Origin of the sequence: Rhizobium leguminosarum, from assembly GCF_019798305.1 — a bacterium.
Lineage (GTDB): Bacteria > Pseudomonadota > Alphaproteobacteria > Rhizobiales > Rhizobiaceae > Rhizobium > Rhizobium leguminosarum_U.
The window spans coordinates 1-57,671 of record NZ_JAAXDD010000020.1 but is presented as its reverse complement, the minus strand read 5'-3'; the positions used below and the strand labels follow the sequence as shown (position 1 = coordinate 57,671).

The 57,671-nt window shown below is 61.3% G+C and carries 51 protein-coding genes and 1 other RNA gene (1 of these 52 running past the window's edge); 32 read left to right on the top strand and 20 right to left on the bottom strand.

All coding sequences use genetic code 11. The features are described from left to right. The 5 genes from HFO99_RS29230 to HFO99_RS29210 all read right to left on the bottom strand — a co-directional run. On the bottom strand, positions 1 to 298 hold the start of the coding sequence (locus HFO99_RS29230; protein ID WP_017965148.1) for an ABC transporter ATP-binding protein. It extends 764 nt beyond the left edge of the window; 298 of the gene's 1,062 nt are visible here — the first part of the coding sequence; its start codon is at positions 296 to 298; its stop codon lies off the left edge, out of view. A 12-nt stretch (positions 299 to 310) separates the two neighbouring features. Further along, entirely contained in the window at positions 311 to 1,099 is a 789-nt protein-coding gene (locus HFO99_RS29225; RefSeq protein ID WP_012758327.1) for an ABC transporter permease, read from the bottom strand. Then, positions 1,096 to 1,989 (bottom strand): ABC transporter permease, encoded by an 894-nt coding sequence (locus HFO99_RS29220; protein ID WP_222247064.1) that lies wholly within the window; start codon positions 1,987 to 1,989, stop codon positions 1,096 to 1,098. The genes HFO99_RS29225 and HFO99_RS29220 overlap by 4 nt, the downstream gene beginning before the upstream one ends. A gap of 71 nt (positions 1,990 to 2,060) precedes the next feature. Next, on the bottom strand, positions 2,061 to 3,164 hold the full coding sequence (locus tag HFO99_RS29215) for an ABC transporter substrate-binding protein (protein WP_222365153.1): 1,104 nt from the start codon (positions 3,162 to 3,164) through the stop codon (positions 2,061 to 2,063). A gap of 176 nt (positions 3,165 to 3,340) precedes the next feature. Beyond that, positions 3,341 to 4,228 (bottom strand): MurR/RpiR family transcriptional regulator, encoded by an 888-nt coding sequence (locus tag HFO99_RS29210; protein ID WP_222365151.1) that lies wholly within the window; start codon positions 4,226 to 4,228, stop codon positions 3,341 to 3,343. Between the two features lie 179 nt (positions 4,229 to 4,407). Between HFO99_RS29210 and HFO99_RS29205 the strand changes: the two genes are divergently transcribed. From HFO99_RS29205 to HFO99_RS29180, 6 genes are all read left to right on the top strand, one after another. Next, positions 4,408 to 5,178 carry an N-formylglutamate amidohydrolase gene (locus HFO99_RS29205; protein ID WP_222365211.1) on the top strand — a complete coding sequence of 257 codons (771 nt, stop codon included), beginning with the start codon at positions 4,408 to 4,410 and terminating at the stop codon, positions 5,176 to 5,178. A 119-nt stretch (positions 5,179 to 5,297) separates the two neighbouring features. Beyond that, positions 5,298 to 6,887, top strand: coding sequence for an amino acid permease (locus HFO99_RS29200; protein WP_164578340.1), 1,590 nt, complete (start codon positions 5,298 to 5,300; stop codon positions 6,885 to 6,887). Positions 6,888 to 7,036: 149 nt separating this feature from the next. Beyond that, the gene (locus tag HFO99_RS29195) at positions 7,037 to 8,401 is read left to right on the top strand and encodes a glutamine synthetase family protein (RefSeq protein WP_222247070.1); all 1,365 of its coding nucleotides are present in this window, start codon (positions 7,037 to 7,039) and stop codon (positions 8,399 to 8,401) included. 208 nt (positions 8,402 to 8,609) lie between these two features. After that, positions 8,610 to 9,995, top strand: a complete 1,386-nt coding sequence (locus HFO99_RS29190; RefSeq protein ID WP_222247071.1) for an aldehyde dehydrogenase family protein — start codon at positions 8,610 to 8,612, stop codon at positions 9,993 to 9,995. After that, positions 9,992 to 11,143 carry an iron-containing alcohol dehydrogenase gene (locus HFO99_RS29185; protein WP_222365149.1) on the top strand — a complete coding sequence of 384 codons (1,152 nt, stop codon included), beginning with the start codon at positions 9,992 to 9,994 and terminating at the stop codon, positions 11,141 to 11,143. The genes HFO99_RS29190 and HFO99_RS29185 overlap by 4 nt, the downstream gene beginning before the upstream one ends. A 230-nt stretch (positions 11,144 to 11,373) precedes the next feature. Further along, complete coding sequence (locus HFO99_RS29180; RefSeq protein ID WP_222365147.1) at positions 11,374 to 12,087, top strand: ParA family protein; 714 nt, start codon at positions 11,374 to 11,376, stop codon at positions 12,085 to 12,087. 73 nt (positions 12,088 to 12,160) lie between these two features. Here HFO99_RS29180 and HFO99_RS29175 read toward each other — a convergent pair whose 3' ends face one another. Beyond that, complete coding sequence (locus tag HFO99_RS29175) at positions 12,161 to 13,561, bottom strand: L,D-transpeptidase (RefSeq protein ID WP_222365146.1); 1,401 nt, start codon at positions 13,559 to 13,561, stop codon at positions 12,161 to 12,163. Positions 13,562 to 13,916: 355 nt separating this feature from the next. Here HFO99_RS29175 and HFO99_RS29170 point away from each other — a divergent pair, with 355 nt between their 5' ends. The 3 genes from HFO99_RS29170 (at position 13,917) to HFO99_RS29160 (ending at position 15,584) form a co-directional block, all read left to right on the top strand. After that, positions 13,917 to 14,756, top strand: coding sequence for an aldose 1-epimerase family protein (locus tag HFO99_RS29170; RefSeq protein ID WP_222365145.1), 840 nt, complete (start codon positions 13,917 to 13,919; stop codon positions 14,754 to 14,756). Positions 14,757 to 14,827: 71 nt separating this feature from the next. Then, the gene (locus HFO99_RS29165; protein WP_018074112.1) at positions 14,828 to 15,166 is read left to right on the top strand and encodes a TIGR01244 family sulfur transferase; all 339 of its coding nucleotides are present in this window, start codon (positions 14,828 to 14,830) and stop codon (positions 15,164 to 15,166) included. A gap of 73 nt (positions 15,167 to 15,239) precedes the next feature. Continuing rightward, complete coding sequence (locus tag HFO99_RS29160; RefSeq protein ID WP_018446572.1) at positions 15,240 to 15,584, top strand: RidA family protein; 345 nt, start codon at positions 15,240 to 15,242, stop codon at positions 15,582 to 15,584. Between the two features lie 147 nt (positions 15,585 to 15,731). Here HFO99_RS29160 and HFO99_RS29155 read toward each other — a convergent pair whose 3' ends face one another. From HFO99_RS29155 to HFO99_RS29140, 4 genes are all read right to left on the bottom strand, one after another. Next, positions 15,732 to 17,390, bottom strand: coding sequence for a thiamine pyrophosphate-binding protein (locus HFO99_RS29155; protein ID WP_222365144.1), 1,659 nt, complete (start codon positions 17,388 to 17,390; stop codon positions 15,732 to 15,734). After that, on the bottom strand, positions 17,387 to 18,589 hold the full coding sequence (locus tag HFO99_RS29150) for a CaiB/BaiF CoA transferase family protein (protein ID WP_222365143.1): 1,203 nt from the start codon (positions 18,587 to 18,589) through the stop codon (positions 17,387 to 17,389). Before HFO99_RS29150 ends, HFO99_RS29155 begins: the two co-directional genes overlap by 4 nt. A 74-nt stretch (positions 18,590 to 18,663) precedes the next feature. Next, positions 18,664 to 19,620, bottom strand: coding sequence for a DMT family transporter (locus tag HFO99_RS29145; protein WP_222365142.1), 957 nt, complete (start codon positions 19,618 to 19,620; stop codon positions 18,664 to 18,666). Between the two features lie 33 nt (positions 19,621 to 19,653). Then, positions 19,654 to 20,583, bottom strand: coding sequence for an alpha/beta fold hydrolase (locus HFO99_RS29140; protein ID WP_222365140.1), 930 nt, complete (start codon positions 20,581 to 20,583; stop codon positions 19,654 to 19,656). Positions 20,584 to 20,741: 158 nt separating this feature from the next. Between HFO99_RS29140 and HFO99_RS29135 the strand changes: the two genes are divergently transcribed. The 4 genes from HFO99_RS29135 to metF all read left to right on the top strand — a co-directional run bounded on the left by HFO99_RS29135 (position 20,742) and on the right by metF (position 25,325). After that, positions 20,742 to 21,482: a ribonuclease T2 gene (locus tag HFO99_RS29135; RefSeq protein WP_222365138.1), complete on the top strand. Its 741-nt coding sequence runs from the start codon at positions 20,742 to 20,744 to the stop codon at positions 21,480 to 21,482. Positions 21,483 to 21,580: 98 nt separating this feature from the next. Then, on the top strand, positions 21,581 to 23,230 hold the full coding sequence (gene ettA / locus HFO99_RS29130) for an energy-dependent translational throttle protein EttA (RefSeq protein ID WP_017965128.1): 1,650 nt from the start codon (positions 21,581 to 21,583) through the stop codon (positions 23,228 to 23,230). 162 nt (positions 23,231 to 23,392) lie between these two features. Continuing rightward, on the top strand, positions 23,393 to 24,418 hold the full coding sequence (locus tag HFO99_RS29125) for an ArsR/SmtB family transcription factor (protein WP_222247097.1): 1,026 nt from the start codon (positions 23,393 to 23,395) through the stop codon (positions 24,416 to 24,418). A gap of 1 nt (position 24,419) precedes the next feature. Then, positions 24,420 to 25,325 carry a methylenetetrahydrofolate reductase [NAD(P)H] gene (gene metF / locus HFO99_RS29120; RefSeq protein WP_064246002.1) on the top strand — a complete coding sequence of 302 codons (906 nt, stop codon included), beginning with the start codon at positions 24,420 to 24,422 and terminating at the stop codon, positions 25,323 to 25,325. A 479-nt stretch (positions 25,326 to 25,804) separates the two neighbouring features. On the opposite strand, the gene HFO99_RS29115 is transcribed toward metF, so the two are convergent. From HFO99_RS29115 to HFO99_RS29095, 5 genes are all read right to left on the bottom strand, one after another. Beyond that, the gene (locus HFO99_RS29115; RefSeq protein WP_222365135.1) at positions 25,805 to 26,710 is read right to left on the bottom strand and encodes a DMT family transporter; all 906 of its coding nucleotides are present in this window, start codon (positions 26,708 to 26,710) and stop codon (positions 25,805 to 25,807) included. 133 nt (positions 26,711 to 26,843) lie between these two features. Then, positions 26,844 to 28,061: a lytic murein transglycosylase gene (locus tag HFO99_RS29110; protein WP_222331498.1), complete on the bottom strand. Its 1,218-nt coding sequence runs from the start codon at positions 28,059 to 28,061 to the stop codon at positions 26,844 to 26,846. An 81-nt stretch (positions 28,062 to 28,142) separates the two neighbouring features. After that, positions 28,143 to 28,940 carry a GH25 family lysozyme gene (locus tag HFO99_RS29105; RefSeq protein WP_064246004.1) on the bottom strand — a complete coding sequence of 266 codons (798 nt, stop codon included), beginning with the start codon at positions 28,938 to 28,940 and terminating at the stop codon, positions 28,143 to 28,145. A gap of 127 nt (positions 28,941 to 29,067) precedes the next feature. Beyond that, on the bottom strand, positions 29,068 to 29,742 hold the full coding sequence (locus HFO99_RS29100; protein ID WP_222365134.1) for a class I SAM-dependent methyltransferase: 675 nt from the start codon (positions 29,740 to 29,742) through the stop codon (positions 29,068 to 29,070). Beyond that, positions 29,739 to 30,983: a DUF3419 family protein gene (locus tag HFO99_RS29095; protein ID WP_222365133.1), complete on the bottom strand. Its 1,245-nt coding sequence runs from the start codon at positions 30,981 to 30,983 to the stop codon at positions 29,739 to 29,741. The genes HFO99_RS29100 and HFO99_RS29095 overlap by 4 nt, the downstream gene beginning before the upstream one ends. Positions 30,984 to 31,222: 239 nt before the next feature. Here HFO99_RS29095 and HFO99_RS29090 point away from each other — a divergent pair, with 239 nt between their 5' ends. Then, positions 31,223 to 32,638, top strand: coding sequence for a serine hydrolase domain-containing protein (locus tag HFO99_RS29090; RefSeq protein ID WP_222365132.1), 1,416 nt, complete (start codon positions 31,223 to 31,225; stop codon positions 32,636 to 32,638). 29 nt (positions 32,639 to 32,667) lie between these two features. Here HFO99_RS29090 and HFO99_RS29085 read toward each other — a convergent pair whose 3' ends face one another. From HFO99_RS29085 to HFO99_RS29075, 3 genes are all read right to left on the bottom strand, one after another. Further along, positions 32,668 to 33,603, bottom strand: a complete 936-nt coding sequence (locus tag HFO99_RS29085) for a lytic transglycosylase domain-containing protein (RefSeq protein ID WP_222365131.1) — start codon at positions 33,601 to 33,603, stop codon at positions 32,668 to 32,670. Between the two features lie 470 nt (positions 33,604 to 34,073). After that, a complete protein-coding gene (locus tag HFO99_RS29080; protein WP_064246009.1) occupies positions 34,074 to 34,709 on the bottom strand; it encodes a LysE family translocator in 636 nt (211 codons plus the stop codon). Positions 34,710 to 34,766: 57 nt separating this feature from the next. Beyond that, positions 34,767 to 35,978 (bottom strand): pyrophosphate--fructose-6-phosphate 1-phosphotransferase, encoded by a 1,212-nt coding sequence (locus HFO99_RS29075; protein WP_222365130.1) that lies wholly within the window; start codon positions 35,976 to 35,978, stop codon positions 34,767 to 34,769. A gap of 409 nt (positions 35,979 to 36,387) precedes the next feature. On the opposite strand from HFO99_RS29075, the gene HFO99_RS29070 reads away from it, so the two are divergent. The 18 genes from HFO99_RS29070 (at position 36,388) to murB (ending at position 56,241) form a co-directional block, all read left to right on the top strand. Further along, a complete protein-coding gene (locus HFO99_RS29070; RefSeq protein ID WP_222331504.1) occupies positions 36,388 to 37,095 on the top strand; it encodes a J domain-containing protein in 708 nt (235 codons plus the stop codon). After that, a complete protein-coding gene (locus tag HFO99_RS29065) occupies positions 37,092 to 37,853 on the top strand; it encodes an N-acetylmuramoyl-L-alanine amidase (RefSeq protein ID WP_222365129.1) in 762 nt (253 codons plus the stop codon). Before HFO99_RS29070 ends, HFO99_RS29065 begins: the two co-directional genes overlap by 4 nt. A 261-nt stretch (positions 37,854 to 38,114) precedes the next feature. After that, positions 38,115 to 38,738 carry a lytic transglycosylase domain-containing protein gene (locus HFO99_RS29060; RefSeq protein WP_222331506.1) on the top strand — a complete coding sequence of 208 codons (624 nt, stop codon included), beginning with the start codon at positions 38,115 to 38,117 and terminating at the stop codon, positions 38,736 to 38,738. Between the two features lie 99 nt (positions 38,739 to 38,837). Beyond that, positions 38,838 to 40,079 carry an NAD(P)/FAD-dependent oxidoreductase gene (locus HFO99_RS29055; RefSeq protein ID WP_222365128.1) on the top strand — a complete coding sequence of 414 codons (1,242 nt, stop codon included), beginning with the start codon at positions 38,838 to 38,840 and terminating at the stop codon, positions 40,077 to 40,079. Positions 40,080 to 40,090: 11 nt separating this feature from the next. Continuing rightward, positions 40,091 to 41,263: an NAD(P)/FAD-dependent oxidoreductase gene (locus tag HFO99_RS29050; protein WP_222365126.1), complete on the top strand. Its 1,173-nt coding sequence runs from the start codon at positions 40,091 to 40,093 to the stop codon at positions 41,261 to 41,263. A 157-nt stretch (positions 41,264 to 41,420) separates the two neighbouring features. After that, an RNA gene (rnpB, locus tag HFO99_RS29045) (RNase P RNA component class A) lies at positions 41,421 to 41,818 on the top strand. A 411-nt stretch (positions 41,819 to 42,229) separates the two neighbouring features. Beyond that, positions 42,230 to 42,667 carry a division/cell wall cluster transcriptional repressor MraZ gene (gene mraZ / locus HFO99_RS29040; RefSeq protein WP_222247125.1) on the top strand — a complete coding sequence of 146 codons (438 nt, stop codon included), beginning with the start codon at positions 42,230 to 42,232 and terminating at the stop codon, positions 42,665 to 42,667. A 17-nt stretch (positions 42,668 to 42,684) separates the two neighbouring features. Continuing rightward, positions 42,685 to 43,710, top strand: a complete 1,026-nt coding sequence (rsmH, locus tag HFO99_RS29035; protein WP_222365125.1) for a 16S rRNA (cytosine(1402)-N(4))-methyltransferase RsmH — start codon at positions 42,685 to 42,687, stop codon at positions 43,708 to 43,710. Between the two features lies 1 nt (position 43,711). Further along, on the top strand, positions 43,712 to 44,311 hold the full coding sequence (locus HFO99_RS29030; RefSeq protein ID WP_222365124.1) for a hypothetical protein: 600 nt from the start codon (positions 43,712 to 43,714) through the stop codon (positions 44,309 to 44,311). Then, positions 44,311 to 46,071: a peptidoglycan D,D-transpeptidase FtsI family protein gene (locus tag HFO99_RS29025; protein ID WP_222247131.1), complete on the top strand. Its 1,761-nt coding sequence runs from the start codon at positions 44,311 to 44,313 to the stop codon at positions 46,069 to 46,071. The genes HFO99_RS29030 and HFO99_RS29025 overlap by 1 nt, the downstream gene beginning before the upstream one ends. 6 nt (positions 46,072 to 46,077) lie before the next feature. After that, complete coding sequence (locus HFO99_RS29020; protein WP_222365123.1) at positions 46,078 to 47,598, top strand: UDP-N-acetylmuramoyl-L-alanyl-D-glutamate--2,6-diaminopimelate ligase; 1,521 nt, start codon at positions 46,078 to 46,080, stop codon at positions 47,596 to 47,598. Next, positions 47,595 to 49,028, top strand: coding sequence for a UDP-N-acetylmuramoylalanyl-D-glutamyl-2,6-diaminopimelate--D-alanyl-D-alanine ligase (locus HFO99_RS29015; protein ID WP_222302584.1), 1,434 nt, complete (start codon positions 47,595 to 47,597; stop codon positions 49,026 to 49,028). The genes HFO99_RS29020 and HFO99_RS29015 overlap by 4 nt, the downstream gene beginning before the upstream one ends. Before the next feature lie 22 nt (positions 49,029 to 49,050). After that, positions 49,051 to 50,151 carry a phospho-N-acetylmuramoyl-pentapeptide-transferase gene (gene mraY, locus HFO99_RS29010; protein WP_222302581.1) on the top strand — a complete coding sequence of 367 codons (1,101 nt, stop codon included), beginning with the start codon at positions 49,051 to 49,053 and terminating at the stop codon, positions 50,149 to 50,151. 7 nt (positions 50,152 to 50,158) lie between these two features. Then, on the top strand, positions 50,159 to 51,571 hold the full coding sequence (gene murD / locus HFO99_RS29005) for a UDP-N-acetylmuramoyl-L-alanine--D-glutamate ligase (protein ID WP_222365122.1): 1,413 nt from the start codon (positions 50,159 to 50,161) through the stop codon (positions 51,569 to 51,571). A 1-nt stretch (position 51,572) separates the two neighbouring features. Continuing rightward, entirely contained in the window at positions 51,573 to 52,727 is a 1,155-nt protein-coding gene (gene ftsW / locus HFO99_RS29000; RefSeq protein WP_222302573.1) for a putative lipid II flippase FtsW, read from the top strand. Positions 52,728 to 52,733: 6 nt separating this feature from the next. Then, the gene (murG, locus tag HFO99_RS28995) at positions 52,734 to 53,858 is read left to right on the top strand and encodes an undecaprenyldiphospho-muramoylpentapeptide beta-N-acetylglucosaminyltransferase (RefSeq protein WP_222331513.1); all 1,125 of its coding nucleotides are present in this window, start codon (positions 52,734 to 52,736) and stop codon (positions 53,856 to 53,858) included. Beyond that, positions 53,855 to 55,270: a UDP-N-acetylmuramate--L-alanine ligase gene (murC, locus tag HFO99_RS28990; protein WP_222331514.1), complete on the top strand. Its 1,416-nt coding sequence runs from the start codon at positions 53,855 to 53,857 to the stop codon at positions 55,268 to 55,270. Before murG ends, murC begins: the two co-directional genes overlap by 4 nt. Further along, positions 55,267 to 56,241 carry a UDP-N-acetylmuramate dehydrogenase gene (gene murB, locus HFO99_RS28985; RefSeq protein WP_222331515.1) on the top strand — a complete coding sequence of 325 codons (975 nt, stop codon included), beginning with the start codon at positions 55,267 to 55,269 and terminating at the stop codon, positions 56,239 to 56,241. Before murC ends, murB begins: the two co-directional genes overlap by 4 nt. A gap of 3 nt (positions 56,242 to 56,244) precedes the next feature. On the opposite strand, the gene HFO99_RS28980 is transcribed toward murB, so the two are convergent. Further along, positions 56,245 to 57,174, bottom strand: a complete 930-nt coding sequence (locus HFO99_RS28980) for a UDP-glucose 4-epimerase family protein (protein WP_222331516.1) — start codon at positions 57,172 to 57,174, stop codon at positions 56,245 to 56,247. Between the two features lie 285 nt (positions 57,175 to 57,459). Beyond that, positions 57,460 to 57,671 (bottom strand): transposase (locus HFO99_RS28975; RefSeq protein ID WP_222358238.1); only part of this gene is annotated, 212 nt, incomplete at its 5' end.

Below are 57,671 nucleotides of genomic sequence, written 5' to 3'. Positions count from 1 at the left end.
GCCCGAAGGCGACATTGTCGTGTACCGTCATGTTGGGGAACAGCGCGTAGGCCTGGAACACCATGCCGATATTGCGCTGGTTCGGCTTCAGCGCGCTTTGGTCCTTGCCGTTGATGGTCAGCGTGCCGCCGGTTGGCGTTTCGAAGCCGGCGATCATGCGCAGAACGGTCGTCTTGCCGCAGCCCGACGGTCCGAGGAAGGAGACGAACTCACCCTTCTCGATCGTCATGTTGAAGTTCTTGACGACCTGAACCGGGCCGAAGGATTTCTGAATGTTGGTCAGCGTGAGAAAAGACATGAGCCAGATACCTTAAGCCTTTGCCGGGCGGGCTTTGCCGACGCGGGAAACGATGTTGAGCAGGCCCATGCTGAGCCAGGTGATCGAGAAGGCGATGACGGCAAGCGCCGAAGGCTCATAGGCCTTGTTGGCGCCGACGAGCTGCAGGTAGGGACCGAAGGCCGGACGGTTCAGAAGTGCGGCAAAGGTGAATTCGCCCATGACGATCGCGAGCGTGATGAAAGCGCCTGAGAGCACGCCGCTCATGACGTTCGGGAAAATGCATTTGAACATGATGGTCGTCCATCGGGCGCCGAGGCTTTCGGCCGCTTCCGTCAGCGTGCGGACGTCAATGGCGCGCATGGCGGTATCGACGGCGCGGTACATATAGGGCAGGGACAGGGTGATATAGGAGAAGACCAGCAGGATGTTGGTGCCGGTCGTCGAACCCGTCAGCGGCAGGTAGGACGACGAATTATACATCCTGAGGTATCCGAAGACGATGACGATCGCCGGAATGACAAGCGGCAGCAGGGTGATGAATTCGACGACCGGACGCATCTGCGGCAGCCGCAGCCGCACCCAATAGGCCGTCGGCACGACGAGCAGCATGCCGAAGACGATGGTGAGCAACGCCATCAGCATGGAATAGCCGAAGGTCTCGCGGAACTGAATGTCGGAGAATACCGACTCGTAGGCATCGAGGCTGTATTCGCCGCGACGCATGCGCAATGAAAACTCGATTGTGCCGATCAACGGGATGACGAAATAGGATGCACCTAGAATGACGGCGATCCAGGCTCCGAGACGCTGAGCTTTCATTTCTGCCACCGTTCTGCGCGCATGCGCAGCATCAGGTAAAGGACGTTGGAGACGCCGGTGATGACGATCATGCCGAGCGCGATGGCGTAACCGAGATTGGCATTGTGCAGAACGTCGCCGCGGATCTGCGCATAGAGCAGGATCGGCACGATGTTCAGCGAGCTGCCGGTCAGCGCGAAAGCGGTGGCAATGGCGCCGAAAGCGTTGGCGAAGAGCAGCAGCGTCGTGCCGAGCAGGCTCGGCCAGAGGATCGGCAGCGCGACCATCGTCCAGTACTGGCGGTTGCTGGCGCCGAGGATCTGCGAGGCTTCGCGCCATTCCTTCTTCATGCCGTCGAGGGCCGGCGTCAGGATCAGCACCATCAGCGGGATCTGGAAATACATGTAAGTGATGGTGAGGCCGAAGAAGGACAGCAGATTAAAGCCGGTGCCGTAGAGATTGAAGCCGAACCATTCGCGCAGGAAAATCGTCACAAGCCCGGTGCGGCCGAGCGTTGCGAGAAAGGCGAAGGCGAGCGGCACGCCGGCAAAATTCGAGGCGACGCCGGAGAAGGTCAGCAGCGTCGAGCGGACGGAGGCGGGCAGGCCGCCGAGCACGACGGCCCAGGCGAGGAAGAAGCCGATCAGCGCACCGCCCAGAGCCGACGCCACCGACACACGGATACTGATCGAGTAGGCGCTCATGATGGATGGGGTAAAGAGATCACCGATATTCTTCAGCGTCAAATCGCCCTCGGGCGTCAGGAATGCGCCCGCCACAAGATAAAGCGTGGGGATGATCAGGAACAGCAGGGAGAAAATGATGAAGGGTGCAATGCCCAGCCAGTCGATCACGCGATCTCTGTTGATCAAGGGGGCACTGCGCACCATAGGCGTTGAAACGGTGCTCATGGAAAAGCTCATCCTGGGGCGTCGGAGTGAGAAAACCTCCCCGCCTTGCGGCGGGGAGGCAGGATCAGAGGTTACTTGACGGCGGCGCCGACGACGGAATCCCAATTCTTGGTGATGGCTTCCTTGCCGGCAGACTGTTGTTCGAGCGTCGGGAAGACAGCCTTTTCATAGGATGCAGCCGGCGGCAGCTTGTCGAGCAGTTCTTTCGGGATCTTGTTGTTCTTGGCAAGATCGTTGAAGCGGATCGGGTGGCAATAGCCCTTCAGCCAGCCGAGCTGACCTTCGTCGGAATAGAGATATTCCATCCAGAGCTTTGCAGCGTTCGGGTGCGGAGCGAAGGCGGAGATAGCCTGGACGTAGACGCCGGCAACGACGCCTGTCTTCGGAACGACGACCTCGAAGGGAGGATTGCCCTTCAGGCTTTCGCCCCAGGAGAGGGCGTTGTAATCCCAGGCAACGATGATCGGCGTGGAGCCCTGGGCGAACGGAGCCGCCTTGCCGACGACCGGCACGAAATTGCCGCTCTTGTTCAATTCGGCGAAGAACTTCAGGCCTTCTTCGCCTGCCTTGGCCGCGTCACCGCCGGATGCGGAAAGACCAGCGGCATAAACACCCTGGACAGCCTGGTTGGCGGCGCGCGGATCGCCCGCCAGGGCGACGCTGTTTGCGTAGTCGCTCTTTTTCAGATCGGCCCAATCGGCCGGCGATTCCTTGACGAGATCCTTGTTCACGAGGAACGAGAGAACGCCGTAATAATCGCCGTACCAGTAGCCTTCGGCATCCTTGGCGGTATCCGGGATGGAGTCCCAGGTGGAGACCTTGTAAGGCTGGATCAGGCCGTCTTTCTTGGCAGACGGGCCGAAAGAGAGGCCGACATCGATGACGTCAGGAGCCTGCGGGCCGGTGTTGCCCTTGTTGGCCTTGATGGCTTCGACTTCGTCGCCCGAACCGGCATCCGGGTTGAGCTCGTTGACCTCGAGGCCATACTTGGCCTTGAAGCCGGCGATGACTTCGCCGTAGCCGCACCAGTCGTGCGGAAGAGCGATCGTCGTCAGGGTGCCTTCCTTCTTGGCGGCGGCGATAAGTTCGGCGCTCGGCTCGGCGGCGGCAATCGCGGTCGAAGCCACGATCATCGCAGTAGAAAGCGACAGAAGTCGAGAAATGTTAGAGATCACTGTTGTTCTCCTTCGGGTTTTCAGTGTCTGGCGATGCTGTTAATGAGATTACATGAAGCTTGTGTGACAGTAGGATGACGTTAATTCTGCTGTGAATAGCGGAGGCTGTAGCAAATATTTTATTTGCGACAACGCCGTCTGCCTTCGCCAAAATCCGTCATTGTTTTTCTTCTGTTTTAGTCTTGTCCTCCTAACCCCGGTTTGCGGAAAAGCCTGGTCTGCTCGAACAGGCCCTCCAGTGTCTTCATGCGTTCCTTCGTCTCGTCCCAGGTCGAATTCTGAACGGCCTCGATCAGCGCTTCGACGATGAAAAGGGTAACGACGGAGGAATCCCAGGCCGACGGCGCCTCGATCCGGACGCGGAAGGCATGCCTGGCGAGCTTGGCGGCCGGCGAGCCCCACTGGTCGGTGAAGACGACGATTTCGGCGCCGCGTGTGCGGGCGGCGGTGGCGAGGCTCACCATCTCCTGCTCGTAGCGGCGGATGTCGAAGATAATCAGGATGTCGCCGGCATTCATGTTCAGGGCATATTGCGGCCAGCTGCTAGAATTCGACGACAGCAGCGTCGTTGCCGGCCGGATGACCTGCATATGGGTGAAGAAATATTCGGCGAGCGCGCCGGTGATGCGGCCGCCGACGAAATAAAGGCCGCGTTTTCGGTCGGAAAGCAATGCGGCGACACTGTCGAAAGTCGCGGTGTCGAGATCGGTCAGCGTCTGGCGCAGATTGCCCATGATGGCATCGGCGAAACGGTTGAGAATATGGGTGCCCGGCGCATTTTGCGCCCAGCGGTCGTGCTTGGCGATGGGGTTCGAGATCGTCGCCTCGACTTCCTGATGCAGATGCGCCTGAAAGTCCGGATAGCCCTTGAAGCCGAGTTTCTGCACCATGCGCACGACGGTCGGCGTCGAGACGCCGGCGTTCTCGGCGATCGTGGTGATGCTGCCGAGGCCGGAGACCGGATAATTGTCAAGCAGGCTTTCGGCCAGCTGCTTCTCGGCACGCGTCAACACCCCCAAATGCGAGTGTATGACGTCCGAAACCGTCTTCGACGCAACTGTCACGTAACTATGCTCCCCGGGATGGTCTGGCGCCACTTCCCCACTCAAAGTTAACAACGCTGTCATAATCCATGTCAACTACTGTCATGAAAAGAAATTTTCAGTGCATGCTTGACACTGGCCGAAACCTGAAGAATTCTTTTCTTCATCAAGAATTTGTTAAGGGATAAGGAGTGGCGCCTTTGGTGCTGGCCCGGCCGAAAATCCTCAGTGAAGCGGACGGTGACTGCGTCGGGATCGAACGCATCCACGGCCGGAGCCCAGTGCTTCTGGTTTGCGAACACGCTTCGAATGCGCTTCCAGCCCTTTTCGGCGATCTCGGCCTGCCCAGCGAAGCGCTCTCCAGTCACATCGCCTGGGATCCGGGCGCGCTTGCGGTCGCCCGCAATATATCGCAAGCGCTCGACGCGACGCTCGTTTACCAGCGGTTCTCGCGGCTTATCTACGACTGCAACCGACCGCCCAGTTCACCCGGCGCCATGCCGGAGACCAGCGAGATCTACGCCATTCCCGGCAACAAAGATTTGAGCCGTGAAGAACGGCTTGCGCGCACCGACGCGCTTTACGTGCCTTTCCATGATGCCATTCGCGGGCTGATCCGCGATCGCCGGGCGAGGGGGCAAGACAGCATCATCGTGACGATGCACAGCTTCACACCGATCTATCATGGCCGCGAACGCGCCGTGGAACTCGGCATATTGCACGATGAGGACAGCCGGCTTGCCGACCTTATGCTGGAGGCAGCGACCGAGGCGCCGCTTTACAGGACGGAGCGCAACGAGCCTTACGGGCCTGAGGACGGCGTGACCCACACGCTGATCCTGCACGGGCTTTCGAACGGCCTGCGCAATGTTATGATCGAGGTCCGCAACGACCTCATCGCAGACGATACCGGCCAAGGGGTCATGGCCGACTATCTGACAGGACTTCTCCAGCAAAGCCTGGAAGCCTGACATAAAAAGAAGACCCGAGGGAGCAGTTTAACTGCGGACGTCCGCATGGCGCAAATGCCGCGGAAAATTGGCACTGAACCGGCCGCAATTCCGCGGCCGATCGTGAACAGGGGAAAGTCATGTCGGACTATACCGATCAGGATAAGAAGCAGGACGTCCATGTTCTGCATTCAATGGGTTACGCCCAGGAACTCGAGCGACGAATGAGTTCGTTCTCGAATTTCGCGATTTCGTTTTCTATCATCTGCATCCTTTCAGGTGGTATCAATTCGCTCGCGCAGGCGACATCGGGCGTCGGCGGCGCGGCCATCGGCATCGGTTGGCCGGTCGGCTGCATCATCTCGTTGTTCTTCGCCCTCGGCATGGCGCAGATCTCTTCGGCCTATCCGACGGCCGGTGGGCTCTACCACTGGAGCTCCATTCTCGGCACCCGCTTCACGGGCTGGCTGACGGCCTGGTTGAACCTGCTCGGCCTCATCACCGTTCTCGGCGCCATCAACATCGGCACGGCCCTGTTCCTCGGCGGTACGTTCGGCGCCCAGCTCGGTATCGCCGATGCCAGCGGCGTCGTCTCGCCCGGCATGCAGGTTGTCCTAGTCGTGCTCTTCACGATCCTCCAGGCGGCGATCAACCATTTCGGCATCGGCCTGACGGCAAAGCTCACCGATTTCTCCGGTACGCTGATCCTCGTGACCGCGGCCGTTTTGACGATCGCATGCTTCTACTTCGCTCCGACGCATGATTTCTCGCGTCTGTGGACGTTCACCAATTATTCCGGCGAGGCCGGCGGCTCGGTTTGGCCACAGTCGGACAGCATGTGGTATATTTTCGGCCTTGGCCTGCTTCTGCCGATCTATACGATCACTGGTTACGACGCTTCCGCTCACACGTCGGAAGAGACCAAGAAGGCGGCTCTTTCCGTGCCGCGCTCGATGGTATCAGCCGTCATCTGGTCGTCACTTGCGGGTTGGGTAATGCTCTCGGCTTTCGTCATCGCCATTCCCGATATGGCCGAAGGCGCAAAACAGGGCTGGAGCGTGTTCTTCATGACCGTCAACGCCATCATGCCGGCGTGGCTGGTGACGCTTCTCTATGTCGCTATCTTCATCTCGCAGTTCCTCTGCGGCCTTGCGACGGTCACCTCCTGCTCGCGAATGATCTTCGCCTTCTCCCGTGACGGCGGCATTCCTGTCGGTTCGAAGACGCTTGCGAGCGTCAGCCCGAAGTTCCGCACACCGGTTGCGGCGATCTGGACGGGCGCGGCTCTCGAAAGCCTGTTCGTCTGGGGCGCGTTGTTCATCTCGGTCGGCGAGGCGAGCCTCTATGTCACCGTGGTCAACGCGACGCTGATCTTCCTCTTCCTGTCCTTCCTCTTCCCGATCGTGCTCGGCATCTTCGCCTATGGCACCAAGAAGTGGCCGGCACCGGGACCGTGGAACCTCGGCAGCGGCGTCTACAAGGCGGTCGGCGTTCTCGCAACCCTTGGCATGATCCTGATCATCTACATCGCGATCCAGCCGCCGAACGACAAGGTCCTCGGCGTAACCCTCGGCCTCATCGTGCTGGCGATCGTCATCTGGTTCGCGGTTGAGAACCGACGCTTCCAGGGTCCGCCGATCGGCGACATGATCGCCAAGCGAAAGGGCGAGATCGCCGCCGCGGAAGCGGCTGTCGGCGAAACCGGTGCTGTCGCCGTTCCCGGCGAATAATCGGGCGCATTGCGAACAAACGGGGCCGCATCCTGCGGCCCCATCAGCGGTCCAACGAAAAGGCATCCGGCCGGCCAATTCCGGCGATGGCATGCCGTTTCGTTGCCCCGATTTTCGATTTTCCCATTTCTCTTTCAGGCGGGTCAATAATGAGCAGCTACACGATAGACGATCTCAGGAAAGATGTTGCCGAAGGGCGCATCGACACGGTTCTGGCCTGCCAGGTGGATATGCAGGGCCGGCTGATGGGCAAGCGTTTCCAGGCGGAATATTTCGTCGAGAGCGCCTGGAAGGAAACGCACAGCTGCAACTACCTGATCGCCACCGACATGGAGATGGAGACCGTCTCCGGCTACAAGGCGACGAGTTGGGAGAAGGGCTACGGCGACTACACGATGAAGCCGGATCTTGCGACGCTGCGTCGTATTCCCTGGCTCGAAGGCACCGCGCTGGTGCTCTGCGATATGCTCGATCATCATACGCACGAGGAGGTCGCCCACTCGCCGCGCGCGATCCTGAAGAAGCAGGTGAAGCGGCTTGAGGATATGGGCATGAAGGCCTACATGGCCTCCGAGCTCGAATTCTTCCTGTTCGACCAGAGCTACGAAGCGGCGCAGGCTTCCGGCTACCGCAACCTCAAGCTCGTCAGCGCCTATAACGAGGACTACCACATCTTCCAGACCACCAAGGAGGAAGAGGTGATGCGGGCGATCCGCACCGGGCTGCAGGGCGCCGGCATCCCGGTGGAAAACTCCAAGGGTGAGGCTTCGGCCGGCCAGGAGGAGATCAATGTGCGCTACGCCGATGCGCTCGCCATGGCCGACCGGCATGCGATCATCAAGAATGGCTGCAAGGAGATCGCCTGGTCGAAGGGCAAAGCCATCACCTTCCTCGCCAAGTGGAATTACAACGCCGCCGGCAGTTCCTCGCATATCCACCAGTCGCTCTGGAGCCTGGAGGAAAAGCCGCTGTTCTTCGACCATACGGGCAAATACGGCATGTCGCCGCTGATGCACAATTACGTCGCCGGGCTTCTCGCCCATGCGAGCGAGATCACCTATTTCCTGGCGCCCTACATCAACTCCTACAAGCGGTTCATGGCGGGCACATTTGCGCCGACCAAGGCGATCTGGAGCAAGGACAACCGTACCGCTGGGTACCGGCTCTGCGGCGAGGAGACCAAGGGAATCCGTATCGAGTGCCGCGTCGGCGGTTCCGATCTCAATCCCTATCTCGCCTTCGCCGCGCTGCTTGCCGCCGGCATTGACGGGATCGAAAACAAGCTCGAACTCGAAGCCCCTTTCGTCGGCGACGCCTATGGCGGCAAGGGCGTTCGCGAAATCCCACGCACCCTGCGCGCGGCGGCGACCGAAATGACGGAATCAGCAATGCTGCGCAAAGCCTTCGGCGACGACGTGATCGATCATTACACCCGCGCCGCCGAATGGGAGCAGGAAGAATACGACCGCCGCATCACCGACTGGGAAGTGGCGCGCGGTTTCGAAAGAGCTTAATAGGCATTTGCGATTTGCTTGCCCCTCACCCTAACCCTCTCCCCGTAAAAACGGGGAGAGGGGACGTGCCCAACGCAGCGTCAATGTTAGGGAAAGCCGGTGCGGTATATCCCCTTCGCCCCGTCTACGGGGAGAAGGTGCCAGCAGGCGGATGAGGGGCTACGGCCTTCGCAAAGATTTTGAAGAATACGAGGACAGGAAACAGATCATGGCAATGATCCAATGCATTTCACCGGTTGACGGGTCGGTCTATGCCGAGCGCGCAGCCCTTTCCCTCGATGCCGCCAAGGACGTGGTGGCGCGCGCCCGCAAGGCGCAGAAAGCCTGGGCGAAACGGCCGCTCGAAGAGCGTGTGCAACTGGTGCTGAAGGGTGCCGCGCGACTGAACGAGATGTCCGACGTCGTCGTGCCGGAGCTTGCCTGGCAGATGGGCCGGCCGGTCAAATATGGCGGCGAATACAAAGGCTTCAACGAGCGCTCCAACTATGTCGCCTCGATTGCGGCGGATGCGCTGGCGCCTGTCGTCGTCGAGGAGAGCGAGCGTTTCGAGCGCCGCATCGAGCGCGAAGCGCATGGTGTGGTCTTCGTCGTCGCGCCGTGGAACTATCCCTATATGACGGCGATCAACACGATCGCGCCGGCGTTGATGGCCGGCAATACCGTGGTGCTGAAACATGCTTCGCAGACGCTGCTGGTCGGTGAGCGGCTGGTGCAGGCCTTCATCGAGGCCGGCGTTCCCGAGGATGTGTTCCAGAACGTCTTCCTCGATCATGAAACGACGTCTGCGCTGATTGCCGCCGGCAGCTTCAATTTCGTCAACTTCACCGGATCGGTCGAAGGCGGGCGGTCAATGGAGCGGGCGGCTGCCGGCACATTCACCGGCCTCGGCCTCGAGCTCGGAGGCAAGGATCCGGGTTATGTCATGGAGGACGCCGATCTCGAGGCGGCCGTCGATACGCTGATGGACGGCGCGACCTACAATTCCGGCCAATGCTGCTGCGGCATCGAGCGTATCTATGTGCATGAATCGCTCTACGATGCCTTCGTGGAGAAATCGGTCGCCTGGGTGTCGAACTACAAGCTCGGCAATCCGCTCGATCCCGATACGTCGCTCGGGCCGATGGCGCATAAGCGCTTCGCCAAGGTGGTGCGCGAGCAGATCGCCGATGCTGTTTCCAAGGGCGCCAAAACTCTTGTCGATCCCAAGCTTTTCCCTCAGGATGACGGCGGCGCCTATCTCGCCCCGCAGATCCTCGTCGATGTCGACCACTCCATGGCCTTCATGCGCGAAGAGACTTTCGGTCCGGCAGTCGGCATCATGAAGGTGAAGAGCGACGAGGAGGCACTCGCTTTGATGAACGACAGCCAGTACGGGCTGACGGCCTCGCTCTGGACCCAAGATGTCGAGCGGGCAGGGCGGCTTGGGCGCGAGATCGAAACCGGCACCGTTTTCATGAACCGTGCAGACTATCTCGACCCGGCGCTTTGCTGGACCGGCGTCAAGGAGACCGGCCGCGGCGGCTCGCTGTCGATCATCGGCTTCCACAATCTGACGCGTCCGAAATCCTTCCATCTGAAGAAAGTCACAGCATGAGCAGCAACATCACCGCAAACTGGAGCTATCCGACATCGGTTAAGCTAGGCCGGGGCCGCATCGCGGAACTGGCCGACGCCTGCAAGAGCCTCGGCATCAAGAAGCCGCTGCTCGTCACAGACCGCGGGCTTGCTTCGATGGCCATCACCAAGACTGCGCTCGATATTCTCGAAGATGCCGGTCTCGGCCGGGCGATCTTCGCCGATGTCGATCCGAACCCGAACGAGAAGAACCTCGAAGCCGGCGTCAGGGCTTTTAAGGACGGCGGCCATGACGGCGTCGTCGCCTTCGGCGGCGGCTCCGGCCTCGATCTCGGCAAGTGCGTCGCCTTCATGGCCGGCCAGACGCGGCCGGTCTGGGACTTCGAAGATATCGGCGACTGGTGGACGCGTGCGAGCTTTGAGGGCATCGCCCCGATCGTTGCGGTGCCAACAACGGCAGGCACCGGTTCGGAAGTCGGGCGCGCCAGCGTCATCACGAATTCCGAAACCCATGTGAAGAAGATCATTTTCCATCCGAAGTTCCTGCCTGGCGTCGTCATTTCCGATCCGGAACTGACGGTCGGCATGCCGAAGATCATCACGGCCGGCACGGGCATGGATGCCTTCGCCCATTGCCTGGAGGCCTATTCCTCGCCCTTCTATCACCCGATGTCGGCCGGCATCGCGCTCGAAGGCATGCGTCTCGTCAAGGAGTTCCTGCCGCGCGCCTATCGGGAAGGCACCGATCTGGAAGCCCGCGCCAACATGATGGCCGCCGCCGCCATGGGCGCGGTCGCCTTCCAGAAGGGGCTCGGCGCCATCCACGCGCTATCGCACCCGATCGGCGCCGTCTACAACACCCATCACGGCATGACCAATGCGGTGGTGATGCCGGCGGTGCTGCGCTTCAACCGCAAGGTGATCGAGGAGAAGATCGGCCGCGCCGCCGCCTATCTCGGCATCTCGGGCGGTTTCGACGGGTTCTACGACTACGTGCTGAAGCTCCGCTCGGAACTCGGCGTGCCGGAGACGCTGTCGGCGATGGGAATCGCTGCCGACCGCATCGACGAATTGTCGGCCATGGCGATCGAAGATCCGAGCGCCGGCGGCAACCCGGTTGCAATGACGCTCGAAAATACCAAGGCCCTTTTCAGGGATTGCTTCTGACAAGATAAGAGCGGACCAACAGACTGGCCTGGAAAACCTCGGTTTCCAGGCCTTTTTTCGTTCCGGCGGCATCCCTATTTTTAGGATGTGAAAAATACCGGCTGCAATTTCGCCGCGCGTGTTTCGAATTTGTTAACCATGATTAGAAAGAATGAATTAACCGCACGATGCTCTGAGGGTGCGTAAAAGAGCGATTCCGGCTCGCGCACCATTTCTTCCGAGGACCGAACATGCCTGTCATCACTTTCGCAAATACCAAGGGCGGCGCCGGCAAGACGACCGCTGTTCTGCTGCTCGCGACCGAGCTTGCCCGCAAAGGTTATCGCGTCACCATTCTCGACGCCGACCCGCAACACTGGATTTCGCGCTGGCACGAAATATCAGGTCATGTGGCCAATCTTTCGGTGATCGATTTCGTCACAACTGCGTCACTGCCGCTGCATATCAGCGAGAACAAGCACAATACCGACTATTTCATCGTCGACCTGCCCGGTGCGCGCAATCCGCTGCTTGCCACCGCCGTCGGCCTTTCCGACCACGTGCTGATCCCGATCCAGGGCTGTGCGATGGATGCGCGGGGCGGCGCGCAGGTGCTCGAACTGCTGCAGTATCTGGATGAGAAGGCCGGCATCAAGATCGGCCATTCGGTGGTGCTCACCCGCGTCAACTCGATGGTGACGACGCGGGCGCTGCAAGTCGTCAAATCGCTGCTCAGCGAGCGGCATGTGCCGGTGCTGGACACCGCGATTATCGAACGCTCCGCCTTTCGCGACATCTTCGACTGTGGCGGCACGCTGCACACGATTGATCCGACGCGCGTCAGCAACCTCGACAAGGCCCGTGAAAACGCCACCTGTTTTGCCGAAGAAATGATGCGCAAACTGCCGGTGAGGCTGGTGGCGTCCGCCCGCGTGACGAGCCCGATGGTCCGCTCCGCCGCCTGAATATCTCCTGTATGAAACGACAAGGCCGCCGGATCGCTCCGGCGGCCTTGTCGTTTCTATCATGAGAATGATTTCAATCGACGAATTCGACCGTCACGCCCGGCTTGACCATTTTGGCAAGCTCTGTCGCATCCCAGTTGGTCAGGCGGATACAACCGTGGCTCTGGGTGCGGCCGATCTTTGAGGGTTCGGGCGTGCCGTGAATGCCGTAGGTCGGCTTGGAAAGCGCCATCCAGACGGTACCGACGGGGCCGTTCGGGCCGGGCGGGATGTTGAGGATCTTATCGTTGGCACCCTGCTGGAAATTGATCTTCGGATTATAGGTATAACCGGGATTGAGGGCGACACGCTCGACATTCACCAAGCCCGACGGAGAGGGGGTGTCGGTGGAGCCGATCGACGCCGGATAGGCGGCGAGGAGATTGCCGGCGCCGTCATAGGCGAAGACCTGCTTGCGGCCCTTGTCGGCGATGATGCGGGCAACTTCGCCGCTCTTCGGCTCACCCGGATTGACGACCTTGATGACGGTGCCGGGAACGCTGAAATCGGCGCCGGGGTTCATCTCCTTGAGAAAGGCCTCATCCATGTGGAAGCGTTCGGCCAGCATTTCGGTGGTCGAGGTGTAGGCGAGCGACGGCAGCAGCGCCTTGTGCGAATAATCTTCCGGGATCTCAGCGACGAAGGGACCGGCGGCATCGGCCGGCGTGATCGTGTAGCTGATGACGGGCAGGCCGCCGTTCATGCGCAGCTCTTCCAGAATGGCATCAGTGTCGTTGGGATCGAGCTTCGACCCGGTCATCTGGTCATAGGCATAGATCCCCTTGGTGACGTTCGAGCCCATATGGCCGTCGATGACGCCCGGAGAGATGCCGGCGCGATCGAGGAAGACCTGCAATGCGACGATCTCGGGCTTCGACTTGTTCTTCAACGTGATGACGGGCTCATCAGGCGCGGCCTTCGGCTGATCGGCGGGCGGGATCTGCTGGTCGGGGTCGATCGACGCATAGTCGCCGCCAGGTTGCGGATTGCCGATGCTGTTGTCATCGGGATAGGGCTCGTCGCCGAGCGGCTGACGTTCGATCGCCGCATCTCGCGGAATACCGCCGGTGACGGCGCCGCGCTCGGAATAACGTGTATCGCCATCGGGATTGTTGTCGGGATAATAGGGATCGTTGCCGTACTGGTCGTTATAGACCTCGCGCGGGCCGGGCCGCGGCGGATAGTAGCCGCGGGCGCGCATCTCGGTGGCGACGACATTGCCATAGTCGTCGATCAGCACGCGATTGCCGCTACGGTCGCGGGCGTAGATATAGCCAGCTGGAACATAATCGAGGATTTCGCCGCTCGGCGTCACAAGCACGATATCGCTCTGGCGGCGGTCGCGGAACTGTTGCGCGCCTGCCTCCGGCGCTTTAGCCGCAAGGGCAGCCAGGACGGCCGCGAGGCAAAATGCCGACTTCAAAAAGCGATTCACGTCTCATACCTCGAACAGTGACTGGCAGACACACACCTGCGAATTTTGACGCTAGTGTGGAATTTATGAAAGCGTACTGAACAAAATATGAAAATCACTAAGATTTCCTTTTACTCATAAACGTTTGCGTCCTTGTGTCAGTTCCGCAAAATCCACGATTGCTGCAAAAGCACAAGATGGAGATGACGCCGGTTGACGAATGGCGACGCGAAACCTAACGCTAGCGCATCCTGCTTTCCGAAAATCGGATTGGATTTTCGGAAAGCAGGATGCGTCGATTCAAAGTGTTAGCGTCCTTTGTGCGTCCGAAAGGACGCACGGGCTCTAAAAGCGACAATTCCCCGAGGAGACTGTGATGATCGAATTTGCCGCCGCAAGCGGGCCGCGCCTGATGCTGGACGAAACATCGGTGCTGGATATCGGCGGATGCATCGTCGACGGCGTCGATATCGCGCCGAAACGCGCCATCCCCGACGACGGTGATGCGCGAATCGATCACTCGCTCGAAGGCTTTCTCTTCACATGCGGGCCTGATCATATCCGCCACCGCCAGCCGATCCCCGGCCGGGATGACGGCAAGGTCTATCCGCTGCACGGATCGGCCTCCGGCCATGCTGCAAAGGTGCTGTGGACGAAATTCGAGAACGGCAACGCCGAATGCCGCGCCGATATCGACATCACCACCGTCGAGGGATTGCCGCAGCGCATCGAGCGGCTGTGGCGGATCGATGGGGCGACCGGCGAGGTGCGGCTCGAGGATCGGGTCGTCAATACGAGCGATCGGACGGTGCCGACCTTCCTCATGTACCACATGAACACCGGCGGCAAATGGCTGGACGACGACACGCGGCTCGAAGGCCGGATGATGGAGAATGGCGGTTTCCCATGGGCGTTTGGTGAAGAGCCCGGCGGTATCTTCTGTGTCGCGGCGCCGGCGACGGAGGAGGGCTTCGCGGAGGTCCGCCTCGGACCGATCGCCGCAATCGGAGGCAGGACGCTGCGCGTGCGCTTCCGCGCCGACACGCTACCCCATCTGCAGGTCTGGCGAAACCAGAAGGAGCCGGCCGATATCATCGGCATCGAGCCGGTTTCACATCGCTGGATCTCGCGCGACGAGCTTGAGGCAGCCGGTGAGTTCAATATGCTGGCGCCCGGAGAGAGCCGCAGCTATGCGTTGACCTTTGCCTTCCTGTGAGCGAAGTGTTGTTGACGCTGGCAGACCTCCGTCGTAGACCTTCAGCCCACGATTTTTGAGGAGACAAGACGATGGATATTCGCCAGATCGACGATGAATATTCGGTTTCGGGCCAGATCACGCTGGAGGAGCTCGACGAGATCAAGGCGCTGGGGTTCAAATCGATTGTCTGCCACCGCCCCGACCATGAAAGTCCCGACCAGACGTCGTTCTCCGTCATCGAGGCGCGCGCCAAGGAGCTCGGCCTCGAGATCGCCCATGTGCCGGTTGGACCGATGGGCGTGACCGAGGAAGCCGTGCAGGGCATGGTCGACGCGCTCGATGAATTCCCGCGGCCGATGCTTGGCTATTGCCGCTCTGGCGCACGCTCGACGGCGATTTACCAGAAGACCCACCATATTCGTAATTGAGCCCGTTCCGAGGGACCGATTTTCCGGCGTTGAACCTCAGCGCCGCCACCTTCCATTCACTCAGGAGACTATAATGAGCATCAAGCGTATCGACGTCGGCTCGCGCATGAGCGGCGCCGTCATTCACGGCAACACGGTCTATCTCGCAGGCCAGGTCGGCGAGGGCGAAAGCGTTACCGATCAGTGCAAGTCATCGCTTGCCGAAGTCGACCGCCTGCTGGCTGCATCAGGCAGCAGCAAGTCGAAGATCCTGCAGACGATCATCTACCTGTCCGATATCGCCGATTTCGCCGAGATGAACGCCGTCTGGGAAGGCTGGATCGATCCGGCCAATCCGCCGGCCCGCGCCACCAGCGAAGCCAAGCTCGCAGCGCCGAAATACAAGGTCGAGTTCATCATTACGGCGGCACTCGACTAAAGCAACTCCAGGAAAAGTGCGAAGCGGTTTTCCGTCCGGAGTTGCGCAAAAACAAAAGGTTAGAGCGGCTCTGCGCTTCTATGAAAAGCTGAACCGCTCTAAGTCGCACCATTCCTATTGCCTGAAGCCGGTGAGCGCTGCGCGTGCTCACCGGCTTTTTGTTTGCGCGATTTCGGAGAGCGTGCGCGTCGGTGTGATCGCTTCGGGATCGAGCTTGACCTCGATGATTGCCGGCTTGCCGCTGGCGCGTGCTCGCTCGAAGGCCGGGGCGAAATCCGCCGTCGTTTCCACCGTCTCGCCGTGGCCGCCATAGGCGCGGGCAAGGGCTGCGAAGTCGGGATTGGTCAGATCGGTGCTGCTGACGCGGCCGGGATACTCGCGCTCCTGATGCATGCGGATCGTGCCGTAGATGCCATTGTTGACGACGACTGCAATGATCGGCAGGCCGTAGCGGATGGCGGTGGCGAATTCCTGGCCGTGCATCAGGAAGCAGCCGTCGCCGGCAAAGCAGATAACCTCGCGCTCGGGAAACAGCCGCTTGGCGGCCACCGCCGCCGGCAGGCCGTAACCCATTGACCCGGAGGTGGGGGCGGCCTGAGTGTTGAAGCGGCGAAAACGATGGAAGCGGTGCACCCAGGTGGCGTAGTTGCCGGCACCGTTGGTGAAGATCGTCTGCGGTCCGGTATTGGCCTCCAGCCATTCCATGATCGGCCCCATATGGACGGCGCCCGGTCCGCTCAAGGGCGGCTTCGACCAGGCGAGATAGGCCTGGTGCAGGCGCTCGGTGCGCTCGGTCCAATGTGGTTTGGCTGGCGCTTCCAAATCGGCGAGCCCGGCGACGAAATCGGCAGGTGCGGCGCAGATGGCAAGATCCGGGCGGTAGACGCGGCCGAGCTCGGAAGGGTCGGGATAGATGTGCACCAGCGATTGCTGGGGGTAGGGGATGTCGATCAGCGTATAGGACGAGGACGGCATTTCCGACATGCGGCTGCCAAGCAGGATCAGCAGGTCACTCTCCTTGATCTCTGTTGCCAATGCCGGATTGATGCCGATGCCGACATCGCCGGCATAAGAGGGATGGAGATGATCGAACAGCATCTGCCGGCGGAAGGAACAGCCGACGGGGAGTTGGAAACGCTCGGCGAAGCTCTGAAATTCTGCGACGGCATCGGCATCCCAACGTGTGCCGCCAAGGATCACCATCGGCCGCTCGGCCTTCAGCAGTCTTGCATAGAGATCCTCGATCTGGCGGCGGCCGGGATGGGCCTCGACGTTGGCATAGTGCCTGGCGCGGGGTGCCTCGACTTCATCGCGCAGCATGTCTTCCGGCAGCGTCAGCACCACTGGGCCGGGACGGCCGGAGGTTGCGACCGCAAAGGCGCGGGTGACGAACTCGGGAATGCGGGCGGCATCGTCGATCTCGCCCACCCATTTGGCGAATTCGGTGAAGGCGCGGCGGAATTCGACCTCCTGGAAGGCCTCGCGTTCTCGTGCTTCCCGCTGCACCTGGCCGATGAACAGGATCATCGGGATCGAGTCCTGCCTTGATATATGCAGGCCGGCGGAGGCGTTGGTGGCGCCGGGGCCGCGGGTCACCATGCAGATGCCGGGTTCGCCGGTCAGCCTGCCCCAACAATCCGCCATCATCGCCGCTCCGCCCTCCTGGCGGCAGACGAGGACGTCGATATCGCTGTCGCGCAACGCGTCGAGCACAGCAAGGAAGCTCTCGCCGGGCACGCAGGAGAGACGCTTGACGCCGTTCGCCTTCAGCGCCTCGACGATCAGTTCTCCTCCCGTCTTCTTCATGACGATGCCTTCCTCTCGCGCTCGGCGAGTTCCGCCAGAATTTCTGCCTGGTGTTCGCCGAGACGCGGGCTCGGCCTGATATAATGCAGCGGGGTCTCCGACAGCACCACGGGCGTCCTGACACCGGGGATCAGCGTGCCGACGGCATCCTCAAGGTCGATGCGCAGGCCGCGGGCCTGCACCTGCGGATGGGCGAACATTTCATCGATCGTGTTGATTGCGCCTGATGGAACCGCGTTCTCTTCACAGGCCTTCAGCAGATCCGCCTTCTGCCATTTCAGCGTCTCGGTGGAGACGAGGCGGTGCACTTCGCCGCGATTGCCGACGCGGGCCTTGTTGGTGGCGAAACGCTCGTCACCGGCGATGGTCTCCAGGCCGAGGATGGTGCAGAGGCGGCGGAACTGGCCGTCGTTTCCAACTGCGAGAATGAGGTACCCGTCCGCCGTCGGCACGACCTCATAGGGCGAGATATTGGGATGGGCGTTGCCGAGGCGGGTCGGTGCCTCGCCGGAAACCAGGTAATTCATGTTCTGGTTGGCGAGCACGGCAGATTGCACATCGAGCAGGGCCATGTCGACCAACTGGCCTTCACCTGACTTCAGGGCGTGGATCAGGGCGGCTTCGATCGCCGCGACGGCATAGATGCCGGTGAAGATATCGGCGATGGCGACGCCTGCCTTCATCGGCTGGCCGCCTGGTTCACCGGTGATCGACATGAAGCCGGACATGCCCTGGACGATGTAGTCGTAGCCGGCGAAGCTGGCATAAGGGCCGTTCTGGCCGAAGCCGGTGATCGAGCAATAGACGAGCTTCGGGTTCACCTTGCGCAGGCTGTCGTAATCGAGCCCGTATTTGACGAGGCCGCCGACTTTGAAATTCTCGATCACCACATCGGCGGTGGAAACGAGGCGGCGGACGAGATCCTGACCTTCGGCGCTCTTCAGGTCGGCGGTGACGGAGCGCTTGCCGCGATTGGCGGCGTGGTAATAGGCGGCAGAGAGGTTGTTGCCGTCGGCGCCCTCGACGAAGGGTGGCCCCCATTGGCGCGTATCGTCGCCGCCGTCTGGATTTTCGACCTTGATGACGTCGGCGCCGAGATCGGCGAGCATCTGTCCCGCCCAGGGGCCGGCGAGCACGCGGGCAAGCTCGATCACCCGGATGCCGGCAAGCGGCGGTTTTTTCGTCACGGTCTCCGTCATGTTCCTCCGGCAGGTTCAGAGCATAGTGCCGAAAAGTGTGAGCGGTTTTCGGAATTGTACTCTCGTTCTTAGATTTACGGCGTCCACGTCGCCTCTGATGTATCGGATACCGGTTTCGATGCAAAGCGCCGCTCGCGCCAGAGGATATAGAAGCCAGACGCCATAATGATTATGATGCCGAGCCATTTGAGCGCGTTCGGGAAGTCGCCGAAGACCAGCCAGGCGAAGATCGTTGCCGAGACGATCTCGAAGTATTGCAGCGGCGCCAGCGTTGAAGCCGGTGCTGCGCGATAAGCATAGACGCCAAGGATGCCCGATATCGCGGCCATGGCGCCGACGCCGGCGAGATAGAACCAGGCGCGGCCTTCCGGCATGACCGGATCGAAGACGTCGGAGCCGGTTCCCCGGCTGAGATAGAGCAGGATGATGCAGAAAAGCAGGCCCCAGATGCCCATCTGGAACTGCATCGACCAAGGATCTTCCCTATGCGAGAGGACGCGGGTCATCAGCGCGAAGATCGCAATACAAAAGGCGCTGACGACAGGCAGAAGAGCGATGTAGCCGACCTCTTCGAAACTCGGCTGGATGATCAGCATCGCTCCGAAGAAGCCGACGCCGCAGGCCGTGTAACGCCGCCAACCGATCATCTCCTTCAGGAAGATACCGCCGAGGATCGTCAACATGATCGGTTCGACGAAGAAGATCGCTATTGCGTCAGCGACCGCCATGTATTTCAGCGTAGTGACGAAGGAGATCATCGAGATCGTGATGATCGCGCCGCGGATCGCGTGGAACAGGCTCTGGCGCCAGGAAAAATCGGCGAAGCTGCGCCGCAACACGACGATTGGCAGCATGCAGAGCGCTTGCACGGCGAAGCGGGCGGCGGTGATTTCGGCGGACGGGACGGTGACGATGGCAAGCTTGGCGAAGATATCGATGATCGGCGAGAACATCACCGAGATAAACATCAGCGCAAGCCCCATCGTCACGTCGGAGGCGGACGAAACAGGGCGGGCGGAGGTGCTGTTCATGATGAAATCCCTGTCACTCAGGATATTGGTCGCTCAGGATCCTGCGACGGCCCTGTCGCACCAGTCCGCGAAGGCCGCGATCGCCGCATCCGCGCCGATCTCATTCAGTGTTTCGTGACGCATGTCCTGATATATCTCAGTGCTGATACGGGAGAAGCCTTGTCCTTTCAAATGGTTTGACAGCCAGAGCAGGGCTTTTCCACGCTTCGTCGCAGGATCCTGCCCGCCTCCGACGAGATGGATCGGCATGTCCCGCGGCAGCCGGTCGAGGTGGGTTTTCTGCGGCGCGCGGAAGGTCAGCTCGAAGAGATCGAGCCAGAGAGAGACTGAGGCGTCGAAGCCGCAGAGCGGATCGGTGACATACTTGTCGACTTCATCGGAAAGACGCGACAGCCAGTCGAACTCGGTGCGGCGGCCGGGAATGGATTTGCCCCAGGTGCCGAAGGTAAGCTTCGGCAGCAGGCCGCTCGGCACGTCGGAGCCCTTCAGCATGCGCTCGGCAAGCAGCATCGCCTGGGCGGCTCGGCCGGCAAGACCGACGGAGAAATTCGAATTCCAGATGGCGACGGCGTCGAAGTCGGCCGGAGCCGTGACGGCAGCGTTGAGGGCGATGAGGCCGCCCATCGAATGGCCGAAGAGGATCACAGGCAGGCCGGGATGGCGGAAGGCCGCATAGCCGCGCATAGCGATGACGTCGCCGGCCACCTTTTCGACCCCACCCCGCCAGGCAAAGCGACCGATCGGCGCATCGGGTGCCGTCGTCTCGCCGTGGCCTCGGTGATCATGGGCATAGACTTGATAGCCGCGCACCGCCATTGCCTCGGCAAAGGAGCGGTATCGCTTCGAATGTTCGGCCAAGCCGTGCGATATCAACAGGATGCCGCGTGCTGCAGCTTCGGCCTTGGCATGGTGATAGGCCAGCGACGCCCCAGGCACGGCCAGCCTTTGCGTTTCAGCAAACATATCGATCCTCTCGGCGGCAACAGACCAGATCGCTGGGTAATTGCAACATGGATGCTTGATTATCCGACAATAAATTGCGGCCCCGTTGCGATTCAGGGTTGCGGCCTTTCGATCTTCGTGCTTATTTGTTCCTGTATTGTTCTTTTTTGGGGGTTGAAATGAGCAGCATGCAGTTGCGTACCTTGACGTTTGCCGTGTCGATGATTGTTGCCGGCGCTGGCGTGGCGCAGGAGGCCGGCGGGCGCACCCGCTTCATTCTGGCGGCGAGCTGGCAGCCGGCCTTTTGTCAGACGAACCAGAAGAAGGCCGAGTGTGCGAGCCAGACCGGCGAGCGCCCCGACGCGACGAACTTCTCGTTGCACGGGCTCTGGCCGATGCGAGAGGATTATTGCGGCGTGAGCGCCGAGCAGAAGTCCGCCGACAAGGATGGCGACTGGAACAAGCTGCCGGAGGTCACGCTTGCGGCGGAGACGCAGGCGGCGCTCGCAAAGGCAATGCCCGGCACCCAATCCGATCTGGAACGGCATGAGTGGGTGAAGCATGGCACCTGCACGAAGATGAGCGCCGACGACTATTTCGGCGTCGGCGTGCACCTGGTGGGCGCACTCAACGCGTCGGCCGTGCGCGATCTCTTCGCTGCCAATATCGGCAAGCCGGTCAAGTCCGAAGCGATCAAGGCGGCTTTCGACAAGAGTTTCGGGCCCGGTGCCGGCGACCGCGTCAAGATGAGCTGCCGGCGAGCCGGCAATATCAGGATGATCAGCGAGCTGACGATCGGGCTTTCGGAAGCCGCCGGAGCGGCATCGGCGAAAAGTGCCGGGCTTGCCGATCTGATCCAAGGTGCTGGAAAAACGTCGTTCGGCTGCGACGAGGGCGTCGTCGATGCTGCGGGCTTTTGACCGGAAATCCTGAGTAAACCGGGTTTCGGCGTTGCCCGCAGGCGCTGTTTCGCCTACATAGCGGCACAATCGAAGTTTCCCGCCCGGAGCAGCGCAGCATGGCACGTCAGTTCATCTATCATATGTCCGGCCTTAACAAGGCCTATGGCAACAAGAAGATCCTGGAGAATATCCACCTTTCGTTCTACCCGGATGCCAAGATCGGTATCCTTGGTCCGAACGGCGCGGGTAAATCCACCGTGCTGCGCATCATCGCAGGCCAAGACAAGGAGTATACCGGCGAAGCCTGGCTCGCCGAAGGTGCAACGGTCGGCTACCTCGAGCAGGAGCCGCACCTCGATGCAAACAAGACGGTGTTCGAGAATGTCATGGAAGGCGTTGCCTCGAAGACGGCTGTCCTCGATCGCTACAATGAATTGATGATGAACTATTCCGATGAGACGGCGGAAGAGGGCGCCAAGCTTCAGGACGTCATCGATAGCCAGAACCTCTGGGATCTGGAAAGCCAAGTCGAAATGGCAATGGAAGCGCTGCGCTGCCCGCCGCGCGACGCCGATGTCACCAGCCTTTCGGGTGGTGAGCGACGCCGTGTCGCGCTCTGCCGCCTGCTGCTTTCGCAGCCGGATCTGCTGCTGCTCGACGAACCGACCAACCACCTGGACGCCGAAACCATCGCCTGGCTTGAAAAACATCTACGCGACTATCCGGGCGCCGTGATGATGATTACCCACGATCGCTACTTCCTGGACAACGTCACCGGATGGATCCTCGAACTCGACCGCGGCCGTGGCATTCCTTACGAGGGCAACTATTCGGCCTACCTGCAGGCGAAAGCCAAGCGCATGCTGCAGGAAAGCCGCGAAGACGCGTCGCGCCAGAAGGCGATCAGCCGCGAACAGGAATGGATCGCGTCCAGCCCGAAGGCCCGTCAGGCCAAATCCAAGGCCCGTATCAAGTCCTACGAGCAGTTGGTGGATGCCGCCGAAAAGCAGCGGCCCGGCGACGCGCAGATCATCATCCCGGTCAGCGAGCGCCTCGGCCAGGTGGTCATCGAGATGGACGGCATCACCAAGGGCTTCGAAGGCCGCACGCTGATCAACGACCTGTCGATCAAGCTGCCGCCCGGCGGCATCGTCGGCATCATCGGCCCGAACGGCGCCGGCAAGACGACGCTATTCAGGATGATCACCGGCCAGGAAAAGCCGGATGGGGGTTCGATCCGTATCGGCGAAACCGTGCATCTCGGTTATGTCGACCAGAGCCGTGACACCCTTGCGGCCGACAAGACGGTCTGGGAGGAAATTTCCGGCGGCGCCGAAATCATCAAGCTCGGCAAGTTCGACATGAACTCCCGCGCCTATTGTGGCGCCTTCAACTTCAAGGGCGGCGATCAGCAGCAGAAGGTCGGCAATCTCTCCGGCGGTCAGCGCAACCGCGTTCACCTTGCCAAGATGCTGAAGGCCGGCGGCAACGTTCTGCTGCTCGACGAACCGACCAACGACCTCGATACGGAAACGCTGGGTGCCCTGGAAAACGCGCTGGAAAACTTCGCCGGCTGCGCCATCATCATCAGCCATGACCGCATGTTCCTCGACCGTCTGGCGACGCATATTCTCGCTTTCGAAGGCGACGGCCATGTCGAATGGTTCGAAGGCAACTTCGAAGATTATGAACAGGACAAGGTTCGTCGCCTCGGCCCCGACGCCCTTAACCCGGGCAGCCAGGCCCATAAGCGCCTGACACGCTGATGTCACCCATTTTTCGTTTGCGAGAGCCCCGGTTCGCTGGGGCTTTTTCATGTCGGGCTCTGTCGCAATCTGAGCAGGCAATTTCGTGGAGAGAGCGAATTGCCGCTTGCTACTGCTTTTCAAATCACATAAAGATATGTTTATGTCTTGATTGGATTAGAGATGAGCGAACCGTTGAAGCTTGGACTGGATGCGCTGGTGGACGTCTTGAAGGCGGCCGGCGAGCCCACGCGCCTGCGTCTTCTGGCGCTTCTTGACGGCGGCGACCTGACGGTCACCGATCTTACCGAAATTCTCGGCCAGTCCCAGCCCCGCATCTCCCGCCATCTGAAGCTGCTCGGCGAAGCCGAACTGATCGAACGCTACCAGGAGGGCGCCTGGGCATATTTTCGCCTCAAGCAGGACGGCAAGGCCGCCATGCTGGTGCGGTCGCTGCTCAAGCATGTTTCCGAGAACGATCCGACCATCCTTCGCGACGGCGAGCGGCTGTCGCAGGTCAAGCGTCAGCGCGCCGAGCGGGCGCAAGCCTATTTCAGCCGCAACGCGGCCGAATGGGACGAGCTTCGCCGCCTGCATGCTGCCGATGAAGAGGTCGACGCCGCCGTCATCCGGCTGCTCGGCAACCAGTCGATCGATTCGCTGCTTGATCTCGGCACCGGCACCGGCCGTATCCTCGAGCTCCTGTCCGGCCTCTACCGCCGGGCGATCGGAGTCGATGCCAGCCGCGACATGCTGAGCGTGGCGCGCGCCAATCTCGACAAGTCTCGCATCACCAAGGCCACCGTGCGCCACGCCGATATCCTGAACCTGCCGTTCGAGGGACAGGATTTCGATCTGGTGACGATCCATCAAGTGCTGCATTTCTTCGATCAGCCGGAAATTGCGATCGCGGAAGCGGCGCGCATGCTCCGGCCGGGCGGTCGACTCGTGGTCATCGACCTGGCGCCGCACACGCTTGAATATCTCCGCGACGAGCATGCGCATGTCCGTCTCGGCTTTTCGCACCAGGCGATGTCCGATTGGCTGCGCAAGGCCGGGCTCGACGTCGAGCAGGCCGTCGATCTTCATCCGGGTCAGCAAAGCGGGCAAGGCTTGACGGTCACCGTCTGGCTCGCGCGCGATCCGAGGCGCCTCATGGCTTCGCAGACGAGCGAAGGCGCCGAACCTACATTTGCCGGGAGGGTATGACATGGCTTTGAAGAACGAAGCACGCGGCCGCAACGACATCAGAGTCTCCTTCGAATTCTTCCCGCCGAAATCGGAAGAGATGGAAGGACAGCTCTGGCATGCCGTCAGCCTGTTGCAGGACTGGGACCCGGATTTCGTCTCGGTGACCTATGGCGCCGGCGGCACCACCAAGGCGCCGACACTCTCCACCGTCACGCGCTTCCTCTCGCAGACGCCGCTTGCCACCGCCTCGCATCTCACCTGCGTCGGTGCAACGAAGGAGGAGACCCATCAGATGGTCGACACCTTCCGCAAGGCCGGCGTGACGCATTTCGTGGCGCTGCGCGGCGATGCGCCCGGCGGTGCCGGCGCGCCCTACCAGCCGCATCCCGGCGGTTATGCCAATGCGGCGGAGCTGGTGGCCGGCCTCAAAGAAATCGGCGATTTCGAGATTTCGGTTTCCGCCTATCCAGAAAAACACCCGGAAAGCCGCGACACGGCGGCCGATATCGACATGCTGAAGCGCAAGGCCGACAATGGCGCCGACCGGGCGCTGACGCAGTTCTTCTTCGACAACGATAATTTCGAGCGCTACCTGGAACGGGTGCGCGGTGCCGGCATCTCGATCCCCGTTGTGCCCGGCATCATGCCGATCCAGAACCTGACGCAGCTGAAGCGTTTCGCCGGGGCCTGCGGCACTGTTATCCCCGCCTTTCTCGACGAGCGCTTTGCGGGCTTCGACGACAAGCCCGAGGAGCGGGCGAAGGTCGCCGCCGAAGTCGCGGCCGAACAGATCGAAGATCTCGTCCGGCGCGGCATCCATGATTTCCATCTCTATACGATGAACCGTGCGCCGCTGGTTTCCGCCGTGCTCGACAATCTCGGCCTCTCCCGCCGGCAAACAAAAAGCGCGGGCGCAGCCGCCTGATCTTTGCGTGTCTGAAAGACGCGCGGCGCTATAAAAGTGAAAAGCGCATGTCGGGCGGGACATGCGCTTTTTCGTTGGCGGATTGATCAGCTATTCAGGAGTTTAGGCACTATCAGTCATTACACTTTCGCCGGCCAGCTCAGATGAAGAGCATGGACAAGACGAAAGCAAACGCTGCACTGACCAACAGAACATTCAAGGATTGCGTGAGTCCCATGTCTGTCTCCTCGCGTTAACCGGCGGATAATATGTCTGAAATATGTCGGTTGGGAAGCAGATCTTATGCTGCGCTGCAGAACGGTTTGGTGGATAAGTCGAATAGTGCTCTTGCAAGCCTCTGAAATAACTCAATAATTTTCGACAAAATTTTGTTCACACAATTTAACATGCGGTTAAATCAGGCGATTGTGGATTTACCTATGCGTCCAAAACATGGCGGATCGGCAACCGGTTGAAAACATACGAAATTCGCAACCGGGTCAAACAGCTTTCGCCAGCAGGCGATAGGCGCGGCCATCGAGAATGATGAGGCCGAAACCGATCAGCGCCATGCCGGCCAATTCGCCAAGTGCGAGCCTTTCGCCGAGGAAAAGCACGCCGAGAAGGATGGCGCTCGGCGGCACCAGCAGGGTGACGAGCGACGCGTTGGTGGCGCCGGCGGTCGCCATGATCCGGAAATAGAGGATATAGCCGAAGGCCGTCGACAGCAGCGCCAGTGCCAGGATGGCGAGGAATGCATCGAGCGGCGGTGCGGCAATCGCCCAGGGATGGTCGGCCAGCAGCGACAGCGGCAGCGCAGTCAGCGAGGAGGCGGTCAACTGGCCGGCTGCGGTGACAGGGGCGGGAACATTCTTGAAGCGTTTGCCGTAAGTGGCGGCGAAACCATAGGAGATGGCGGCAAGCACGGGAAGAAGCAGTGCCCAGAGCGGGGCTTCGCCACCGGCCGACATGCCGGGCCCGATCAGCACGATCGTTCCGATCAGGCCAACGAGGCAGCCGGCGATCTTTGCCGGCGACAGCTTCTCGTCTGAGGTGAAGTAGTTGGCGATCAGCACGGTCCAGATCGGTGTCGTCGCATTCAGGATCGCCGCAAGACCGGCGCCGATGCGGGTCTGGCCGAAGAAGATCAGCGCATGCGGCAGGGCATTGTTGATGAGCCCGAGGATCAGGAATTCGCGCCAGCGGGCCTTGAGGATCGCATAGAAGTCGAAACGGCCGGCGATATAAATATGCAGCGCCAGCGCCGCGAGCAGCAGCCTGAAGAAGACGAGGGTAAGCGGCGGCACATGCTGGACGGCGATGCGGGCAAAGAAGAAGGAGCCGCCCCAGATCAGGCCGAGCAGGACCAGCAGGCCCCAGGTCCAGGCATTCATCCTGCTGTCCACGTCGATTCCTCCACCGTGAGCCGCTCGTCTTGCCGAAAGCCGGCACCGGATTTCGACTTGATGCTTTAGCGCAGGTGGCGGATCGCGCCACCCGTTTCTTGCGATGCGGGCGGCGGTAAAAAGTCAGCGGGGCTCAGAGAGCATTGAGAAGGGCAGGCGTCGCCCAGCCATCGGCCGGCATGCCGAGGCGCTGCTGTTCCTTCTGGATCGCGACACGCGTGCCGGAGCCGAGGATGCCGTCGATCTCGCCGACATCATGACCAAGCGACTGCAGCTTGGTCTGCAGCGCCTTCATCTGGTCGCTGGCGAGCCCCTGTTCCGGGACGCCCTTGAGATAGGGCTCGGCGCCCGAAAGGCGCGTCCCGAAATAGGCAGCCGAGGTGGTGTAGATGAACGACTTGTTCCATTCGAGATAGATCTTGAAATTCGGATAGGCGATGAAGGCCGGTCCCATGCGGCCCTGCGGCAGAACAAGGTCGCCTTCGAGGTTGCCGAAGGCGGTATTGCCGTCGCGCGGCTTGACGCCAAGCGCGAACCATTCTCCCGCTTTCATCGTGCCGCCGAGGCCGGATTTTTCCCAGGGCAGGTTAACGGGCAGGGTCACTTCCTGCAGCCAGGGCTGGCCGCGCTCGAAGCCGAGATGCTGGATGAATTTCGCCGCCGTCAGGATTGCGTCCGGGCTGCTTTGCTTCAGGCGGATATGACCATCACCGTCGCCATCCATGCCATAGGCAATGATGTCGCGCGGCAGCATCTGCACCTGGCCGATCTCGCCGGCCCAGGCGCCGGTATTGGTGGCGGGGTCGAGGTCGCCGTGCTGAACCATCTCGACAAGGGCGATCAGTTGCGGGCGGAAGAGTTCCGGGCGGCGGCAGTCATGCGACAGCGTCACCAGGGCGTTGCGGGTGTTGAAATCGCCCTGGACGGCGCCGAAATCGGTTTCCATCGCCCAGAAGGCGGTGATGACGCCCGGCGGGACGCCGAACTCCTGCTCGGCGCGGGCAAAGACGTCGGCATATTGCTTCATCTTCTGGCGGCCGATGTCGAGGCGGGCCTGGCTGACGGTGCGCTGGGAGAATTCGAGGAAGGTCTGCTTGAAGACGCCCTGGGCGCGGTCCCGGCTCAGCACCTTGGGGTCGATCTCGGCGCCGGCGAAGGCCTCGTCGGCGGCTGCCGCACTGGCGCCGGCCGCGACCGCATCTTTCTTGACGCCGTCGAGGAAGGCGGATAGATCGCCGCCGCAGGGCGCTGCCGGGGCTGCGTCTGGCGCCTGCTGGGCGGCCGCGCCGCCTGCGATGGCGAGGGCAAGCAGAAGGGCGAGTGCAGAGCGGCTTGCGAGCGAGCGGTGCATGGATGCGGTCCTTATATCAAACAGATTGCCGTCGCTTTCACAGACGAATGTGACGGAAGCAAGAAACATCGCAAGACGTTACTAAGAATTTCTATCCTTGGAAACGGCCGCGACCCAATTGTTCCAGTTCTTTGCGCTGCCGGCGAAGACATTGATATCTGTGGGACCATTGATGCCGGGAATAACTCCGGTCGAGGTATATTGCCAGAAGGCCCAGCGCCGGTCGGAGTAGGTCACCTCGGGATGTTTTGCCACTGAACGGACCCAGAAATGATAATCCTGGAAGTAGCCGGCGAGATTGTCGCGATGGAAATCGACCGAGGTATAGATGATCGGGCGCTTGCCGTAATAGGCCTCCAGCCGATCCATGAAACGCTGCATTGCGGCACGCACCGTTTCGGCGTCGGGGCGGTAGCGGCAGGTCTTCGATTCGGCATTCCATTCGACGTCAAGCACCGGCGGCAGGCGCATGGCCTCCTTCGGCACATTGCGGATGAACCAGTCGGCCTGCTCGTCGGCGGAGGAGCAGAAATAATAGAAATGATAGGGAGCGTGCGGGATGCCGGCGGCGCGGGCCTCGCGCCAGTATTCGTCGAAGCGCGGATCGACCCTATCCTTGCCTTCCGTCGCCTTGATGAAGGCGAAGGCCACTCCGGAATTCTTCACCGTGCCCCAGTCGATATCGCCCTGCCATTTGGAGATGTCGATGCCGTGGATCGCGTTCTGCTGCGGATGCTTCGCCCCGAAATCCTGCGGATCGGTATCCTTGAAGCGTGTCTTCGGTTTGATCGACGCCGTTTCGAGATAGTCATGACCGGAGGAGCTGCAGCCGGCCAGCAGGATGGCCAGGGGCAAAACGCAAAACAAAAACCGGCGCATGGGCGTCCTGTCGTAACTCGAATGATCTCTTTGCCCCACAGCCTGACCTTCGAAGATGACGAGCCCAGCAGAGGAATAATCCTCTTTTCACCATATCAACGTAAAAAATCGGTTAGTTTCAAGCGAATTATGAGCGCTTGCTTATTATGGACGCCCGCCAGGCATAGCCGCCGCCAACGGTGTCAAACAACAATCTCGCGTTGTTTTCATGGGCTTGCGCCTCCAGGACCTCGCGTAAATCGGAGCGCGGGGTGACGTGGAATTTCGCAAGCCAGGACTGCAGCATGCGCCGGAACCAGCCCGGCAAGCCTTCCTGCTGGCCGAAATCGACGATGTGCAGCTGGCCGCCGGGATTGAGTGCGGCGATCGACGCATCGACGGCGCGCTCCCAGTCCGGGATCATCGACAGCGCATAGGAAATCAGGATGCGATCGAAGCCGCTGACGCCGAATTCGCGCGGTGTGAACGCCGTGGCGTCGGCGACGCGGAATTCCGGAATCGTCGCCTTGGTCGCGAAGGTCCTGCGCGCCGAAATCAGCATTTCCTGGGATATGTCGAGGCCGAACAGTTTGGCGGTCGGGAAATGCCGGTGAGCGAAAGCCATGTTGCGCCCGGTGCCGCAGCCGACTTCAAGCAGGGTGCCGCCTTCGGGCACGTCGAGATTGCGGATCGTGCTGTCGCGGCCGAGAAGATAATATTTGCGGGTCAGGTCGTAGATGTGCCGCTGGTAGCGATACATGCCATCCATGAGGCTGGCATGTTCATCGCTCGTTCCTGCCGACTCAGTGCCGACCTTGCTCACGCCTTCTTCCCATAAATGTGGAAGCCGCCGTAGATAGCCGAACGATCGAGCGCGGTCAGTTCATGCGACTTCTCCTCGAAGTAATCCCACTGGTCGCGGATCACAGGCGCCAGGCGGCCTTCGATAATGCTTTTTTCTGCGGCGGTGCGGAAGATCACGCGGGCGCCTTCGCGCGCCGTGCGGGTGATTTCAGTCCAGACGTCGTTCAGTTGCTCGTCGGTCATCCAGTCCTGTGCGTCGAGCAGGATGTAGCGGTCGCGCGAGGCGGCCGGCTCGCGAGCGAGAAGCTCGGTGAAGCTTGCGTGGTGGACGTTGACGCGGTCGACATTGGCACGGATCACCTCATAGTGCTCCGACTTCAGATAGGTCGGCAGTGGGCCTTCCGCTTCGGTGCCGTAGCGGCGGCCGAAGGCCTGCCAGGCGAAATAGTTGTCGCTCATCGGGAAATGACAGGCGAGCTTTTCCAGGCGGTGCTTCAACACCGGCGCGATCGAATGATCGGCGGCAAGGCTTGCAAGTTCGTCATATTGCTGCGGCGGAATGCCGAGGCCGAAGAGCGAGCTCTTGCGACCGGTGATCCAGCGCACCACCGGCTTTTCGAAGAGCGGCGCGATCTGCTCGTCGAAGAACTGGCGCTGCTCACGGATCGAGCGGGTCTTGGTCATCTCGCGCAGCTTGACACCATGCAGGCGGGCAAGAAGATGGGCCGCGCCGATGAAGCGGCCGAGCAGACCGGTTTCGTAGATGTTGCGGTCGAAGACGGTGACACGGCGGCGGCCGAACTTGCGTCCGTTCCAGTAGCTGAGGGTCGCCTCATCGAGGCGGGCGGCGAGATGCAGGTCGTAGGCGCGGCTGTTCGACTTCTCGTTCGGCATCGCCAGGAAGCGGACGAGATCGGCATGGCCGGGAAAGTGTTTGAAGGCGGCAAGCTTCAGGCGGTTCAGGGCGATGTGATGCGGGTTGAGATCGACGACGTCGATTGAGGCCGGCGCCTTGGAGAGATAGGCGAGCATATTGCAGCCGCCAGAACCGATGGTGACGATGCGATGGTTGGGCTTCAGGTCCATCGCCTGCATGTCGAGATCCGGATCCTCCCAGATCTGCGGATAGACGAGGCCGGAAAAGAGAAGGCCGAAGAGACGCTCGGAAAAGCCATCCTTCGAAAAAGCCTTGTGGCGGAGAAGGGCGTCCTTGAGTTTCCGGTTCTTGCGGAAGCCGGCATCCGGTGCAAATTCTGACATGAGTCTGTCACCTTTTTAGCGTTCAGGGCGTGTAACGCGCCTCTGCTACAGTTTGATGACGCGGGCTGTGGGGCACCGTTCTTCGGAGACTTCGAACTCCCCGGGAGAGCGATCGTTTGCTCTCGCGAAAAGCGATCGCTCGCACTCCTGGGAAAGTGATCGCAATGACGAGCCTTCTTCGTTCCGGCCCCTTTCCGGCGCGTGCGATTCCTGCTTCTCTCCCGGCAGGGAGGAATGTCATGCGATTTGTCCTGCGTATCCTGAAGGCGCTCGCTCTCCTTCTCGTTCTCGTCGTCATCGCTGCTGCCGCCTGGCTCTTCATCCGGCCGCCGGAATTGCTGCGCGTCGGCGACGGTTATGCCGCCAAGATCGTCTGCTCCAACGTCTTCATTGCTGGCCGAGAGGCTGAGGATGTGCTCCACGACGATGTCCAGGCGCCCGGAAATCCGTTGCTGCGGCTGGTGCGCGTCAGCGTCGACCGCGACAACGACCGTGTGACGGCGCGCTTCATGGGGCTGTTTGCGCCGAGTTATGCGCTCTATCGCGGCGCTTTCGGCTGCACGAGCGTGCCGGACGGCAATTTCGAGGCGGCGGCGAATGCGGTGCCCTTCGATCCGCCGGCCAAGGTGCAGGCGAATGATGCATTATGGCCGGAGGGTGAGGGCACCGGCGATCGGCAGGACGGAAAGATCGTCGCGCTGCTTGCCGATACCGGAGTTGCCGGCCCGGCAATGCGGGCGATCGTGGTGGTGCGCGATGGCCGCATCGTCACTGAGGCCTATGGCCCCGGCTTCTCGGCGAAGACGCCGCTGATCGGCTGGTCGATGACGAAGACGGTGAATGCGACGATCCTCGGCCGGCTGATGCTCGGGGGCAAGATCTCCTTCGACGATGATAAGCTGCTGGCGCAGTGGAAGAACGATGCGCGCGCCAGGATTAAGGTTTCCGACCTGCTCGGCATGGAGAGCGGCCTTGCCTTCAACGAGGACTATGGCGACGTCGCTGATGTGACGCGCATGCTCTATCTCGATCCCGACATGGTATCGCTGCCGGCCAATGCACCGATGGAGGCAGCACCTGGCCAACTCTTCCGCTACTCGAGCGGCACGGCCGTGCTGCTCTCGCGCATCTGGATGGACAGGGTCGGCAATGCGCAAGCAGCCTTTTCCTATCCGCACGACGCCTTGTTTTCGCCGCTCGGCATGACGAGCGCGGTGTTCGAACTCGATGCGCGCGGCACGTTTGCCGGAAGCTCCTATCTCTATGCGACGGCGCATGACTGGGCGCGCTTCGGGCAGTTTCTACTGCAGGATGGCGTGTGGAATGGCCAGCGGCTGTTGCCGGAGGGCTTCGTCGGCGCCATGCGCACCCCGACGGCAGCGTCGAACCGCTATACGCAGGGTCAGGCTTGGCTCGCTCCTGGCGGCTCAAGCGCCGCGTTCGGTCTGCCGGAGGATACGTTCTGGCTGACGGGGCATGACGGGCAGAGCATGGCGATCGTGCCTTCCGCCAATCTGGTCGTCGTCAGGCTTGGCCTGACGCCAAGCCGGCTCGACTACCAGCCGCAGATGCTGCTCAAGGCGATCCTGGCGGCATTGCCGCAACCGGGTGGGTCGCAACAGCAGGCGGGATCGCAACGGCAGACACAGCCATAGGCCGGGGCTTCAGCCGTTATCTCCAGGTTTCAATAATTACCTTGGGCGATGTCGGTCATGCCCTTGCGCTTGGCGTCGTAATAATAGCCGCGCGCATAGAGGCGGACGGCATCGTCTTCCTTATTGTCGGAGACGAGCCAGGCGCCGCGCAGATATTTCGCGGCATATTTGATGTTGGTCTCGGCATCGAAGAGGCCGCCCGGAGCGCCGTCATAGCCCATCGACCTGGCGGTGTTGTACTTGATCTGCATGAGGCCGAAATAGCCGCGCTTGTTGTAAGCCTTCGGATTATAGCGGCTCTCGCGATGGACGATGCGATGGAGCAGCGTCTCGGGAATCTCGTAGACCTTCGAATATTTGGCGATGAGCTTGGTGACGAAGCTCTTCTCGACCGTCGGCGCATCGTCTTTGTCGTCGTCGCTGAACATCGGGGGCGCCGTCGGCGGATCGATCGGCCCGGATTCGTCGAAACCATAATCCATGCTGGCGCGTGGCGTGGTGTCAACTGCGGCAAGTGCTGCAAGCGCACTGTTTTGCGGTGTCGCGGCAAAGGCAAGCTGCGTCGTCGGCTGTGCGGGCGCTCCCGGACGCGGCGTCGGCACGACGGACTGGATCGCCGTCATCTCGGGCGTCAGCGGAATCTGCGCATAGGCTGCCGGCTGTATGCCTGCCTGCATGGCGAGATCGGCAGCCTGAGAGGTTGCCACGGCCGGCATCGCCATTGCGGTCAGGGAGGGGGCCGATGCCTGAGGAATGGTGGCGCCAGCGACAGCTGCGCCTTCGGCTGTCGGGATCGCGGCGAGCGTTGCATCTTCGCCCGGCTTCGGCATCGGTACGACGGTCTGGGCGGCTGTCAGTTCGGCTTGGGACGTGTATTCGACGCTCGTGCATCCCGTCATCACGCCGCAGAGTATCGTGGAAACGACAAGACTGCGTTTGAGGCCGGATAATCCGATCGCTACCATTCCGCCACTTTCGTAAAATCGCGCCGCCCCGGCAGCGTATAAAAGTTACCAAAAACCCCTAAGCCCTGGTGACCCCATTAACCTATTCGTGACATTCCGGCAACCACGGAATATTATCAGAGCCTTTCCCGGTCAGATTGCAGCATTCTGTTGGCTTAAACGGAGTCGTATGTTCGACCGGCCGGCGCGCGTCGTAGCCCAGTTCTACGGCCAAGCCTGCCGGTCGATCAGGCGGCCCGTTTCAGCCAACCCTCCCGCAGATTTGCCTGGCAAATCTGCAAGACTTTAGAATCGCCGGACGCACCTCTTGCTTCGCATGGCGAAGCAGTGCGGCCGGTGGGCCGGGCATCTTTGCGCCAGGATCAGAGGCGATCGGCTCGCACGTACCAAGAGGTATGCCCTTCGCCAATCGCCTCTGCCCTGACGAAAACCTGCTCCGGCAGAATGCTGCAATCTGACCGGGAAAGGCTCTAAGCTGCAATACGGCGATACCCGGCCGTTACGGCACCTGCAGCGATCAGCAGAGTGCCTCCGGTGCGATTTACGGCGCGCTGGATGCTCGCCTTGCGAATCAATCCGCGCGCGGTATGGGCGAGAAAAGCATAGGTGGAGGCGTTGAGGATCGCCAGCACAAGGAAGGTCGCTTCCATGATCGCCATCTGCCCGACAAAGGGCAGGGCAGGATTGAGGAACTGCGGCACGAAGGCGACGAAGAAGATGATGCTCTTCGGATTGAGGGCGGTGACGACATAGGTGTGGAGGAAGATCTTGAGCGACTTCTCCTCCGGCAGATTGTCGTTATCGGCAACCGGTTCGCCGATGATGGGAGCCCGCCAGAGCTTGATTCCCAACCAGATCAGGTAGGCGCCGCCGATCCACTTCAAGACGGTGAAGAGGGTCGCGGAGGCGGCCAGAACGGCGCCGAGGCCGAAGAGAGAAGCCGTCATCGCGGTGAAGTCACCAAGCGCCACGCCGCCCACCGTCGCAAACGCCGTCCTGCGTCCATGACCGAGCGCATAGGAAACGACGAGCAGTATCGTCGGCCCCGGTATGGCCAGCATGATGGCGGATGCGGCCGCAAAAGCGAGCCAAGCTTCAAGTGACATGGTGTCTCCTCCTATTCCTCAGGAATAAGCAAAGACATCATATTAACCATCCGTCAATCACGCTTCTTTGTATTTCTGGCCTATATTGTCCATGACTTCGGCAAACCATCCCGTCGAAAGGTCAAAAGTCTTGCCGCCCTTGATGCGCGGGAATTCTATAGTGCGCAATTTACCGTTCTGGCCTTCGTCGTGGCCCGTGACGCCGGAGACTTTATTGAGAGCGCTTTCGACGGCGAGATCGACCATGCTCTGAATCAGCCTGAGGTCGTCGCCGTTGGCAGGCGCGGAGCGAGCGAAATAGCCCGATTTCTGCACGAGGGAACGCTCGGCATTCAAGAGATTGGCGAACTGCTTCTGGAACCAGGCGCCGACATTGATCGTGTCGATCTTCACATGGCCAAAGGCGTCGCGCTTGATGGTCTCGCCGGAGGCTTCGCGCTCGGCGACGATGGCGTCGAGGCAGGCGCCTTCCGAGACGAAGACGGTAGCGTGGCCGTTGCGGTCCATGCTCTCCTTCAGACGGGCGGCCTCAGCGTCGAGGTCGAAGGCCATCTCGGGCAGGTAGACGGCGTCGATGCTCTTCAGATGTGCGTTCATCATCAGGCCATCGACATACTGGTTTCGGCTGGTGCGCTGGAGATAGGCGCGGGCGGTGGCGGCCGTCAGCCAGCCAGAATGGCGGCCCATCACCTCGTGGATGACGAGAGTGCGGGGGGCAGCCGTCTGCTCATTGCCGACATTGTCGAAGAAATGCGCGCCAACTTCGGCGGCCGTCCAGGCGCCGAGCGACTGGCGGATCGGTACGACGTCATTGTCGACAGTCTTCGGCAGGCCGACGACGGTCAGATCGTAGCCGTTGGCGGCGAGATAGGCCGCAAGGTCGGCGGCCGTGGTGTTGGTGTCGTCGCCGCCGATCGTGTGGAGAATGGTGATGCCGTCATTGGCAAGGCGTTCGGCGGCGACCCGCAGCGGGTTCTCGCCTTCCTTGACCAGGCCCCGCTTGACGCAGTCGGCGGCATTGGTGAGCTTGACGCGGCTATTGCCAATGGGCGAGCCGCCATAGCGGTGCAGCAGCGGCGCTTTTTCGCGCATCTCGCGGGTGATCTCGATGCTGTCGCCGATGAGCACACCCTGGTAGCCCGACTTGTAGGCGACGATATCGAGATCGGGCGCGACGTCGCTGTAGCGTTCGATGAGACCACCGACAGCGGAAGAGAGACAGGGCGCCAGGCCTCCGGCGGTCAGCATTGCGACTTTCTGCTTGGCCATGATCCCTCCTATGGCGTTTCGGTGCGGCGGCGTTAGGTAGCGCATGGATGCGGCAGGGAAAGGGGCCTGTAAAGTAAAGAATTTGCGAAAAACGCGCCTTTCTGCCGCGTTGGACTGCAAAGGCGACTGGAAGTGCGATATAATCGTTTCAAGCCCGATCTGCTTGCCAAGAACTGTTGTGGAAATTTCCGTCGCGCGCACCGGAGCCAAAGTGCCGGGCGATGCCGGCGAGTGTCGGCCGGTCGCCTTATACGAGATGAAGCGGGCGCAATGAATCGTTTGCTGCGGTGCGACAATTACCAAATCGTGAAAACTGTGTTCGGCCCTACGACCAATAGTCGCCTTGCAAAGGCTGCGATTCTTTGGTCAAGCTGTTTGCCTATAAGTTGACAAGTGTGTGAGATTTTCGATGTCCTTCTGGGAAAAACTGTTGAATGCCATTGGCAATACTGCAGGCAATGCGCTGTCTGCGGTGGTCGAGGCTATCCGCACGGTTTTCGAAGGGGATCCCGAGACCCGGCGTAAGGTGGCTTTCTCCGTGGCGATCATTGCGCTGTCGGCCAAGATGGCCAAGGCCGACGGCATCGTCAGCGAGAAGGAGGTCGAAGCCTTCCGCGAAATCTTCGAATTCCCGCAGGATCAGGCAAAGAACGTCGCCAGGCTTTACAACCTCGCGCGCCAAGACGTTGCCGGCTACGAAGCCTATGCCGAACGGCTCTCCACGCTGTGCGTCACCTGCGCGGCCAATTGCCCGGTGCTGGAAGACGTGCTCGACGGCCTCTTCCACATCGCCAAGGCCGACGGGCTGATCCACGAGAAGGAACTGAATTTTCTGCGCCATATCGGCGAGATCTTCCAGATGAGCGAGACCCGCTTCGAGCAGATTGCCGCCCGCCACGTCTCGTCCGGCGGCGATCCCTACAAGGTGCTCGGCGTCTTGCCTTCGGACGATTTCCCGACGATCCGCCGCCGTTACCACGGCCTCGTCAGCGAACATCATCCCGATCGGCTGATCTCGCGTGGCGTGCCGAAGGAATTCCATGTGATCGCCAATGAGCGCATGGCGGCGCTGAACGCGGCCTACGAGGCGATCGAGAAGGAACGCCGCGCCGCATGACCTCTTTCGAGGCCGACTGCAGAAGCGCCCGCGTGCAGCCTTCGCCGAACCATGGCGAACGGGCGGATGGGCGCCGTCCCGACATGATCCTGCTGCACTATACCGGCATGCCGACGGCAGATGGTGCGCTCGACTGGCTCTGTCGTGCCGAAAGCCAGGTTTCCAGCCATTATTTCGTGCATGAGAACGGCGAGGTGGTGCAGCTCGTGCCGGAAATGCAACGTGCCTGGCATGCGGGAAAAAGCAGTTGGCACCGCGAGACCGATATCAATTCGCTGTCGATCGGCATCGAGATCGCCAATGCCGGCCACCCCGGCGGGCTCCCTGATTATCCGAAAGAGCAGATCGCCGCGGTGATTGAATTGTGTCGCGACTGTGTCAAACGTTGGTCGATCGTGCCGGAGCGGGTGCTCGGGCATTCCGATGTCGCCCCGATCCGCAAGGTCGATCCAGGCGAGAAATTCCCCTGGGCCGAGCTTCACCGGGCAGGCGTCGGGCACTGGGTCGAACCGGCAACGATCACCGGTGGACGCTTCTTCCAGCGCGGCGATACCGGCCAACCTGTGGAAGCGCTGCAATCGATGCTGTCTCTTTATGGTTACAGCACTGAAATCACGGGTGAATTCTCCGAAAAAACGGCAGGCGACGTGGAAGCTTTCCAGCGCCATTTCCGGCCCGAACGGGTGGATGGCATTGCCGATTTCTCGACGATCGACACGCTGCACCGGCTGCTGTCGGCGCTGCCGCGTTATTCCTGAGCGGAAGAGCCAGATATCAGGACGGTTTTCTGGCGACCGGCGAGAAAACCGCCTCGCCACATCATTTCCCTATTATCTCCTCATTACGATGGTCTAAGAACGCCGCTAAGCGGTGCCGGGGGTTGTTTTCAAGTTAAACCACGGGCGCTATGTGAAACGATAAGAATTACCGCGAATCCAGATCCATCCTTGATCTGGTATTCATTATGACAGCGAGGCGCGCCGTCCGGAAATTCTTTGGGTCGGAGTGTTCAAGACTACATGAGAAAACTGATTGTTGTTGCTGCAACATGCGTTGGCATGGTGCTGGCGGGAAATAGCTTTGCCTTTGCGAATGGTTGGGGTGTGCGAGCCGATGCGCCGGTGAAGAAAGTCGAGCGTCCTTCGAAGAAGACAGAGCGTCCGTTGAAAAAAACGGAGCGTTCGGTCAAGCCCGCGAAGCGTCCGCTCAAGACGGCGGAACGCCCGCTGAAGACGGTCGAGCGCCAGAGCGGTTATCCCGTCGCCAATGTTTCCGGCAATTCCTATTCCGCACTGATCAGCAAATATGCGAACCAATATAATGTACCGGTTGCGCTTGCGACCGCGGTCATCCGCATCGAAAGCAATTTCAATCCGAATGCGCGCGGCAGCCACGGTGAAATCGGCCTGATGCAGATAAAGCCTGCAACTGCCCGCATGATGGGCTATTCCGGCAGCGCCAAGGGCTTGTTCGACCCAGAAACCAACATCAAGTACGGCATGAAATATCTGGCTGCCGCCCATGATCTCGGTGGTGGCGAGACCTGCAACACCATCCTGAAATACAATGCCGGTCATGCCGCCACGCGCATGAACCCGGTGTCGAAGACCTATTGCGGCAAGGTCCTAGCGATGCTCGACTGAGCATAGCCAGTCGCGTCGGGACGAAATTCCCTTGCGGCATTTTTACGGATATGAATCAGCACGCTTGCCGTGATATTCCGCCTTGAAACGAGGTGGGATATGGCGGTCGATTTCAGGTTCATCATCATCGGATGCGGCATGATGGGTGCCGCCGCCGCACGGCATCTCTCCTCGATGGCCGACGGCATCGCGCTGATCGGCCCGCGTGAGCCGGATCAGCGCAAGGCCCATCACGGCGTCTTCTCCAGCCACTACGACGAAGCGCGCATCACCCGCACTTTCGACGGCAATCTTGCCTGGGGAACCTTCGCCGCCCGCGCGCTCGACCGCTACGGCGAGATCGAGGCAAGGAGCGGCATTTCCTTCTATTCGGAGGTCGGCTGCCTCTTTGCCGGTCCGACCTCGACGGACGAGCAGGACTATATCAACCGGGCACTGGCCGTCAGCCGGTCGCTCGGCAGCGATATCGAGACCATCACACCGTCGGAGCTTCCCCAACGTTTTCCCTATCTTGCCGTTGACCCTGATTTCAGCGGATATTTCGAGCGTAAGCGCGCGGGCCACATCAATCCGCGGGCGCTGGTGCGGGCGCAGATCAAGCTTGCCGAACAGGGTGGTGTCTCGCTGATCGAGGCAACCGCGACATCCGTGCACGACGCAGGTTCGCATGTCGAGGTGACGGCCGACGGCAGAAGCTACAGCGCCGAACGTGTGCTGGTCGCCGCCGGCGGTTTCAGCAATTTCCATGCCCTTCTGCCGCGACCCGTCGATACCAGAGTTATGGCGCGTACCGTCGCCTTCTACGAAATCGGCGAGCGCGAGATGGCGGTTTTCGGCGATATGCCGTCGACGATCGTACTCGGTGACCGGGAAGAGGATCACATCTATATCCTGCCGCCGGTGCGTTATCCCGACGGCAAGACCTATCTGAAACTCGGTGGCGACACCGAGGCAATTTGCTTCGAGAGGTTGGAGGATGCCGGCGCGTGGTTTCGTTCCGACGGCAGTGCTGCCGAGCGCGATCATCTCTCGCGTGTCGCCTTGCAGCTGCTGCCGGAGCTTGCCGGCTGCCGCGTGACTTCGACGCCCTGCGTGGCGAATTTCACGCCGACCGGTTATCCCTATGCCGGATTTACGCAGTCGCCACGCATCGCGGTGCTGACTGGGGGTAATTTCGTCGCGGCCAAATCCTCCGACGAACTCGGGCGGCTGGGAGCGGTGCTTCTGGCGGAAGGACGGCTCGGCGATCAGGATTTCGGTGGCGAACTAACGCCGGTCTTCGCAGCAATTCAATATAATGCAGCGTCCTTTGCGGGTCCGCAAAGACGCGCGGCATCGTAGAGAGGAAAAGCATGGCAGTCGATTTCAAATATATCGTCGTCGGCCGCGGGCTGATGGGGGCAGCGGCGGCGCGGCATCTGGCGCGCCAAGTAGACGGTGTCGCGGTGATCGGTCCGGACGAGCCTGATGACCGCAAGGCGCATCAGGGCGTCTTCGCCAGCCATTACGACGAGGGGCGCATCACCCGTACCATCGATCCCGACCGCAATTGGGCGCTGCTCGCCAACCGTTCGATCGGCCGATATGGCGAGATTGCCCGCGACAGCGGCATCGACTTCTATCGCGAGGTCGGCTGCGTCGTCGTGGCGCCGACGCAGAGCGATTATCTCGAGAGAACCCGACAGGCCGCCATCTCGCTCGGTGTCGAGACCCGCCTTCTCGATGGGGCCGGCCTGAAGGCCGCTTTTCCCTTTTTCGCCTTTCCCGATGGTGGCGGCGTCTTCGAGGCGAGGGGGGCCGGCCACATCAGTCCGCGCAGCCTGGTCAAGGCGCAGTCGCTGCTCGCCGAAAAGGCAGGCGCAACCGTCATTCGTGACTATGTCGTTTCGATCCGCAGCGAGGGCGGCGTGGCTGTCGTCGAGACTTCAGGCGGCCGGACCTGCCGCGGTGAAAAGGTGCTGCTGGCCGCGGGCGGATTTTCCATTGCGGAGAATCTGTTGCCGCGGCCCGTTGCCATGACGGTTTATGCCCGGACCGTGGCGCTTTTCGAGGTGGGCGAGGCCGATGCTGCGCGCCTGGCCGCGATGCCGTCGCTCATTCTCCGGGCGCCCGGCATCGATATCTACCTGCTGCCGCCGATCCGGTATCCCGATGGCAAATTCTATCTGAAGATCGGCGGCGATCCTGACGATCTGGCACTTAGCGGCGACGCCGATATACGCGCCTGGTTCAAGACCGAGGGCCGCGATACGGTGCGCGCGCATCTCAAACGCATCGTTGAAGGTCTGGTGCCCGATATCGTGCCGCTTTCGATTTCGACGGCCGCCTGCGTCGTGTCGCATACGGAAAGTGGCTACCCGATGATTGGCTACACCTCATCACCACAAATCGCGGTGCTGACCGGCTGTGCCGGCACCTCGGCCAAGAGCTCGGACGAAATCGGCCGGCTTGGGGCCGAGCTGCTGTTGTCAGGCGGAGTCGGCGAACAGGGCTATTCCACAGATTTCACACCGCAATTTCGCTAGAGCATTTCCGTTTTTCTCCGCATCACGGAGGTGCTCTCTCTTTTTGTTGTTCCGCAACTCCGAGCGCAAAACCGCTGCGCAGTTTTGCTGGAATTGCTCTGGGCGATATCGTTTATTTCGATAGCAATTGCGATCTCTCTCGTTTATGGGAGCCCTGCCAGTTGGCTGGGCAGCCGCGCTTTACCAATGCCGAAAGGCGGTAGGGTGAGGAAAGTCCGGGCTCCACGGAAACACGGTGCCGGATAACGTCCGGCGAGGGCGACCTCAGGGAAAGTGCCACAGAAAGCAAACCGCCTGTCATGACAGGTAAGGGTGAAAGGGTGGGGTAAGAGCCCACCGCATCTCCGGCAACGGAAATGGCACGGTAAACCCCACCGGGAGCAAGACCGAATAGGGATGACGTGGCAGGCCGAAAGGCCTTCCGGCCGGTTTCCAGGCCAGTCATCCGGGTGGGTTGCGTGAGGCAGCGTGCGAACGCTGTCCCAGAGGAATGGCTGCCACGTTCCGGTTCACGCCGGAGCCATACAGAACCCGGCTTACAGGCCAACTGGCGATTACCATCTTAATGGCGCGACAGCCGGATTTTCCGCGTAAGTCGCTGAAACCGGCTGTTTTCAAGCGGATGTTTATGCATCCAGAGGATGGATTTTTCTTGTAGTTGTACCAATGCGTGTCATTTGAAGATGACGCCGCTAACCCTTTGTTAAACTTAACGGCTTATAAATTTTTGATCATGCGTCCATTGCAAAATGGGTGCATCCCATTGACGCCCATATGGTCCCATGCTATCCCAAATGCGCACTGCACCAGGGCAATCATCTGCCCATTCATCGCAAAGCAAAGGCGTCTTCCTCTCCGGAAGCGTCGGAGGGGTTTTTGCTCATCCGGCTTGCGAAGCTGTGCCTGATATCGGGAGTTTCGGGCGTCTTTTGGTCCGGATCCCCGCGGGAACGGATGTTTCGTGTGATGAGCCGCTTCCTTTCGAACGCGACCAACAGGATCGACGCCAAGGGCAGGGTTTCCGTGCCTTCGGCTTTCCGTTCTGTGCTGGCGCAGCACAACGTCCAGGAGCTCTATTGCTTTCAGGACTTTGTGTTTCCGGCGATCAGCGTCGGCGGTCCGGATCTTCTCGAAAGATTCGAACGGCAGATTGCTGCGGAGGATCCGTTTTCGCCGGATGCGAACGAGATGTCGCTTCTCATTCATGGAGGCGGGGTCTTCATGAAGCTCGACGCCGAGGGGCGGCTGATGGTCACGGATTTCATTCGGGGCTTCACTGGCATCTCGGACGAAGTGACCTTCGTCGGTCGGGCAGATCATTTTCAGCTCTGGCAGCCGCAGGCTTTTGTGGCCGCACAGGCGCAGGCACGAGGGGAGCGCAAGCTGGCGGGCAAGCGTTCCTGAAAGAACGAGGGAACGGAATGGTGGCGAATCCTGGCGGAGGTTCAACTGATGCCGGTGGCGGACCGGTTCGCCACATTCCGGTTCTTCTCGACGAAGTCCTTGCGGCGCTGGCGCCCGCCCCCGGCAAACTCATCCTCGACGGCACATTTGGTGCGGGCGGCTATAGCTCGGCCATCCTGGCGACCGGCGCCGACATGATCGCGCTCGACCGCGATCCGACGGCAATTGCGGCGGGCCAAGCGATGGTCGCTGCCCATGGCGGCCATCTCAGGCTCGTTCATTCGCGATTCTCGCATCTTGGCGATCATGCGCCGCCAGGCGGGCTCGACGGCGTCGTGCTCGATGTCGGCGTCTCTTCCATGCAGATCGACGAGGCCGAGCGCGGCTTCTCCTTTCAGAAAAAAGGGCCGCTCGACATGCGCATGTCGGCGGAAGGCGTTTCGGCCGCCGATGTCGTCAACCGCGCCAAGGTCGCCGATCTCATCCGCATCTTCCATTTTCTCGGTGAGGAAAGCCAGGCGCCGCGCATCGCCCATGCGATCGAGAAGCGCCGCGCCGAAAAGCCGTTCGAAACGACGCGCGATCTCGCCGGCCTCATCGAACTCGTCACGCCGCGCAAGATGAAGGACAAGATCCATCCGGCAACGCGCGTCTTCCAGGCATTGCGCATCTTCGTCAATGACGAGCTCGGCGAGCTGGCGCAGGCGCTGTTTGCGGCGGAAACGTCGCTGAAGCCAGGCGGGCGGCTCGTCGTCGTCACCTTCCATTCGCTCGAAGACCGCATCGTCAAGAAATTCTTCTCCGACCGCGCCGGCAAGGCGTCAGGTTCGCGGCACCTGCCGGTCGCACACGAGCGGGCAGCGACCTTTGAGATCATCGGCAAGCCGATGGTTTCGGCAAGCGAGGCTGAGGCGGAGATCAATCCGCGCGCCCGCTCCGCCAAGCTGCGTGCCGGCCTGAGGACGGACGCTGCCGCCGAGGCCGCGGATATGTCGCTCTTCGGGTTTCCCAATCTTGCCAGCCTCGGAAAGCTTGGTGGTTGATATGCTGAAAACGTTCGATCTTGTGCTCATCGGCGTCATGACGGCCACTGCCGCCGTAACCTACACGATCAAGCACCGCGCCGAATTAAAGCTCGAGGAGGTTCACCGCCTCGAAGCCGAGATCAAGCTCGAGAAGGACACGATCGACCTTCTCAAGGCCGACTGGGCGCTGCAATCGCAGCCGAACCGGCTGGAGCGACTAGTCAGAGCCTATAATGACGAATTGAAGCTGCAGCCGACGGAATCGACGGCGCTGGTGCATGCCAAGGAATTGCCGATGCTGAAATCCGAGATGCCCGTGCCTGATGTGACGGAGGCCAAGGTCAGCGCCAAGAGCGCGACCGTGGCCAGCGCCAAGAGCGCGACCGAGGCCAGCGCCAAGAGCGCGACCGAGGCCAGCGCCAAGAGCGCGACCGAGGCCGGCGCCAAAGGCGCGACCGTGGCCAGCGCCAAGAGCGCGATCGAGGCCAGTGCCAAGCGCGCGCCAGACACTGCCAAGGGCGCGCAAGCCACCGCCAAGGCGCAACCCGTTCCAATGCCTGCGCCACGCGGTGAGGCAGAGGATGCAGATCAGATCGAAACCGGATCGGTGGAGGAATAATGTCGTTTCTTTCCCGCATCATGGTTTTGAAGAGCCAGGCGCATTTCTCCGCCGGCGTCTATAACCGCTTCGGTGGTCCTTCCCCCGCCGGCCTGGCGATCGAGGGATCGCGCAAGAAAAAATCGGGGCAGGCGAAAAGCCGCGTCGGCCTGCTGATCCTTGGCTTCATGGGTGTCTACGCCGTCATCGGCGGCCGTCTCGTCGAATATGCGATGAAGGACCAGGAGGTCGTCTCCAGCATCCTGCCGCCCGACCGGCTGATGGCCTCGCGCCCCGACATTCTCGACCGTAACGGCGAGGTGCTGGCGACGGACATCCGTACCGTCTCGCTGTTTGCCGAACCGAACAAGATCGTCGACGCCGACGAGGCGGTCGAGAAGCTTGCGACGGTGCTGCCCGAGCTCGACGTCAAGGACACCTACAAGAAACTCTCGGTCAAGACCTCGCATTTCGCTTGGCTGCGCCGGCAGCTGACGCCGAAGCAGCAGAGCCAGATCCTGGCGCTCGGCATTCCCGGCATCGGCTTCCGGCCGGAGAAGCGCCGCTTCTATCCGGGCGGCTCGACCGCCGCGCATATCCTCGGTTACGTCAACATCGACAACCGCGGTGTCGCCGGCATGGAGAAATTTATCGACGACCAGGGGCTGGCCGATCTCGCCTCCGTCGGCATGACCAGCGACCAGCCGCTCGAGCCAGTGCGGCTATCGATCGACCTGCGCGTGCAGAACATCGTGCGGGACGCGGTCGTCAACGCCGTCAACAACTTCCAGTCCAAGGGCGCGGGTGCTGCGGTCATCGACGTGCATACGGGAGAAGTGCTGGCGATGGCATCGGCGCCGGATTTCGATCCGAACGATCCGCAGGAAGGCGCTAAGGAGGGTTGGCTCAACCGGATGACCAACGGCACCTTCGAAATGGGCTCGACCTTCAAGACCTTTTCGCTGGCCATGGCGCTCGATAGCGGCAAGGTGAAGATGACCGACAGTTTCGATGCAAGTAAATCGATCTATATCGGCGGTTTCACGATCCACGATTTTCACGGGCAGCGCCGCTGGCTGACTGTTCCCGAGATTTTCCAATATTCTTCGAATATCGGTACGGCGCGCGTCATCGACATCGTCGGCATCGATGCGCAGAAGGACTATCTCACCAAGTTCGGCCTGTTGACGAAGATGCAGACCGAGCTGCCCGAAGTGAAGATGCCGAGCCAGCCGCGCGTTTGGAAGAAGATCAATTCGATCACGATTTCCTTCGGCCATGGCGTCTCGACGACGGCGCTGCAGACAGGGGTGGCGGCTGCCGCTCTCGTCAACGGCGGCAAGCTGATCGAGCCGACATTCCTGCCGCGCACGCGCGAACAGGCCGATGAGATCGCCACGCAGGTGATCAAGAAGTCGACCAGCGACAATATCCGCTATCTGCTTGACTTCAACGGTTACAAGGGGTCCGGACGTGTCGCCCGTGTGCCGGGCTTTGCCGTCGGCAGCAAGACCGGCACGGCCGACAAGGTGGTGAACGGGCGTTATTCGGCGACCCTGAATTTCAATTCCTTCATTGCCGCATTCCCGATCAACGATCCCAAATATGCCGTGATCACCTTCTGCGACGAGCCGAAGACCGGTGAGAAGGCCTATGGCGGAACGATCTCTGCCGGTACCGCAGGCCCGATCGCCCGCGAGATCATCAGTCGCGCGGCTCCCATTCTCGGTATCGAGCCGAAATTCGGAGAGGGCGGATCGGCCTTGCTGGTGTCTTATTGAGTGTGAATGAATATCGACGCCGATTCGCGAGGGGTGAACCGGATTCAAGAGAGAAAAGTGCGTTCGATGAAATTGCGAGACCTGGCCGGAGATCAGTTTCCGGAACTTGAAGCACAGCTCGAAGGCCCGGCAGGCTTGCTTGATATCTCAGGCCTGTCTTCGGACAGCCGCAAGGTGGCGCCGGGCAATGCTTTCGTCGCGGTCGCCGGCACCAAGGCGGACGGTGTGGGCTTCATCGTGGATGCCGCCGGCCGCGGCGCTGCCGTCGCGATCGCTTCCCAAGCCGTCGCTGCTTCGATCCCGGTGCTTGCGGTCAAAGAGCCGCGCCGTTTCCTTTCCATCGCCGCCGCGCGTTTCCACGGCAGGCAGCCCGATACTATGGTCGCCGTCACCGGCACCGCGGGCAAAACCTCCGTCGCTTCTTTCACCCGGCAGATCTGGGCGCATGCCGGCCACGCGGCCGCGATGATCGGCACGACGGGCGTCGTCTCGCCGACGCGCAACGAATATGGCTCGCTGACGACGCCCGATCCTGTGTCGCTGCATGCGCTGCTGGCGGAACTTGCCGAAGAAGGCGTGACGCATGCCGCGATGGAGGCCTCCAGCCACGGCCTCGACCAGTGCCGGCTCGACGGCGTCAAGCTTGCGGCAGCCGCCTTCACCAATCTCGGCCGGGACCACATGGATTATCATCCGACGATCGAGGCCTATATGGCCGCCAAGATGCGGCTTTTCGATACGCTGTTGCCGAAGGGATCGCCGGCGGTGATCTTCGCTGACGATCCGTGGTCGGCGCAGGCGATCAAGGCCGCGACCGATGCCGGTCACGACGTTCGTACCGTCGGGCGAAAGGGCAACTACCTCTCGTTGAAGCGCGTCGAGCACTTCCGCCACAAGCAAATGGCCGAGATCCATATCGGCGGCGAGATCTTCGAGGTGGACATTCCGCTGGCCGGCGACTTTCAGGTGGCCAACGCGCTGGTCGCGGCGGGTCTTGCCATGTCGACCGGCGTTGAGGCGAAGGTTGCGATGGCCGCGCTCGAGAAGCTCGTCGGCGCGTCCGGCCGTCTCGAACTTGTCGGCCATACGAAAGACGGCGCGCTCGCTTATGTCGACTACGCCCACAAGCCGGACGCGCTGGAAAACGTGCTGGGCTCGGTCAGACCCTTCACCACCGGCCGCGTCATCGTCGTCTTCGGCTGCGGCGGCGACCGTGACCGCGGCAAGCGGCCGATCATGGGCGAAATCGCCTGCCGACTTGCCAACGTCGTGATCGTCACCGACGATAATCCGCGTTCGGAGGAGCCGGCCTCGATCCGGGCGGAGATCATGGCGGCAGCAAACTGCGCCGCGGAAATTGCCGATCGCGCCACGGCGATCCGCGAGGCAGTCGGTATGCTGAGATCCGGTGATACGCTGATCGTCGCCGGCAAGGGGCATGAGGAAGGGCAGACGATCGGCGACGTCACTCTGCCGTTTTCCGATCATGCGGAGGTGCGCAAGGCCTTGGAGGACCTGAAATCTTGAGCTGGCTCTGGACGACCGAAGACATGATCGCGGCGATGGCGGGGCGCCCCTTCGGCACTCCGCCCGAAGGCATCACCGGCATCTCCATCGACAGCCGCTCGATCGCCCCAGGCGAAGTCTTCTTCGCGATCAAGGGCGACCGTGTCGACGGTCACGACTACGCATCGATGGCGATGGCGAACGGTGCCTCCCTTCTCGTCGTCAGCGAGGCGAGGCTTCCCGCGATGGGTCGGCTGACAGTGCCGATGATCGTCGTGGAAGACGTGCTCGCGGCACTCGGCCGGCTTGGCCTTGCCTCGCGCGAGCGCTCAAAGGCCCAGATCATCGCGGTGACGGGATCTGTGGGAAAGACGACCACCAAGGAAATGCTGCGGCATGTGCTGTCGCCCTCCGGCAAGGTGCACGCCTCCGTCGCCTCCTTCAACAATCATTGGGGCGTGCCGCTGACGCTGGCACGCATGCCTGAGGATACGGATTACGGCGTCTTCGAAGTCGGGATGAACCACCCCGGCGAGATCCGGCCGCTGGTGGCGATGATTCGTCCCGATGTCGCCATCATCACGACGATCGCGCCGGCGCATCTCGGCAATTTCAAGAACATCAAGGAAATCGCCGCCGCCAAGGCCGAGATCTTCGAGGGGCTCGAATCCGGTGGGCATGTGGTGCTCAACCGCGATAACGACCAGTTCAATTTCCTCGACCGCACGGCGCAATCGCACGGCATCGAGCATATCCATTCCTTCGGCCAGCATGCCAAAGCCGAATTCCGGCTCGCAGAATTCAATGGCTCCGACGAGAATTCGACGCTGTGGCTGACGATCGGCGGCGAGACGCTGGAAGTTGCGCTCGGCGCGCCGGGCCGCCATATCGCCGAGAATGCGCTCGCAGCGCTCGGCGTCGTCAGGATTGTCGGCGCCGATATGGAGAAGGCGATCGAAGCGCTTGCGACGCTAAGGCCGCAAAAGGGCAGGGGCAAGCGCCACCGGCTTTCGATCGGCGGCGGCAGCTTCACGCTGATCGACGAGAGCTACAATGCCAATCCGGCCTCGATGCGCGCGGCGATCGCGCTGCTGGCGGCTTCCGAGCCGACCGGCCGCGGACGCCGTATCGCCGTGCTCGGCGACATGCTTGAGATGGGCGACTATGCGCAGAAGGTCCATACCGACCTTGCGGTGCCGCTGCTTGCCGCCGGTATCGAACATGTCTGGCTGGCCGGAGCGGAAATGGCTGCGCTCAAGGAATCGTTGCCGGAAATCGTCCATGTCGAATATCGCGAGAACACGAGCGAATTGACGGACTATGTATTGAACTCGGTCGCGCCAGGCGACGTGTTGATGGTGAAATCGTCTCTGGGCATCGGTTTCGGCAAGATCGTCGCCGCGCTCCTTGACAAGTTCCCGCCATTTGCCGACACGCAACGCGAATTTTGATCGGGTAAACAAGGGGCCCTGAATGCTGATCTGGCTTGTCGAACTGTCGGAATATTTCAAATTTCTGAATCTGTTCAGATATATTACCTTCCGCACGGGCGCCGCTCTCTTCACCTCAGCGCTGATCGTCTTCCTGTTCGGGCCGACGATCATCAATTCGCTGCGAATCCGCCAAGGGAAGGGCCAGCCGATCCGCGCCGACGGGCCTCAGACGCATTTCAAGAAGGCCGGCACACCAACCATGGGCGGGCTGATGATCCTCGCCGGCATCGTCGGCGCATCGTTGCTGTGGGCCGATCTTTCCAACGTCTATGTCGTCGCCACGCTGCTGGTGACGCTGGGCTTCGGCGCGATCGGCTTCTACGACGATTACCTTAAAGTCACGAAGCAGAGCCATATGGGCTTTTCCGGCAAGGCGCGTCTCGGCATCGAATTCCTCATCGCCGGCATCGCCGTCTATTTCATGATGCGCACCGCCCTTGCCTCGGGGATTGCCGGCTCGACCTTCGGCTCCTCGATTGCCTTTCCCTTCTTCAAGGACTTCATGATCAATATCGGCATCATGTTCGTCGTCTTCGGCGGCTTCGTCATTGTCGGCGCCGGCAATGCCGTCAACCTGACGGACGGTCTCGACGGACTTGCCATCGTACCTGTGATGATCGCCGCCGCCTCCTTCGGCGTCATCGCCTATCTCGCCGGCAACGTGGTCTTTGCGAATTACCTGCAGATCAATTTCGTGCCCGGCACCGGCGAACTCGCCGTCGTGCTTGGCGCCGTCATCGGCGCTGGTCTCGGCTTCCTCTGGTTCAATGCACCGCCGGCTGCCATCTTTATGGGCGACACGGGGTCGCTGGCACTCGGCGGCACGATCGGCACCGTCGCCGTCGCTACCAAGCACGAGATCGTCATGGCGATCATCGGCGGCCTCTTCGTCATCGAGACGCTGTCGGTCATCATCCAGGTCGGCTTCTTCAAGATGACTGGCCGGCGCGTCTTCCTGATGGCGCCGATCCATCATCACTTCGAGAAGAAGGGCTGGACCGAGAGCCAGGTGGTGATCCGCTTCTGGATCGTTGCCGTCGGCCTTGCGATGCTCGGCCTTTCGACGCTGAAGCTCCGGTGAGGCGGCGATGATCCCGGTCACGACGCTCAAGGACAGGAAGGTCGTGCTCTTCGGGCTCGGCGGCTCCGGCTTTGCCACCGCCCGGGCGCTGATATCCGGCGGTGCCAAGGTGACCGCCTGGGACGACAATCCCGACAGCGTCGCCAAGGCCGCGGCCGAAGGCATCAGGACGGAAGACCTGCACAGCATCGACTGGAGCCAGCAGGCGCTGTTCGTGCTGTCGCCCGGCGTGCCGCTCACCCATCCGAAGCGGCATTGGACTGTCGATCTTGCCCGCGCGGCCGGCGTCGATATTGTCGGTGACGTCGAACTCTTCGTGCGCGAGCGCCGCGCCCATGCGCCGGATTGCCCTTTCATCGCCATAACAGGCACCAACGGCAAGTCGACCACGACGGCGTTGATCGCCCATATCCTGAAATCCGCCGGCTACGACACGCAGCTCGGCGGCAACATCGGCACGGCGGTGCTGACGCTCGATCCGCCGAAGGCCGAGCGCTATTACGTCGTCGAATGCTCCTCCTACCAGATCGATCTGGCGCCGACACTGGACCCTTCGGCCGGCATCCTGCTCAACCTGACGCCCGATCATCTCGACCGTCACGGCACAATGCAGCATTATGCCGATATCAAGGAAAGGATGGTCGCCGGCAGCGATGTCGCGATCGTCGGCGTCGACGACAGCCATTCGGCGCTGATCGCCGACCGTGTCGAGCGGGCAGGCGTCAAGGTGGTCCGTATTTCGCGCCGCAATGTGCTGGCCGACGGCATTTATGCCGAGGGCACCAAACTCATCCAGGCTGCCGGCGGTGCGATGCTGCCTTTCGTCGATCTCGACGGCATCCAGACGCTGCGCGGCAGCCACAATGCGCAGAACGCAGCTGCAGCCGTCGCTGCCTGCCTCGCCGTCGGGGTTTCCGCCGAAGACATCCGCGCCGGCCTTGCCTCGTTCCCCGGCCTCAAGCACCGCATGCAGCCGGTCGGACAGCGTGGCCGCGTCGTTTTCGTCAACGATTCCAAGGCGACCAATGCAGATGCCGCGGCGCCGGCCCTTTCGAGCTATGATCGCATCTACTGGATTGCCGGCGGCCTGCCGAAGGCTGGCGGGATCACGACGCTCGCTCCCTATTTTCCGCGCATCGCCAAGGCCTATCTGATCGGCGAGGCGGCGGCGGAATTCGCCGCGACGCTCGGCGAGGCTGTTCCTTACGAAATCTCGGACACGCTGGAGCGCGCCGTCGCGCATGCGGCCGCCGATGCCGAACGCGACGAGAGCGCCGCTTCGACCGTACTGTTATCCCCGGCTTGCGCAAGCTTCGACCAGTATAAGAATTTCGAAGTCAGGGGCGAAGCCTTCGTCGGCCACGTGGCGGCGCTTGACGGGATTGCGATGCTGATCGGTCCGGCAACAGGAGAGAAATGACATGGTAAGCCGCGCGGAACGTGGGCCTCTGGCCGATTGGTTCTGGACCATCGACCGCTTCTTCCTGGCAATGTTCATCTTCCTGATGGGCATCGGCTTCATGCTGTCGTTTGCGGCATCTCCTGCGGTCGCCGAGCGCATCGGGCTGGAGCCCTTCCACTTCGTCAAACGCCATGCCGCCTTCATGATCCCTTCGATCGGCGTCATGCTCGGGCTGTCGTTCCTGACGCCGCGTCAGGTGCGGCGCACCGCGATCCTGATCCTGATCGTCTCGGTCGCGATGATGGTGCTGGTGCTGTTCGTCGGGCAGGAGGTCAAGGGTGGCAGGCGCTGGATCTGGATCGCCGGCCTTTCCATCCAGCCGTCGGAATTCATGAAGCCCGCCTTCGTCGTCGTCTGCGCCTGGCTGTTTGCCGAACATGCGCGCCAGCCGGAGATCCCCGGCAATCTCTTTGCCATCATCCTCTTCGGCATCGTCGCGGCCCTTCTCATCGCGCAGCCGGACCTCGGCCAGACCATCCTGACCACTGCCGTCTGGGGCGGGATGTTCTTCATGGCCGGCATGCCGTGGATCTGGATCATGCTGCTCGGCATCGGCGGCGCCGGCGGCCTGCTCAGCGCCTATTACGTCTTTCCGCACGTTGCGCTGCGCATAGACAAGTTCATGACCGGCGAGGGCGATACTTTCCAGATCGATACTGCGCGCGAGGCGATCATCCGCGGCAGCTGGTTCGGCCAGGGACCGGGCGAAGGCATCGTCAAGCGCATCATCCCGGATGCGCATACCGACTTCATCTTCTCGGTCGCGGCCGAAGAGTTCGGCATTGTCTTCTGCATGGCGCTCGTCGCGCTGTTTACCGTGCTGGTGCTGCGTGGCCTCTCGCATGCCTATCGCGAGCGCAACGACTTCAACCGCTTCGCCGTCGCCGGCCTGGTGCTGCAGATGGGCATCCAGTCGATCATCAATATCGGCGTCAATCTCGAACTGCTGCCGGCGAAGGGTATGACGCTGCCGCTGATTTCTTATGGCGGCTCGTCTATGGTGGCGATCTGCGTCACCGCCGGCTTCATTCTGGCGCTGACGCGCCATCGACCGGAAAAACGCGCGCAGGACCGGAGCCTCTTCCGCGTCCCGCACGGCGTGCCGGCGGAGTAGGAGACCATGAGCAAAGGCATCGCGCTGCTTGCCGCCGGGGGAACCGGCGGCCATGTGTTCCCGGCGGAGGCTTTGGCCTTCAAGCTGAAGGAGCGCGGCTATTCGGTGCATCTCGTCACGGACAGCCGGGCCGAGCACTATGCCGGCAAGTTCCCGGCCGAGGAGATCCATGTCGTACCGTCGGCGACGATAGGCTCGAAGAACCCGATCGCCGTCGCCCGTTCGCTGTGGACACTCTGGAGCGGCATGCGGGCGGCAAAGAAGCTGATCCAGCGGCTGCGGCCCGTTATCGTCGTCGGTTTCGGCGGTTATCCCACCGTGCCGCCGCTGCTTGCCGCCACCCGGCTCGGCGTGCCCTCGATGATCCACGAGCAGAATGCGGTGATGGGGCGCGCCAACAAAGCCTTGGCAACCCGCGTGCAGGCCATTGCCGGCGGCTTCCTGCCGGAGGGGGGCGCTGCCTTTCCAGACAAGACGGTGACGACAGGCAATCCGGTCCGGCCGGCGATCATCGCCGCGGCCGAGGTGCCTTACACGCCGTCGCATCCGGGTGAGGCCTTCAACCTCGTCGTCTTCGGCGGCAGCCAAGGCGCGCAATATTTCTCCAAGGCGCTGCCGACGGCGATCAGCCTGCTCGACGACGCGCTTCGCGTGCGTCTGCGCATCACCCAGCAGGTGCGTCCTGAGGACATGGAGATGGTCAGCGGCTGCGTCGCCAAGCTCGAGATGGGGGCCGACATTGCACCCTTCTTTACCGACATGGCCGAGAGGCTGGCGAGGGCGCATCTCGTCATCTGCCGATCGGGCGCCTCAACGGTTTCGGAAATCTCCGTCATCGGCCGGCCTGCCGTGCTCGTGCCTTACCCGCACGCTCTCGATCACGACCAGGCGGCGAATGCGGCGGCACTCGCGGCGACCGGCGGGGCGAAGGTGATCGCCCAGTCGGAGCTTTCGCCGGAGAAGATCGCGGCGATACTGACGGCTGTCATGAATGATCCGGAAAAGCTTTCGCACATGGCGGCGGCGGCGAAACTCGCCGGGAAACCCGATGCCGCGAACTTGCTTGCCGACATGGTTGAGGCTATTGCCGCCAGACATACAATTGCGGAATTCAAGAGGACACGCGCATGAAACTGCCGAAGACGATCGGTCTCGTCCATTTCATCGGCATCGGCGGCATCGGTATGAGCGGCATTGCCGAAGTGCTGCACAATCTCGGCCACAAGGTGCAGGGATCGGACCAGGCCGACAGTGCCAATGTCCAGCGCCTGCGCGACAAGGGCATCGAGGTGTTCGTCGGCCACCGAGCCGAAAACCTGGGTGACGCTGAAGTCGTCGTCGTCTCTACGGCGATCAAGAAGAGCAATCCGGAGCTCATCGCCGCGCGCGAAAAGCTGCTGCCGGTGGTGCGCCGTGCCGAAATGCTGGCCGAGCTGATGCGCTTCCGCAATGCGATCGCCATCGGCGGCACGCATGGCAAGACGACGACCACCTCGCTGGTCGCCGCGCTGCTCGAAGCCGGCGGGCTCGACCCGACTGTCATCAATGGCGGCATCATCAATGCCTACGGCACCAATGCCCGCATGGGCGAGGGCGAGTGGATGGTGGTCGAGGCCGATGAATCGGACGGCACCTTCCTGAAGCTTCCGGCCGATGTCGCCGTCATCACCAATATCGACCCGGAACATCTCGACCATTACGGCAATTTTGATGCTGTGCGCGCCGCCTTCCGGCAATTCGTCGAGAATGTGCCGTTCTACGGCTTCGGCGTCATGTGCCTCGACCATCCTGAGGTGCAGTCGCTGGTCGGCCGCATCGAGGACCGCAAGATCATTACCTATGGCGAAAACCCGCAAGCCGACGTGCGTTTCATGAATGTGCGCATCGACGGCACGCGCTCGATCTTTGACGTCGAAATCCGTCGCCGCCGCACCGGCCAAATTATCGAGCTCAAGGGGCTGGTCATGCCGATGCCGGGGCGCCATAATATTTCCAACGCAACGGCGGCGATCGCCGTTGCCAACCGGCTCGGCATATCGAGCGCAGATATCGCCAAGGGGCTTGCCTCCTTCGGTGGCGTCAAGCGCCGGTTCACGCTGACCGGCGAGTGGAACGGCGTGCAGATATTCGACGATTACGGCCACCATCCCGTCGAGATCAAGGCAGTGCTGCGCGCCGCCCGAGAATCCTGCAAGGGGCGTGTCATCGCCGTCCACCAACCGCATCGCTTTAGCCGTCTTGCGAGCCTGTTTGAGGAATTCGCCGCCTGCTTCAACGATGCCGACAGCATCTTCCTGGCACCCGTCTATGCGGCGGGTGAGGATCCGATCGAGGGTATCGATTCCGTGTCGCTGGTCTCGCGCATCAAATCCGGCGGCCATCGCGACGCCCGCTTTCTAAGCTCGGCGGAGCTTTTGCCGCAGATGGTCGCGGAGGTTGCAAAGCCTGGCGATTTCGTGGTTCTGTTGGGGGCTGGGAGCATCACATCCTGGGCGGCGGCGCTGCCCAAGCAACTGGAAGGCCTATCGGGAAAGTCCGTATGAAACAGGTGAATGGAGAAAAGCTTCTCGCGTCTCTCGGAGACGGTGTAAAGGATATCCGCGGCCGTATCACGCCGGATGCCCCTATGGACCGTGTCACCTGGTTCAGGGCTGGCGGTCTGGCCGAGCTGATGTTCCAGCCGCATGACATCGACGATCTCGTCGCCTTCCTGAAGATATTGCCGGAAGAGGTGCCGCTGACGGTGGTCGGCGTCGGCTCCAACATCCTGGTACGCGACGGCGGCATTCCCGGCGTCGTGCTGCGCCTGTCGGCCAAGGGGTTCGGCTTCGTCGAGCTTACCGGCGAAAACCGGATTCTCGCCGGCGCCATCTGCCCTGATAAACATCTGGCGGCGATGGCGATGGACAACGGCATCGGCGGCTTCCATTTCCTCTACGGCATTCCCGGCGGCATCGGCGGCGCGGCGCGCATGAATGCCGGGGCCAACGGCGTGGAGACGCGCGAGCGGCTGATCGAAGTCCATGCGGTCGACCGCAAGGGCGACAAGCATGTGCTTTCCAATGCCGAGATGGGCTACTCCTACCGGCATTCGACCGCATCGACAGATCTGATCTTCACCTCCGTGCTGTTCGAGGGCTATCCGGAAGAGCGCGCGCAGATCCGCGCCGAGATGGACGCCGTGCGCAATCACCGCGAGACGGTGCAGCCAGTGCGCGAAAAGACCGGCGGCTCAACCTTCAAGAACCCGACCGGCCATTCGGCCTGGAAACTGATCGACGAGGCAGGCTGCCGTGGCCTCGTCATCGGCGGAGCGCAGATGTCGTCGCTTCACTGCAACTTCATGATCAACATGGGGCAGGCAACCGGCTACGACCTCGAATATCTCGGCGAACAGGTGCGTCGCGAGGTCTTCGAAAAAGACGGCATCAAGCTCGAATGGGAAATCAAACGCCTCGGCGTCTTCATGCCCGGCCGCGAAGTGCGTCCGTTCCACGGCGTGACGAGCGAGTAGCGGTTACGTCACCGCAAGCTTCAGGCCCTCGCGCGGCGTGACGACGGGCGACCAGCCGAGCACGTCGCGGGCATGGGATATATCGACCTGCAGGGAACCGCAAAGACGCTGGTAGACGGCGGCCTTTCCGGTGACCCTCGCGCCCATCTGCAACAAGGCGGGGGGGAAGGGGAGCAGCATCGGTTTGACGCCCAATCCTGCGGCAATCCCTTCGATAAGCCCGGGAGTCGAAAGATCTACTCCATCACCCGCGAGAAAGGTCTGGCCGGCTGCGCCGGGATGCTTCATCCCGGTGATGATCAGATCGACGAGATTTGGAAGCGCGACCAATGTCCGGCGGTTCTTCAGCGACGCGAAAGGGAGCGGTATCTTCTTCCCGACAAGTCCGACGAGCAGGGCGAAGTTGCCCCTCGCGCCGGGTCCATAGACGAGCGGCGGGCGAATGATCACGACTTCCATGCCTGTTCGGGCGGCGATTTCATGCAGTCCGATTTCAGTTTCCAGCTTTGAAATGCCATAGGGATCGATCGGCATTGGCGTATCGTCGTGCCGGAAGGGTCGATCGTTTTCCTCGCCATTGACCTTGATGCTGCTGATGAAGACGAACCTTTTTGCGCCCGCGCGGGCGGCCTGCTCGGCGAGGTTCAACGTAGCGGCGGTGTTGATCCGACGAAATTCCGCAAGCGGATCGGCTGCGCGGTCGTTCATGATGTGAACACGAGCGGCGAGATGGACGATGACATCGATACCCTCGAGAACCGCTGTCCAATCGGTTTCGCTTGTTATCTCGACGGGAAAATGCCGCACAGATGTCGGGAAGCTGGCGGCTGCAGATCGCGTCGTTACCGCAAGCTCGCATATCCGCTCCCCATGCAGTCTTTCGACGAGAGGCCCACCGACAAAGCCGGCCGCGCCGGTAATGAGGCATCGCATGATCTGTTCCCCGTTTTGCCGTGAGTGTTCCGGTTAACCGGAAGTGCCCACGGCATCAATAAAAAAGCCGCGACGTTGGAGCGCCGTGCGTCCTTTCGGACGCACTAACACTTTGAATCTACGCATCGTGCTTTCCGAAAATCGATTCCCATTTTCGGGCCGATGCGCTAGAGCGGTTCAGCTTTTAACGGGAGCGCAGGACCGCTCTAGCCTTTTGTTTTTACGCAATTCCGGACGGAAAACCGCTTCGCACTTTTCCTGGAATTGCGCTAGAGCGGGATTGTTTTAGGTCTGTTCATATCCGGCTTCCCTGAAGTAGTTTTGGCACTCTTTCGGCGAGACGGTTTGAAGGGTGGCTGCCAGCGCGTCATCGACAGCCTGTCGGGTTCGGGCCTGCGCCTTACGCAGCTCGTGCTTGATCTTGGCAAAGAGCTTTTCGATCGGATTGAGATCGGGAGAGTATTGCGGCAGGAAGAACAATCGGGCGCCGGCCTTGC

Coding starts and splice junctions, on each gene's coding strand:
- HFO99_RS29225 (WP_012758327.1), bottom strand. CDS start 1,099: ATGAAAGCTCAGCGTCTCGGAGCCTGGATCGCCGTCATTCTAGGTGCA.
- HFO99_RS29220 (WP_222247064.1), bottom strand. CDS start 1,989: ATGAGCACCGTTTCAACGCCTATGGTGCGCAGTGCCCCCTTGATCAAC.
- HFO99_RS29200 (WP_164578340.1), top strand. CDS start 5,298: ATGTCGGACTATACCGATCAGGATAAGAAGCAGGACGTCCATGTTCTG.
- HFO99_RS29195 (WP_222247070.1), top strand. CDS start 7,037: ATGAGCAGCTACACGATAGACGATCTCAGGAAAGATGTTGCCGAAGGG.
- HFO99_RS29190 (WP_222247071.1), top strand. CDS start 8,610: ATGGCAATGATCCAATGCATTTCACCGGTTGACGGGTCGGTCTATGCC.
- HFO99_RS29185 (WP_222365149.1), top strand. CDS start 9,992: ATGAGCAGCAACATCACCGCAAACTGGAGCTATCCGACATCGGTTAAG.
- HFO99_RS29180 (WP_222365147.1), top strand. CDS start 11,374: ATGCCTGTCATCACTTTCGCAAATACCAAGGGCGGCGCCGGCAAGACG.
- HFO99_RS29170 (WP_222365145.1), top strand. CDS start 13,917: ATGATCGAATTTGCCGCCGCAAGCGGGCCGCGCCTGATGCTGGACGAA.
- HFO99_RS29165 (WP_018074112.1), top strand. CDS start 14,828: ATGGATATTCGCCAGATCGACGATGAATATTCGGTTTCGGGCCAGATC.
- HFO99_RS29160 (WP_018446572.1), top strand. CDS start 15,240: ATGAGCATCAAGCGTATCGACGTCGGCTCGCGCATGAGCGGCGCCGTC.
- HFO99_RS29155 (WP_222365144.1), bottom strand. CDS start 17,390: ATGAAGAAGACGGGAGGAGAACTGATCGTCGAGGCGCTGAAGGCGAAC.
- HFO99_RS29150 (WP_222365143.1), bottom strand. CDS start 18,589: ATGACGGAGACCGTGACGAAAAAACCGCCGCTTGCCGGCATCCGGGTG.
- HFO99_RS29145 (WP_222365142.1), bottom strand. CDS start 19,620: ATGAACAGCACCTCCGCCCGCCCTGTTTCGTCCGCCTCCGACGTGACG.
- HFO99_RS29140 (WP_222365140.1), bottom strand. CDS start 20,583: ATGTTTGCTGAAACGCAAAGGCTGGCCGTGCCTGGGGCGTCGCTGGCC.
- HFO99_RS29135 (WP_222365138.1), top strand. CDS start 20,742: ATGAGCAGCATGCAGTTGCGTACCTTGACGTTTGCCGTGTCGATGATT.
- ettA (WP_017965128.1), top strand. CDS start 21,581: ATGGCACGTCAGTTCATCTATCATATGTCCGGCCTTAACAAGGCCTAT.
- HFO99_RS29125 (WP_222247097.1), top strand. CDS start 23,393: ATGAGCGAACCGTTGAAGCTTGGACTGGATGCGCTGGTGGACGTCTTG.
- metF (WP_064246002.1), top strand. CDS start 24,420: ATGGCTTTGAAGAACGAAGCACGCGGCCGCAACGACATCAGAGTCTCC.
- HFO99_RS29110 (WP_222331498.1), bottom strand. CDS start 28,061: ATGCACCGCTCGCTCGCAAGCCGCTCTGCACTCGCCCTTCTGCTTGCC.
- HFO99_RS29105 (WP_064246004.1), bottom strand. CDS start 28,940: ATGCGCCGGTTTTTGTTTTGCGTTTTGCCCCTGGCCATCCTGCTGGCC.
- HFO99_RS29095 (WP_222365133.1), bottom strand. CDS start 30,983: ATGTCAGAATTTGCACCGGATGCCGGCTTCCGCAAGAACCGGAAACTC.
- HFO99_RS29090 (WP_222365132.1), top strand. CDS start 31,223: ATGCGATTTGTCCTGCGTATCCTGAAGGCGCTCGCTCTCCTTCTCGTT.
- HFO99_RS29085 (WP_222365131.1), bottom strand. CDS start 33,603: ATGGTAGCGATCGGATTATCCGGCCTCAAACGCAGTCTTGTCGTTTCC.
- HFO99_RS29080 (WP_064246009.1), bottom strand. CDS start 34,709: ATGTCACTTGAAGCTTGGCTCGCTTTTGCGGCCGCATCCGCCATCATG.
- HFO99_RS29075 (WP_222365130.1), bottom strand. CDS start 35,978: ATGGCCAAGCAGAAAGTCGCAATGCTGACCGCCGGAGGCCTGGCGCCC.
- HFO99_RS29070 (WP_222331504.1), top strand. CDS start 36,388: ATGTCCTTCTGGGAAAAACTGTTGAATGCCATTGGCAATACTGCAGGC.
- HFO99_RS29065 (WP_222365129.1), top strand. CDS start 37,092: ATGACCTCTTTCGAGGCCGACTGCAGAAGCGCCCGCGTGCAGCCTTCG.
- HFO99_RS29060 (WP_222331506.1), top strand. CDS start 38,115: ATGAGAAAACTGATTGTTGTTGCTGCAACATGCGTTGGCATGGTGCTG.
- HFO99_RS29055 (WP_222365128.1), top strand. CDS start 38,838: ATGGCGGTCGATTTCAGGTTCATCATCATCGGATGCGGCATGATGGGT.
- HFO99_RS29050 (WP_222365126.1), top strand. CDS start 40,091: ATGGCAGTCGATTTCAAATATATCGTCGTCGGCCGCGGGCTGATGGGG.
- mraZ (WP_222247125.1), top strand. CDS start 42,230: ATGAGCCGCTTCCTTTCGAACGCGACCAACAGGATCGACGCCAAGGGC.
- rsmH (WP_222365125.1), top strand. CDS start 42,685: ATGGTGGCGAATCCTGGCGGAGGTTCAACTGATGCCGGTGGCGGACCG.
- HFO99_RS29030 (WP_222365124.1), top strand. CDS start 43,712: ATGCTGAAAACGTTCGATCTTGTGCTCATCGGCGTCATGACGGCCACT.
- HFO99_RS29025 (WP_222247131.1), top strand. CDS start 44,311: ATGTCGTTTCTTTCCCGCATCATGGTTTTGAAGAGCCAGGCGCATTTC.
- HFO99_RS29020 (WP_222365123.1), top strand. CDS start 46,078: ATGAATATCGACGCCGATTCGCGAGGGGTGAACCGGATTCAAGAGAGA.
- mraY (WP_222302581.1), top strand. CDS start 49,051: ATGCTGATCTGGCTTGTCGAACTGTCGGAATATTTCAAATTTCTGAAT.
- murD (WP_222365122.1), top strand. CDS start 50,159: ATGATCCCGGTCACGACGCTCAAGGACAGGAAGGTCGTGCTCTTCGGG.
- ftsW (WP_222302573.1), top strand. CDS start 51,573: ATGGTAAGCCGCGCGGAACGTGGGCCTCTGGCCGATTGGTTCTGGACC.
- murG (WP_222331513.1), top strand. CDS start 52,734: ATGAGCAAAGGCATCGCGCTGCTTGCCGCCGGGGGAACCGGCGGCCAT.
- murC (WP_222331514.1), top strand. CDS start 53,855: ATGAAACTGCCGAAGACGATCGGTCTCGTCCATTTCATCGGCATCGGC.
- murB (WP_222331515.1), top strand. CDS start 55,267: ATGAAACAGGTGAATGGAGAAAAGCTTCTCGCGTCTCTCGGAGACGGT.
- HFO99_RS28980 (WP_222331516.1), bottom strand. CDS start 57,174: ATGCGATGCCTCATTACCGGCGCGGCCGGCTTTGTCGGTGGGCCTCTC.